Here is a 57,671-nt window from a genome sequence, read left to right on the forward strand (position 1 = left end):
TGTTTGTTTAGTTTTCAAAGGACAATTTCTCTATCGCCCGTAAGCGACTTAACTAATATACCATCTGTAAAAATTAAAGTCAACAGTTTTTCTATCTTTTTTACTATGAACAATATAATAACTCTTTCTTACGACTACATCTCTATTTTATAATTCATGGACATAAGAAAAGGAGCACATTTATTGTGTGCCCCCTCTACTTTTTTATTCTACATCCTCGTTTGTTTCAACCTCATGATTTTCTTCAGGAGAGTCTCCTTCAGCTTCATTAGGATTATTTTCAAGGTTTTCTTCATCTTCTTCTTTCTCGACTTTTGCCACAGTGGCAACAAATTCATCTTCGCTTTCCTTCATACTAATGAGCTTTACACCTTGAGTATTACGTCCCATTTTAGAAATACTGCCAACATCCATTCGGATGAGGACACCACCTGTGGTAATAAGCATCAGGTCCTCTTCACCTGTTACCGCACGCATCGAAACAAGGTCGCCATTTTTTTCTGTAACGTGGCAGGTTTTAATCCCTTTACCGCCCCTGCCTTGGATCCGGTATTCTTCCGCTTTGGTACGTTTACCGTAACCATTTTTCGTTACAATTAACACATCATTCGTTTCCTCTAATACTTCCATTCCGACAACTTCATCGTCACTATCGAGTGTTATGCCTTTCACGCCAGTGGCTGTTCGTCCCATTGATCGAACATCCGTTTCCGGGAAACGAATCAGCATACCCTTCTTTGTTCCGATAATCATATGCTTTGTGCCATCAGTTAAGCGGACAGAGATTAGTTCATCCCCTTCACGCAAACTTAGCGCAATTAGGCCGTTGTTACGGATATGTGCAAACGATGTTAACGGAGACCGTTTTGAAATCCCTTCTTTGGTCGTAAAGAATAAGAACCAATCATCTACAAATTCCGCAACGGGAATGATTGCATTGACCCATTCTCCCTTTTCGACACCAAGGAGATTGATAATTGGTATCCCTTTCGCTGTTCGGCTGTATTCAGGGATTTCATATCCTTTAGAACGGTATACCTTCCCTTTATTTGTAAAGAAAAGGATCGTATCATGAGTTGAGGTGGTGATCAAGTGTTCAACAAAGTCATCCTCGTTTGTACCCATTCCTTGGATTCCTCGTCCGCCTCGTCTTTGAGCACGATAGGTGGAAACAGGGAGACGTTTAACATATCCGTTATGGGTTAAAGAAATAACAATATTTTCACGAGGAATTAGATCTTCATCCTCAATATTTTCAATTCCGCCCGTTACGATTTCTGTCCGGCGCTTATCATTAAAACGCTCTTTGATTTCATTCATTTCTTCGCGGATAATTTCAAATACCTTTTCCTCATCCGCTAAAATTGCCTTTAATTCAGCGATTAGCTTCACAAGGTTTTGATATTCTTCTTCAATCTTTTCTCTTTCCAATCCAGTTAAACGCTGCAGGCGCATATCCAGAATGGCCTGAGCTTGCTTTTCAGAAAGATTAAAGGTAGTCATTAAGCCTTCACGAGCGATGTCTGTCGTTTGTGAGCTGCGGATTAAACTAATAACTTCATCAAGATGATCCAAGGCAATTCTTAAACCATCTAAGATGTGGGCGCGTGCTTCCGCTTTACGTAATTCAAACTCGGTCCTTCTACGAATGACTACTACTTGATGATCTAAGTAATGCACTAAGCATTGCTTGAGAGTCAACACCTTTGGATGTCCATTAACTAGAGCTAGGGTGTTAATTCCAAAGCTGGTTTGAAGTGCTGTATGTTTATATAAATTATTTAAAAGGACGTTGGCATTCGCATCTTTACGAACCTCAATAACAATCCGCATTCCTTTACGATCGGATTCATCCCTTAGGTCGGTAATGCCTTCAATTTTTTTATCGCGGGCTAATTCAGCGATTTTTTCAACTAATCTCGCTTTATTTACTTGGTATGGTAATTCATTAACAATGATAACTTCTTTACCATTTGCTTTTTGTTCGATTACTACTTTTGCACGAACTGTTATTGATCCTCTGCCTGTTTCATACGCTTTACGAATACCGCTCCGGCCCAAGATGATTCCACCTGTTGGGAAATCTGGACCTGGGATAATTTCCATAAGCTCCTGCGTCGTAATTTCAGGGTCACGACTAAGCGCTAATACAGCATCAATTACCTCGCCAAGCTGGTGCGGAGGGATATTGGTCGCCATACCAACGGCAATCCCGGTCGACCCATTGACTAAAAGGTTAGGGAACCTGGCCGGTAATACAACAGGCTCTCTTTCTTCGCCATCATAGTTGTCTTGATAATCAATGGTATCTTTGTTTATATCTCTTAATAATTCCATCGAGATTTTAGACATTCTTGATTCTGTATAACGCATTGCTGCCGCTGAGTCACCATCGACAGAACCGAAGTTTCCATGTCCATCTACAAGCATATACCTATAGTTGAAGTCCTGTGCCATCCGAACCATTGTTTCATAAACGGCAGAGTCACCATGCGGGTGATACTTACCGATGACATCCCCAACGATACGGGCTGATTTTTTATATGGTTTATCTGAATGCATACCAAGATCATGCATAGCATATAGAATCCGGCGATGAACTGGTTTCAACCCATCCCGAACATCTGGAAGGGCACGTGAAACGATAACGCTCATCGCATAGTCAAGAAAGGAAGCTTTCATTTCTTTGCTAATATTAATCTCTGTTACTTGAGAATTTGGGGTTTCAGCCATACTTATTTCCTCCTTTCACCTTTTCTTTATATATCTAAATTCTTCACGTATTGAGCATTCGCCTCAATGAAATTACGACGTGGTTCTACTTTTTCACCCATTAACATATCAAAGGTTTCGTCTGCTTCGATCGCATCTTCAAGACTTACCTGCAGCATACTTCTATTTTCAGGATCCATTGTTGTTTCCCATAATTGATCAGGATTCATCTCACCTAAACCTTTATACCGTTGGATATTCGGTTTTGGAGCAGCTGGAAGCATGGCAAATATCCGTTCAAGTTCTTTATCATTATAGGCGTACTCAATTCGTTTGCCTTGTTGAACCTTATAAAGCGGCGGCTGGGCAATATAAATATAACCGGCTTCTAAGATTTTTCTCATAAAACGGTAAAAGAACGTTAAGAGAAGCGTCCGAATATGGGCACCATCCACATCAGCATCGGTCATAATGACAATTTTATGATAACGGGCTTTAGCAATATCAAAATCTTCACCAATTCCTGTTCCAATCGCTGTAATCATCGCCCTAACTTCATTGTTAGAAAGGATTCTATCGAGACGGGCCTTTTCCACATTAAGAATTTTCCCCCGAAGTGGAAGAATCGCTTGGAAATGGCGATCACGACCTTGCTTTGCCGATCCGCCGGCGGAATCACCCTCAACGATATACATTTCACTTTCAGATGGATCCTTCGAAGAACAGTCAGCCAATTTCCCAGGTAAACTAGAAACCTCTAAAGCACTTTTCCGGCGTGTTAATTCCCTAGCTTTCTTTGCAGCAAGCCTTGCACGTGCTGCCATTAAGCCTTTTTCGACAATTTTTCTAGCAACTGATGGATTTTCCAACATGAACTTATCAAAGGTACTTGCAAAAACGGTATCAGTGATCGTTCTCACTTCAGAATTCCCTAATTTAGTCTTTGTTTGTCCTTCAAATTGGGGATCAGGATGTTTAATCGAGACGATCGCCGTGATACCTTCACGAACATCTTCACCAGAAAGATTGGTATCATTCTCCTTGATTAAGCTATTTTTCCGAGCGTAATCATTGATAACCCTTGTTAACGCAGTCTTAAAACCGGATTCATGCGTTCCACCTTCATAGGTGTGGATATTATTTGCGAAAGAGTAAATGTTATCTGTATACCCCTCGTTATATTGGAGTGCGACTTCAACACTAATGCCGTCACGCTCTCCCTCCATGTAAATCGGTTCTTCATGAATCACTTCTTTTGTGCGGTTTAAATGCTCAACATATGATTTAATTCCGCCTTCGTAGTAGTATTCATTGCGTTTATTTTCAACACGCTTATCCTCAATCGTGATCTTTATTCCCCTGTTAAGGAAGGCAAGTTCACGAAGTCTAGTGGCTAGAATGTCATATTCATATACTAATGTTTCTGTAAAAATCTCACCATCTGGTTTAAAGTGCGTAACTGTACCCGTGATATCAGTCGTTCCAATGACCTCTAATTCTTGAACTACCGCGCCGCGCTCAAATTTAATGGAGTAAATATGACCATCCCTGTGTACATATACCTCAAGTTCCGTGGAAAGGGCATTAACTACTGACGCACCAACACCATGCAGTCCTCCGGATACCTTATATCCTCCGCCGCCGAATTTACCGCCGGCGTGCAGCACAGTCATAATGACTTCTACCGCTGGTCTACCCATTTTTTCCTGAATTCCGACTGGGATTCCACGGCCATTATCCTTTACCGTGATGCTGTTGTCTTCTTCAATAATGACATTGATTTCATCACAGAAACCAGCCAGCGCCTCGTCAATACTGTTATCAACAATTTCCCAAACAAGATGATGAAGACCTTTACCACTTGTTGAACCAATGTACATACCGGGTCTTTTTCGAACAGCTTCAAGTCCTTCAAGAACCTGTATCTGATCCGCACCATATGCTTCTTCGACTGCTTTTTGTTCCAAAGTCATGCTTGTTCACCTGCACCTTCTGACAAAAATATATCTATATCGTTAATTAAAAAATAAATAAATATCAAAATTCATGTATATTCATTTGAGTTGATCGTTTCTTTAAAGTTCCTGAAGAAATCGGGGATAAGTAAACATTGTCATATGTAATAATGACTGATTTAAAGGGGTTTTTCGATAGATTGATTACCTTTTCTTTACGTTGACTGATGAACTCCTCTACAAGCGGCGAGTTGTTTGCACTCTCTTTATCCAAGATAGAAATAATATCTCTTGCCCTAATATTAATATCTTCCCCGATATGGATATACATGGTACACCTCAATTAATTTTCTTTATGACACCAGCTTCAACGATAAACGTGGAAGCTTCCCTTAATGTTTGATGGTCAATACCCTCGACACTTGTGGTAGTCACGAAGGTTTGAACTCTTCCTTGGATGGTATTAAGCAAGTGAGACTGCCGATAGTCATCTAATTCCGATAAAACATCATCTAGCAGTAAAATGGGATATTCACCAATTTCAGCAGAAATTAATTCAATTTCTGCAAACTTTACAGATAGTGCTGTGGTACGTTGCTGACCTTGTGATCCAAATGTTTGAACGTCTCTACCGTTTACATAAAAAAGCAGATCATCACGATGGGGACCGAAAAGCGTAGTACCTCGCTCAATTTCCCTAGTTCTAACCTTGCTGAATTTTTCTTCAAAGCATGCTATCATCTTCGACAAATTTTGATCTTCTAATACCTCTACCGACGGTTTATAGGTAATTTCGAGCGTTTCCAAGCCTCTTGAAATCCCTTGATGAATCGGTTTTGCCCAATTCTGAAGTAAGCGCAGGAATTCAAACCTTTTCGCCACAATTTTCACAGCCATCTGGATAAATTGTTCCGTTAATATCTCAAGCATGGTCTGATCGGTCTGTTTTCTGATCTGTAACATTTTCAAAAAATGATTACGCTGCTGGAGAATTTTTTGATATTGACTCATATCATGTAAATAAATGGGCGATACCTGTCCAATTTCCATATCAATAAATCGTCTTCGGACCTGCGGGCTGCCTTTCACTAAGTTAAGGTCCTCAGGAGCAAACATAACCACATTCATATTGCCTACATATTGACTTAATTTTTGCTGCTCAATATGGTTGCATTTTGCTTTTTTGCCCTTTTTAGAAATAATTAATTGCAGCGGCAATGAGCTGTGTTGTTTTTGAACCCTACCCTCTATTTTAGCATACTCTTGGTCCCAGCGAATAAGTTCTTTATCATTGGAGGTCCGGTGCGACTTCGCCATGGCCAAAACATAAATAGATTCCATGACGTTTGTTTTACCTTGGGCGTTTTCACCCAGGATGACATTTACTTTATTTTCAAATTCTACGAACAATTCTTCGTAGTTTCGATAATTTGTTAGCGCTAATTTTTCGATATACATGCAAACGACATCCTTTAGCCTTGCTACTCGGTAATTATTTTGATAATTACTCGGTAATCACAAACTCCCCAAAACCAGCAATTTGGATTTTGTCACCGGTGCGCAGCTTTCTTCCTCTTCTTTGATCTTGTTCGCCATTAATCAATATATCATGTTCACTTAAAAACCATTTTGCCATGCCGCCCGATTGAATTACTTCAGCCAATTTAAGAAATTGACCCAGCGTAATAAATTCAGTATCGATCTTAATTTTTTCAGGCAAATCGTCACCCTCGTTTCTAAAATGGTCTCAATACTTTATTTTACTAAATATTTCACAGAGATACAAAGGAAACTAAAAGAAAGCCACCAATGTGTGGTGGCATATGGGTTTAGGCTCTATAAATTTAGTATGTTCGAACGGGTAATATTAATTGCAAAATCGTTTCATCATGAAGCGGGCGAATGACGAACGGGCGCATGGCTCCAGTAAAGCTTACCCTAACATCTGTTCCTTCAAGCGCCTTTAATGCATCCATCATATATTTGGCACTAAAAGAAATCTTTAATTCTTCACCCTCGATGGCTTCGCTTTGAATTTCCTCGACTACCTTCCCGACCTCAGGAGTATTTGAAGAAATTTCAATAATTCCGCCTTCAATTATCGAAAATTTGACAACATTGTTTCTTCCTTCTCTTGCCAGCAAAGAGGCACGATCAATTGCATGCAAGAATTCCTTTGTATTTACCGTCACATCCGTTTTACTTTCATTCGGAATTAAACGAGAGGTATCCGGATAATTTCCTTCTAACAATCTTGAGAAAAATAATAAGTGCTTCGCTTTAAATAATATTTGATTCTCGGTAATAACAATATCAATTAAGTCATGGCTGTCATCAATAATCTTACTCAACTCATTCAAGCTTTTTCCTGGAATGACCACATTATAATTTTCGTTGTTCGCTATTTCGATCTTTGCCTTTCGAAGCGCGAGCCGGTGACTATCTGTTGCAATACAGTTTAGTTCCCCGTTTTCAACCTTCCAGTTTACACCTGTCAAGATCGGGCGTGTTTCTGAGGAGGACACTGCAAAATGAGTTTGGCGAATCATCGCTTTTAAAAGATCTGTTGCAATATGAAATTTATTATTTTCTTCGATCTGTGGAAGGTGAGGATACTCTTCAGCATCCAGGCCAATCAAGTTAAATTCAGATTTTCCAGAACGAATGACCGTTTGAAGCGAGCCTAAGACTTCAATTTCAACCGAATCAGTCGGGAGCTTTTTGACAATTTCACTAAATACTTTTGCTTGGAGAACGATCGCTCCTGCTTGTTTCAATTCAATAATTTCATCACCAGCATCCTCTTTTGGAATAAAGGATTCAATGGAAATATCGGAATCACTTCCTGTTAGGGTAACACCTTCAGATGTAGCTGTGATTTTAATTCCGGTTAAGATAGGGATTGTTGTTCTTGTAGTAACAGCCTTCATAACGTCTTGAACACTCTGAACTAACCGATCTCTTTGAATGATAAATTTCATCGCATGTATTCCTCCGTTTTAAGCATATTTTTTATAGCTATAACATAATATATTTTTTAAAAAAAAGAGTAGAAGTACTAGTAGGGCCTGTTGATATGTGGATAACTGGATTATTTCAACGGAAACACAGCCTATCCACATGTGGACAGACTGTGTGTAAATGCAAAGAAGTTATTCACATATTTGAAAGGAAAAAACACCAATAACTGCCTAAACTTTTAATAGTTCATGCAGTTCTTTCATTTGCCTTTGCAGCTGGGCATCGGTCTGAAGAAGTTTGGAAATTTTCTCATGAGCATGTATGACAGTCGTATGATCGCGGCCGCCAAATTCTTCTCCTATTTTTGGCAAAGAATAATCGGTTAATTCCCGTGATAGGTACATTGCAATTTGTCTAGGAAAGGCAAGCGACTTTGTCCGCTTTTTTGCCTTAAAGTCCTCGAGTTTTATACTAAAGAGTTCCCCGACTGTCTTCTGAATATCCAGAATGGTTATTACTTTAGGCTTTGAACTTGGAATAATATCTTTTAATGCCTCTGCTGCTAAATTAGCATTAATATCTTTATTGATTAAGGAAGAATAGGCGACCACTCGGATCAGTGCTCCTTCTAGCTCCCGGATGTTTGTATCAATTTGATTGGCGATATAAAGCATTACCTCGTTAGGTATATCTAATCCTTCGGCTCTAGCTTTTTTGCGAAGAATGGCAATTCTCGTTTCCAAATCGGGCGGTGTAATATCTGTAATCAATCCCCATTCAAACCGTGACCTGAGCCGGTCCTCTAACGTTGGAATTTCTCTAGGCGGCCGGTCGCTGGAGATAATAATCTGTTTGCTTTCCTCATGAAGAGCATTGAAGGTATGAAAAAATTCTTCTTGTGTTGATTCTTTTCCAGCTAAAAATTGAATATCATCTATAAGTAAAATATCGACATTTCGATATTTATTGCGGAAACTCTCTGCTTTATTGTCACGAATCGAGTTAATAAATTCATTTGTAAATTTTTCTGATGATAAATAAACCACTTTTGCTGCAGGGTTATGATCTAAGACATAATGGCCAATTGCATGCATTAAGTGCGTTTTTCCTAATCCAACTCCTCCATAAATAAAGAGGGGATTGTATGCTTTGGCTGGTGCTTCGGCAACTGCCAGTGATGCAGCGTGGGCAAAACGGTTGCCTGAGCCTATAACAAACGTATCAAAAGTGTATTTCTGATTTAGAATACCCTGAGGAAATTCCCCATGGTCATCGTCCTTTTTTACCTTTTTTGGTGGCAGCAGGACATCACTTTCTGTCTCGTTTTGATTTTGCGGAATGATAAACTTAACAGAAAGCTCTTCTCCGGTAATTTCATAGAGGATCCCAGAGATTAGCTGCGAATAACGCTCTTCCAGCCAATCACGAGCAAACTCATTGGGAGCAGTGATGATTAGCAAATCGCCTTGAAGGGAATGGGCCTTTGTGGACTTAAGCCAGGTATCAAAGCTTGGTTTGCTTATTTTTTTTTCTATATTGGCTAATGCAGCATGCCAAAGATCCGCAATATTTTCCAAATAATATCCCTCCTTTGTTGTGTTTTTTTTATAAAATAACGTGCTTTTCTTAATTATACCGTCAGTACAACCTATTAATTTATAAATATACGAAATAGTGAATGTGGATAATAAATAATAAGGAAGTAAAATGGAGTTTCGACAATATCCACCTCTTGTGGACAACTTTCTGCAGTACCCTCGGATAAACTATCCACATGATATCCACAAATTGTGGATAACGTATTATTGTGGATAAAGTTATTCAGAGTGAAAACACAAATATGATATCAAATAATTGCTTGATGTGCAATGCCTTTTCGTAGTTTATCCACAACTGTAACAATATGTGCACAGTAATTGTCCACAAGTAGATGTTTTGTGCAAAACCTGTCAATATCTTGTGTAGAATGTGAAAAAAATGTCGAAAATTTATCCACAGGATATTCGGACCTTCCAGGAGAAAGGGCTGGATGAATTATGGGAGTAAAAATAAGAATTCCACTTTCATGGTTCAGATCTATTCTTATAGCTATAGAATTTCTGGAAATTAGCAAATTCATGTTCAATAAAATTTGGAAATGGAAACAATAGTGAAGAGTAGTTGACAATTTTATGGTGAGGTCTTTATAATAAGTAAGACTGTCATTTAAACTTGATAGCTATTCCTCAGGGAGGTGTCATATAATGAAAAGAACATATCAACCAAATAGCCGTAAACACAGTAAAGTTCATGGCTTCCGTAGTCGTATGAGCTCAGCTAATGGCCGTAAGGTTCTAGCTCGTCGTCGTCTAAAGGGAAGAAAAGTATTATCAGCATAGACCACTGCAAAGTCAGTGGTCTTTTTTCTAATCCGACTGAAGGTGTTTTTATGAAAAAAGAGCTGCGTATTAAAAAAAATAAAGAATTTCAAACGGCATTTCAAAAGGGCCAATCATTTGCAAATAGGCAATTTGTCGTCTATTCATTAAAAAAAGAGGGACAAGACTATTTTCGCATTGGCCTGTCGGTGAGTAAGAAGATTGGAAATGCGGTGACAAGGAACAGAATTAAAAGGTATGTAAGACAATCCATTTTTGAACTGAACGAACAGTTAGCACCAGGGAATGATTACGTGATTATTGCCAGGAAACCAGCAGCTGAAATGGATTTTTTTGAGGTGAAAAAAAGTTTAACCCATGTACTTAAAGTTGGGAAGGTTTTGAAAAAGTGACTTTAAGGACAAAATTTGCAAAGGAATTCGTTGAATATTATATCCTATTGAAGACAATTCCTTTGCCTAAGTGATAAAATACCTTTGAAATCATCCAAAATAAATTGTACATAGATTTGATTCTAAACTGTTCATTATCTTTATTGTAAGGAGGAAAATTTGGTTGAAAAAACGAATATTACTAGGTATTGGTTTACTTTCTGTATTTATGTTCCTAACAGGATGCAGTGAAATTAAGAAGCCAATCACATCGGAGAGTTCAGGCTTTTGGAATGAGTACATTGTCTATCCTTTATCCTGGTTGATCAAAGAAGGGGCGCTTATTCTCGGGGGCAGTTTTGGGTTATCGATTATTGTCGTAACTATCCTGATCCGCCTTGCGATTTTGCCGCTAATGATCAAGCAGACAAGAAGTTCAAAAGCGATGCAGGCATTGCAGCCAGAAATGGCCGAACTGAAAAAGAAATACAGTTCTAAAGATCAAAAAACACAGCAAAAGCTGCAACAGGAAACCATGGCACTTTTTTCAAAACATGGTGTAAATCCAATGGCTGGCTGTTTTCCATTAATTGTACAAATGCCAATTTTAATTGGTTTTTACCATGCCATCTCACGAACAAGGGAAATTGCAAACGATAATTTCCTATGGTTTGACCTTGGTGATAAAGATCCTTACTATATTTTGCCGATAGTAGCAGGTATAACCACGTTTATTCAGCAAAAAATTATGATGGCTGGACAAGATCAGAATCCACAAATGGCGATGATGCTTTGGATGATGCCAATCATGATTGTTGTTTTTGCCTTTAGTTTCCCCGCCGCGCTTTCGTTGTACTGGGTAGTAGGAAATATTTTTATGATTGTGCAAACCTATTTTATTAAAGGACCGGATTTGAAAATGGCAAAAGCATCCGGTAATGCGGGAGGAGCAAAAAAGTGAAACAGGTAACTGCTACAGGACAAACTGTCGAAGAAGCAGTAAAATCAGCTTTAGCTCAATTACAAACCAGCAAAGACCGCACAGATATTGACATTATTGATCAAGGGAAAAAAGGGATTTTTGGTATTTTTGGTTCACGTCCAGCTGTTGTAAAAGTAACCGTTATTATTGATCCCATTGAAGAAGCAAAGAAATTTCTTAATCAAGTAAGTGAACAGATGGGAGCGCCCGCAGAAATAGAAATCAAACGCGACGGTAAACATGTTCATTTTATTATGACGGGTGAAAAGATTGCGTTATTGATTGGAAAAAGAGGTCAAACATTAAATTCGCTTCAATATTTGACGCAATTAGTGCTAAATCGTTTTTCGAATCAGTATTTAACCGTGATCTTGGACGCGGAGGATTACCGAAAAAGAAGAAATGAAACGCTGATTCAATTAGCCCATCGTCTCGCCCAAAAGGTGGTTAAGTCAGGAAAAGATGTAACCTTAGAGCCGATGCCTTCCTATGAGCGAAAAGTGATTCATGCTGCTTTATCTGATAATAAACGCGTCAAAACACTTTCTGATGGATCGGAGCCACATCGCTTTATTGTGATTACTCCAGCATCAAAAAGATAAGGATTTAAACTTTAAAACAAAATCACAAAGGCATCCTATTGAATGATAGGGTGTCTTTTTTTGTCGAATTTTTAAAAAATGAGCCTGTTGATAACATTCAATTTTTTCACATTTTTCGTTTTATTGTTATTCACATGTGGATAAGTTAAAATAATAATGAGATAGAAGTGAATTGTGGATTAATTATTTGGAAGAGGGATTACTTTTTCCACAGAAAATGATGTGGTATTCTATTGTTTTGGAGAAAAAATATTTTTTATATAGATGAACCGATTTTTTAAATGTGAGGTGAAGGAAATGGAATCTGATACGATTGCGGCAATATCGACTCCGATGGGCGAGGGTGCGATTGCGATTGTGCGTTTGAGCGGGGATGAAGCATTCCCGATAGCAGACAAGCTATTTAGGAGTATCGGTGGGAAAAGGCTGACTGAAGCAGCAACCCATACGATCCACTATGGACACTTGATAGACCCTAATACGGGGCAAGTGGTTGAAGAGGTTATGGTGTCTGTCATGAAAGGGCCAAAAACTTTTACAAAAGAGGATGTTGTTGAAATAAACTGCCATGGCGGGATTGTTTCTGTGAATAGAGTTCTTCAGCAGGTGTTAACGAATGGAGCGAGACTCGCGGAACCTGGAGAGTTTACAAAGAGGGCATTTTTAAATGGACGGATTGATTTATCCCAAGCGGAAGCGGTAATGGATTTAATCAGGGCAAAAACGGATCGCGCGATGAACGTTGCCTTGGGACAAATGGAAGGGCGCCTGTCGAAATTAATTCGAAGACTACGGCAGGAGATTTTAGAAATCCTTGCCCATGTGGAAGTGAATATAGATTATCCGGAATATGACGATGTCGAAGAAATGACTCATAAGATGTTAGCAGAGAAGGCCCGTTTTGTTCGGGAAGAGATCAAAAAGCTATTGCAAACGTCGGAACAGGGGAAAATTTTACGAGAAGGACTGTCTACTGCGATTGTTGGCCGTCCGAATGTAGGAAAATCCTCGCTATTAAACAGTCTAGTTCATGAAAACAAGGCGATTGTGACAGATATTCCTGGAACCACAAGGGATGTAATTGAAGAATACGTGAATGTTCGCGGTGTCCCATTGCGACTTTTGGACACGGCAGGAATTAGGGAAACAGAGGATATTGTCGAACGAATTGGAGTGGAGCGTTCCCGCCAAGTTTTACAAGACGCGGATTTAATTTTGCTTGTTTTAAATTACGCTGACAAGTTAAGTATGGAAGATGAGCAGCTTTTTGAAGTGGTCAAAGGGATGGATGTTATCGTTATCGTCAATAAAACGGATTTGCCGCAGCAAATTGATCTGGAGAAAGTGAATGAGTTAGCAAAAGTGCATAAGATTGTCACTACTTCACTACTTGAGGACCGTGGCGTCGATGAGTTAGAGGAAGCGATCGCTTCGTTATTTTTTGCAGGCTCGATTGATGCAGGCGATATGACCTATGTTTCAAACAGTCGTCATATTGCACTATTGCACCAAAGCTTAAAGACAATCGAAGAAGCAATTGATGGGGTCGAAATGGGTACCCCTATTGATATTGTTCAAATAGATTTAACAAGAACATGGGAATTACTTGGCGAAATCATTGGCGAGAGTGTCCACGAAAGCCTGATCGACCAGTTATTTTCGCAATTCTGTTTAGGGAAATAGAAAGAGGAGTGACTATATGCAATACGAAGCAGGAAATTATGACGTCATTGTCGTTGGAGCAGGCCATGCCGGCTGTGAAGCGGGCCTTGCGGCGGCAAGACTTGGCGCCAAAACATTAATGATTACCATCAATCTTGATATGGTTGCCTTTATGCCATGTAACCCATCCGTTGGCGGACCAGCTAAGGGGATCGTCGTTCGTGAAATAGATGCTCTGGGCGGGGAAATGGGTCGAAATATTGATAAAACCTATATCCAAATGAGAATGCTGAACACGGGAAAAGGTCCAGCTGTCCGCGCGTTAAGAGCGCAGGCTGATAAATTTGCTTACCAGCATGAAATGAAAAAAACACTTGAGGAAGAACCGAATCTAACCTTACTCCAAGGGATGGTCGAGAAACTGATTGTCGAGGATGGAATTTCTAAAGGGGTTATCACAAAGACAGGTGCGGTCTACCGCTCAAAAACGGTCGTCATTACAACCGGAACCTATTTGCGTGGGGAAATTATCCTTGGTGAGTTGAAATATTCAAGTGGTCCAAATAATCAGCAGCCATCGATTAAGCTGTCAGAACATTTAGAGGAGCTTGGTTTCGACCTTGTCCGTTTTAAGACTGGAACTCCGCCACGTGTTAATAGTAATACGATTGATTATAGTAAAACTGAAATCCAGCCTGGCGACGAAGTTCCACGATCTTTTTCCTATGAAACAACGAAATATATTACGGACCAACTGCCATGCTGGTTGACCTATACCAATGAACGCACCCATCAGTTAATTGACGCCAATCTACATCGTTCTCCAATGTATTCCGGAATGATTAAAGGGACAGGACCAAGGTATTGTCCATCGATTGAAGATAAGGTCGTCCGCTTTAATGATAAGCCGCGCCATCAGATTTTCCTTGAGCCTGAAGGAAGACACACAAAGGAAGTCTATGTACAGGGTCTATCCACGAGCTTACCGGAAGATGTACAGCAGGAAATTCTTAAAACCGTTCCAGGGCTTGAAAATGTGCAAATGATGAGAGCTGGATATGCGATTGAATACGATGCGATTGTGCCAACACAGTTATGGCCTACCCTGGAAACCAAAGTGGTTGAAGGACTGTATACGGCGGGTCAAATTAATGGAACTTCCGGCTATGAAGAAGCAGCAGGACAAGGAATCATGGCTGGTATCAATGCAGGACTGAAAGCGATTGGCCGTGACCAGTTAATTTTAAGTCGTTCCGATGCGTATATTGGAGTTTTAATTGATGATTTGATCACTAAAGGAACAAATGAGCCATACAGATTGTTAACGTCAAGAGCAGAGTATCGCCTACTGTTACGACATGATAATGCTGATTTACGCTTAACCGAAATAGGCCATCAAATCGGACTGATTCGTGATGACCGATACGAACGATTTTTAGCAAAGAAAGACGCAATTGAGGCTGAAAAGCAGCGTTTAGAGTCGACGTTTTTGAAACCGACGGCTGAGGTTCAAGAGCTGATTCGAAGCATTGGCGGCAGTGAATTAAAGGATGGAATCCGCGCTTCTGATTTATTAAAAAGACCAGAAATGAACTATGAACTGCTTGAAACCATTTTTCCAAGTGATGTCAGCCTTGATGAAGATGTGAAGGAACAGGTTGAAATCCAGTTAAAATATGAGGGCTATATTACCAAGTCACTACAACAGGTTGACCGCTTAAAGAAAATGGAAGATAAGAAAATCCCTGAGAATATTGATTATGACATGGTGTCAGGCCTTGCGACAGAAGCCAGACAGAAACTAAAACTAGTCAAACCGCTATCAATTGCCCAGGCATCCCGGATTTCAGGAGTGAATCCAGCGGATGTTTCGATCCTGCTTGTGTACCTAGAACAAGGCAAAATAGCTAGAGTTTCAAATGAATAATTATGTGAGGAAGATTATTGAATGATCATTGAACAATTTGCAGCAAACCTAAGGGAAAAGGGGATCTCCCTTTCAAGTGAACAGCTCGGCCAATTTGAAATGTACTTTGAGACATTGGTCGAGTGGAATGAAAAAATGAATTTAACCGCCATTACGGATAAAGCTGAAGTGTATCTAAAGCATTTTTATGATTCGATTACGGCTTCCTTCTATTTTGATTTTACAAAGCCTTTCCATCTTTGTGATGTGGGGGCGGGAGCGGGGTTCCCTAGTATTCCGCTAAAAATAGTTTTCCCACATATCGAAGTGACGATTGTTGATTCACTAAACAAGCGCATTTCGTTTTTAAATCATCTCGCGAAGGAATTAAAATTGGAAAATGTTCATTTTATTCATGATCGCGCCGAAACCTTTGGGGTAAATCCAAATTTCCGTGAAAATTTTGAAGTCGTAACCGCTAGGGCCGTGGCAAGAATGTCTGTGTTGAGCGAGCTCTGCCTGCCACTTGTTAAAGTAGGCGGACACTTTATTGCCATGAAAGCTGCCCATGCGAAAGATGAATTAGAGATCGGTCAAAAGGCAATTTCCATTCTGGGCGGAAGGTTGGAAGATATGCACACCTTTACATTGCCAATGGAAGAAAGCGAGCGGAATATTTTAATCATTAAAAAGGAAAAACAAACACCAAAGAAATACCCGCGCAAGCCTGGGACACCAGGAAAGACACCGATTGAATAAGAAAAACGGATTTGGAGTGCTAACAATTTTTCAATAAACATGTTATTCTAGGCAGGAAGAATGTCTGTATTCAGAGAATAAGTAATAGGGAGTTTCGTAAAGGTGGTGTTGGGGATGAAGCAATCGTTTACACGCTTTTTTGGCCTCGGCGATAAGGGAGAACAAGAGGTTGCGCTTGAAAAAGAGCTAATTGTAGAAAAAAACGAGGAAATAAAAAAGATTCCAATTGACCATATTGTTGCAAACCGATTTCAGCCTCGTACGGTTTTTGATGAAGAGAAAATTGAAGAATTAGCGCGAACAATTCACATTCATGGGATCATTCAACCGATTGTCGTTAGAGAGTTTGCCATTGACCAATATGAAATTATTGCTGGGGAACGCCGTTTTCGTGCGATGAAAAAGCTCGGTTGGACCGAAGCACCAGCCATTATAAAAAATTTATCAGATACTGAAACGGCCTCTGTTGCTTTAATTGAGAATTTACAACGGGAAGAGCTGTCGCCGATTGAAGAAGCGATGGCGTATGGGAAATTGCTGGAATTGCACAATTTAACCCAAGAAGCATTAGCACAACGCCTTGGGAAAGGGCAGTCAACCGTTGCCAACAAGCTTCGTCTTCTTAAATTGCCGCAGCCTATTCAAGAGGCATTGTTAAATAAAATTATTACAGAGCGTCATGCACGTGCACTGATCCCTCTTAAAGATCCAGAAAAACAAGTGGTGCTATTGGCTGAAATTATTGAAAAGAATTTTAATGTCAAGCAGACAGAGGAACGTGTGGTCAAACTGCTTGAACAAAAAAGCGAAAAGCCAAAGCCGAAACGGAAGGCTTTCAGTAAAGATATGAGAATCGCCGTAAATACCATCCGTCAATCATTAACAATGGTAACGGACAGCGGGATTAACCTCGATGCTGAAGAAGAAGAATTTGATGAATTCTACCAATTTACAATTCGCATACCAAAGAAAAAGTAAGATCAATAGAATAATAGATGCTAGAACCAAACGAAATCACAAGTTTGGTTCTTTTTATTATGTTAAAGATCAATATTGATTTTGGCACTATGTTGATTGGAGCGGAAATCAACATTTCAGTATAAAGAGCCTTTACTTGAGGAATTTTCGTAATAAATAGTAATTTATGGATAATTAATGTCCATTCCCCCTCTAAATCACAGATATAAACTAATTGAAAATTTGAATATTTTTAGAAAAAATCCAACAACCTTTCTGTTTCATGCTAAAATAAAGGAATGGAAATTTTCCTATCATAAATTCAGTTTAGATTAGCCAAATGACTAGTATTTTAATAGAATTTAATAGAAACATAGAATAAAACTTTGAGAGAATAAAAGGGTAGGTGACATCGTGGGCAAAATTCTTGCAATCGCGAATCAAAAAGGCGGAGTCGGTAAAACGACTACCTCTGTCAACCTAGGGGCCTGCTTAGCATATATTGGGAAACGTGTCCTGCTAGTCGATACGGACCCGCAGGGAAACGCAACAAGCGGGATTGGTATTGAAAAGGCAGAAGTTGACCAATGCATATATGATGTTTTAGTAGATGATGTAGAAGCAAAGGATGTTATTAAACAAACATCGGTCGAAAATTTGTATGCGATACCAGCAACAATTCAGCTGGCAGGAGCAGAAATTGAATTGGTTCCGACGATTTCTAGAGAAGTTCGTCTGAAACGAGCACTTGGAGAGGTTAAAGATCAATTTGATTATATTATTATTGACTGTCCGCCATCGTTAGGCTTATTGACGATCAATGCGTTAACGGCCTCTGATGCTGTCTTAATTCCTGTTCAATGTGAGTACTATGCGTTAGAAGGCTTAAGCCAATTATTAAGTACAGTAAGACTTGTTCAAAAGCATTTGAATCAGGATTTGAAAATTGAAGGCGTCTTATTAACGATGCTTGATGCTCGAACCAATCTTGGCCTTCAAGTAATTGAAGAAGTAAAAAAGTATTTTCAAGATAAAGTGTATAAAACCATTATTCCAAGGAATGTCCGTCTAAGTGAAGCACCAAGCCATGGGGAACCAATCATTACTTATGATTCGAAATCGCGTGGTGCTGAGGTGTATTTAGATTTAGCGAAGGAAGTGGTCTCAAATGGCTAAAGGTTTAGGAAAGGGACTAAACGCAATTTTTACGGATGTTGGCAAGGAAGAAACAGTTCAAGAAATCAAGCTTAAGGAACTGCGCCCCAACCCTTACCAGCCGCGAAAAACCTTTCAACAAGAGGCAATTGATGAATTAAAAGATTCTATTTTAGAACATGGAATCATACAGCCAATCGTCGTTAGAAAAAGCCTTAGAGGGTATGAAATTGTTGTCGGTGAACGGCGTTTTCGGGCTGCAAAGGAAGCAAAGCTTGAAACAGTCCCGGCTGTTGTCCGCGACCTTTCAGAGCAGCAAATGATGGAATTGGCCGTCCTTGAAAATCTGCAGCGGGAAGATTTAAATCCCATCGAAGAGGGTTTAGCGTATCAAACATTAATGGAAAAGTTAAAGCTAACCCAAGAAGAGGTAGCGAAGCGATTAGGCAAAAGCCGGCCGCATGTAGCGAACCATGTTCGTCTGCTTTCCCTCCCTCCGAACATTCAAGAGTTAATATCCACTGCTAAGATATCAATGGGACATGGCCGTGCCTTGTTAGGACTCAGGGAAAAGGCAAAAGTTCCTGCATTAGTGGAAAAGATCATCAAGGAAGCGCTCAGCGTCCGTCAGTTAGAAAAACTGATTCAGCACTTAAACGAAAGTGTTTCACGTGAAACAAAAAAGCCAGAAAAGAAAAAAGATGTGTTTATCCTGGAACGTGAACACACCCTGCGTGAACGGTTTGGAACGACTGTAAACATTAAGCAGAATAATAATAAAGGGAAAATTGAAATTGAATTTTTCTCTCAAGATGATCTTGAACGAATTCTGGAAATGCTTGATCAAAATGAATCCTTATAACCATCATTTCGATGGTTTATTTTTTTGGGTAAATATGATAGTTTATTAGGTATATATTTCGAAGGTCGAAGAAAAAGGTGGAAATAGGATGTTTTTATTAGGAACACTTGTAAATGGGCTGTTAATAGTCATTGGAACGCTTCTTGGGAAGTTGTTAAACCGCATCCCAGAAGGAATGAAGGTTACTGTCATGTATGCCATCGGGTTGTCCGTCATGGTTTTAGGGTTGCAAATGGGCTTGAAGAGTGAAAACTTTCTCATTGTTATTATTAGTTTGGTGGTTGGAGCTGTGGCCGGCGAGGCTCTCAAATTAGAGGATAAATTAAATGACTTAGGTATATGGCTTGAGCAGAAAGTCGGCTCTAACAATGGAAAAGGGAGTATCTCAGAAGGGTTTGTCACTGCTACCCTCATCTTTGTAATTGGGGCGATGGCGATTATTGGTGCACTTGATAGCGGCATCCGCGGCGATCATGCTGTTTTGTACACCAAATCATTGATCGATGGATTTACGGCGTTAATCTTAACGACAACTTTAGGGATAGGCGTTATTTTTTCTGCGATTCCGGTTGTCCTTTATGAAGGGTTGATTGCCCTGTTTGCTACCCAGATTGATCGATTTGTTCCCCAAGCATTAATGGATCAGTTTATTGTTGAAATGACGGCTACGGGTGGGATCATGATTTTTGCGATTGGCCTAAATTTAACCGGAATGGTGAAAATTAAAGTAGCCAATTTGCTGCCAGGCATTGTTGTAACGGGACTGATTGTAACCGTTCTTTATTATTACCATCACTATTTGTAGCCAATAGAAATAAAAGAGCAATCGGATATAACACCGTTTGCTCTTTTAATTTGTCTTCTCTTCTTCGAGCCAATTTAAGTTTAATTCCGTCCAGGTTTGTTTAGGGTATAACAGGCTTGCTTGATAGATCCCATTGGCAATCGTTTTTGCCATTCTCATGACAAGATTTAAGCGGGTGTTTTGCAGGACAAAAAACTCCATAAACCCACTGACATTGACGATGCCGGTGATATGTATATCTCCGACCGCGGGAAGTTCTTTGTTTACTCCAGCTCCTGGTTTGACAGGACCATTTCCTAATTGAATGACTCCGACATTTTTAATCCTGCCCAAACAAGCATCAATCCCAATAATATAGGGGTCATCATGTTTTGCATGGATTTCCTTTAGTTTTTCAGAAAGATTGACGGCATGAATCGGTTCATCTAATGTTCCGTACACATAAAACGACCTTATACCCTTTTCTTCCAGCAGTGTCCCAACAAGTGGTCCTAATGAATCCCCTGTGGAGCGGTCGGTACCAATACAAACAAAGACAATTGGGCGCTTTGTCAGACTGGGAATCACAGCAAGCAACTCTTCAGCTAGATTTTCAGCCGCATGCAAATCATCGTGGCTGATTCGCGTCTTAGCCCTCCTGTCAAAAAAACTGGTCTTCAGATTCATTAAGTCACTCCCTCGCAGTAAATAGTCTTATTAGTATACGGAATTTTCAGTAAATCTATACATGAACTGGGGAGAAAAAGGAAAATTCATTATGCTATTAACTGCGCAGAATAATTGCTAAAATAGATGTGGATTATGAAGTTATTAGAGGATGGTGTCTGAATGAGTCTCACACAAAAGGGAATGCAAAAATTAATCGATAAATTTCAAAATGAAGATACATGGTTGAATATGGGTGAAGCCTTTCTAAAAATCCTTGCGATTTTGGTCATTACCAATATCTTGATTCGAATTGGAAAATTGATGATCCATAATATCTTTAAAATTAGAAACCTCTCTCCGCTCAATACATCAGATCGGCGTGAAGAAACGCTCTCAAGGCTGCTTGATAATGTCCTTTCTTATGTGGTTTATTTTATCGCTTTTATGATGATCCTTTCTGTGTTAGGAATTGATGTAAAAGCACTGATTGCCGGAGCGGGGGTTGTTGGTTTAGCCGTTGGTTTTGGTGCACAAAGTTTAGTGAAGGATATTATTTCTGGCTTTTTTATTATTTTTGAGGATCAATTTTCAGTCGGTGATCATGTTCGCATAGGACAATATGAAGGTAATGTCGAAACTATAGGGTTAAGAACCACAAAAATAAAAAGCTGGACCGGGGAACTGCATATTTTACCAAATGGCAGTATCATCGAAGTAACCAATTTCTCAATAAATAATAGTATCGCTGTTGTTGATATTGCCATCGCCTATGGTGAGGACATAGCGAAGGCGGAAAAGGTAATTGAGGAAACCATTCAGTTTATGCCTGCCCAATATGAAGAGTTAGTTAAAGCCCCTGAGCTATTAGGGATTCAAACAATGGGTGCAACCGAGGTTGTTTTACGGGTTGTCGCAGAAACACAGCCTATGAAGCAAGCGGCTGTTTCTCGAAATATTCGAAGGGATATCAAGCTTCAATTAGACGAGAATGGCATTAAAGCACCAACTCCAAGAGTGGTCATGTATGGATCTGAACAACCAAAATAAGGGGAGATTTTGCAATGGAAGAAAAAGAATTTGCCTTAAATGATGTTGTCGAGATGAAGAAACAGCATCCCTGTGGAACAAATCGTTGGAAGGTGATCCGCATGGGGATGGATGTTCGGATCAAATGTGAGGGCTGCGGTCACAGCGTTCTCATACCAAGGAGAGAATTTTCAAGGAAAATGAAGAAAATTTTGGTGAAGCATGAGGAGTAGTTCATGCTTTTTTTTAATGGAAAACTATATTATTCTTATTAGAAAAGTAGAAATAGAATTTTTCACATAGGGGATGGGGAAATTGGCACAAATACGTAAGGCAGCATGTCCGTTAAATTGCTGGGATAGCTGCGGTTTTAATGTAACAGTCGAAAATGGCCGGGTCATTAAAGTAGAAGGAGATCCCTCCCATCCGATCACACAAGGGAAAATTTGCGGACGGGGACGGATGCTCGAAACAAGGACAAACTCCTCGCAACGGTTGTTGCATCCATTAAAAAAGATAAACGGTCAATTTGAGCAAATTTCCTGGGAACAGGCACTTAATGAGATTGCTGATAAATTAAAACAAATAAAAGAACAGTACGGTTCTACCGCTGTTTTACACAGCCATGACTATGCGAATAATGGCTTATTGAAAAACCTCGACCAGCGTTTCTTTAATTGCTATGGCGGTGTGACCGAGCTTTACGGCTCGCTCTGCTGGGGAGCAGGAATTGAAGCACAAAAGTGGGACTTTGGCGATGCTTACAGCCACGAACCAGATGATCTTTACAACAGCAAAAATATTATTGTCTGGGGACGAAATGTCGCCCGCACAAATATGCACTTTTACGAAAAACTTTTAGAAGCGAAAAGGCTTGGCGCGAAACTAGTGGTTATTGACCCTATTTTTAATGCAACGGCGAAAATTGCCGATGACTATATATCGATCAAACCTGGGATGGACGGACTATTAGCGGCGGGAATTATCAAGGAAATGCTCCGCTTAGGAGTAGAAGACCGCAGTTTTATTGAGCAATTTACCGCGGGCTTTGATGAGGTGGAACAGCTCCTTAACAGCATCTCAATCGAAAAAATTAGTGAAATGACGGAAGTCCCTTGTGAAGTGATCACTAAATTAGCTCATGTTTATGGGGACAAACCAACTTCTACCTTTATGGGGCTTGGCTTACAACGCTATAAAAATGGCGGCAATACGATTCGCTTCATTGATGCCCTTGTTGCATGCAGCGGGAATATTGGCATTGCGGGCGGCGGCGCCAACTATGCCAACCTTCAAGTTGGGCAAAGCTTCGTGTTTGAGGAGTTGACCCTGCCAACTCACAAACAAAAGCAGCGCCAATTTTCAATTATGAAACAGGCAGAAGAAGTGTTAAAGGCAATAGACCCAGAAATTCAGATGATTGTTGTGACGTGTGGGAATCCCTTAACCCAGGTGCCTGACACCCAAGTGGTTGAAAAAGCCTTCTCTTCCGTAGCGACGCTGGTGGTGATTGATCAATATATGACGGACACAGCGCAGTATGCCGATTATGTGTTGCCGACCACAACAGCCTTTGAGGAAGAGGATATTTATTATTCTTCGATGTATCATCATTATGTGAATTATGGTCCTAAGCTTGTAGAAGCACCGGGTGAAGCCAAACCGGATTTATGGATCTGGACAGAATTAGCAAACAGACTCGGTTTTGGGGCGGATTTTGATTTTTCAAGAGAGCAATTCCTAAAGATGGCCTTTCAAGCATTGGAAGAAAAGGGTGCATCTCTAGAAACTTTAATGGATAAGCATACATTAGAATTGCCGGTACTCGCCATCCCATGGCAGGACCGAAAGTTTAAAACACCATCCGGTAAGTTTGAATTCACGGCACAGTTAGGTCAACGTAGCGGCAGCGATGGACGGTTAACCTTAGCTGTACCCGCAGAGTCTAAATGGGAAAATCCGAAGCTTGCTGAAAAATATCCATATATTCTGCTGACGATTCATCCGATGCGCTCTAATCACTCGCAGAACTATCACCTTTATGCAGTGACACCAAAAGTGAAGGTGGAGGTTGCCAAAAATATTGCTGATGTTCTCGGTTTGCAAAAGGATGATTTTGTAAGGGTCTGGAATGACCGCGGCGAAGTAAAGGGCTATATTTCGATAGCAGCGGCTGCCCATCCGAACACCATTAATATCGATGAAGGAATTTGGAAGCAGTTTGGCGGGTCTGTTAATCACCTGACCTCGAGCGAGGCATCTGATAATGGTCTTGGGAGCACCTTATATGATTGTCTCGTGAATATTGAAAAGGTCCATTAATTTATAATAGAATAGGGAGCTGCCGAGCGGCCCCCTTTCTCATAACTAGAATTAATTATATTTCGGGATCTCTAGTACTAGTTTATAAGAATCTATTAAACTATATAAATTGTAAATTTGGTGGACTTGCTTGGCAGCCCAGCCGATATCTGACGCATATTGATGTGTTGCACGACCGCTTGTTACTGTTGAACCTGGATTCCATCGCATTTTATAGAGGGTATCCTGCCCTGCGTTAATATATCCGTTGGCAATAAATTGTGCACCGCCGAGAATAGCCTTCTCAGGAGTAAACCAACCAGCATTATAAGCAAATTGGGCCCCACTGGTGACCGTAGTTTGATCATAAGCACCAATTCCGAACATATTATAAACAGTTTTCCCATTAATTTGGACGCCTTGAGCCAGTTGTGATTTACCATTATTTGTTTCTAATAAAGCATGGGATATTAAGTAAAGTTCATTTATTCCATATGTATTTCCAGCCTTGATAAAGGTGGATGCTAATCCTTGCAAACTACCTTTTCCAGACAGAATTCTTTCATTAACCTCTTTAGCACTTATATTGGCTGTCACTGACAGTTTAAGAAATTGCAAGGAATCGACCGTATCCTTTTGGAAATTATTTGGATCTACATAATAGGTAATATCTTCCGGACTCGCATTTACCCAGGTTTTATTAAATTTTACTTGGTACCAGTTATCCCCATCTGTCCCCTTTAGTTTACCAAGAATTTGTAGAGTATCCTGTTTCTTCACTTGGCCGACTACCCAATAGCCAGGACCAGCCCCACCTCTTACATTCCAACTCGATCCATTGACCGTCCCGCTTGTTTCACTAGTTAATGTTAAGCCATCAGCTCTGATGTACGTATCATATGACTTGTCTGTTTGTGGATTAACTGCCATCTGCTTTTGTACCAAATCAGATAAGGGAATGTCATAGCTTTCAATAACCTTATCAATGGTTCCACTAGTGGTATTGGGATTAAAGGGCGGAGTTGTTGACAAGTATTGCGTGCTGATATATCCCGTTTTCCCATTGGCCGCTACTTTAGCCCAACCATTTCCTTCGGAAAGAATCGTGACAAGTGTTCCTCTTGATAACTTTGTTACGATAGAGGCGCTCCCAGCAGCGCTAGAACGCATATTTAAGCTGGAACCATAAATAACATCCACATATTTTGTCTTCGTAGTTTCTTTACTCGGTTCCGAATTATTATTGTTCGCAGCAACCGATCCGGCAGGGGGAGTTGTTTCAGATAAATAGTGAGCTTGGACATAGCCCGTTTGCCCATATGCTTCTATTTTAGCCCAGCCCTTTGCTTCAGAATGAACGATGACTTTCACCCCACGAGCTAATTTAATCAAAATGGATGCATTCAATGAGGCACTTTTGCGCATATTTAGAGTGGAGCCTAGGTTGATATTTACATATTTGTTTATGGTCGTTTGTTTATCCGGTATTTCGTTCACAGGGGTAGTATTTACTTTCGTAGTAGAAAGATATCCAGAACTTACATACCCCTCTTTCCCATTGAATTTTACTTTAGCCCAGCCATTTGCCTCGGAATAGACCTCTACTTCAGTTCCATTTTTTAATTTTTCAAGAACTGTTGAACTGGTTGATGGACCTTTCCTTAGGTTCAAGGTAGAACTAGCACCAACATTTACAACCTTTTTTGTGGTTTTCACAGGGGTAGAAGCTGATGTACCCGTACTAGGATTTTTGCTTGGACTCGTACCAGATAGAAAAGCAGAACTTACAAAGCCAGTTTTTCCATAAACTTTAATTTTCGCCCAGCCACCCGCTTCAGAATAAACCATTACCGCCGTCCCTTTTGCAAGTTTCACAATAAGCGATGCACTTGTTGAAGTACCATTACGCATATTTAATGTGCCACTTTTTACATTTACGTATTTAGTTTTGGCGGTTGTCGTTGATGCTGGAGTAAAATTGGTCGGGCTTTTGGATGATAGAAAGCCCGAGCTGACATATCCAGTTTTACCGTTCACGCCTACCTTGGCCCATCCCTTTGTTTCAGAAGAGACCTTTACTGTCATCCCTTTTGATAGAGTTGTGACGATAGCTGAACTAGTCGAAGTACTTTTTCTCAAATTTAATGTCCCGCTGGTTATATTTACATACTTGGTAGTCTGAACACTATTACCACTGATTTGTGTAGAACTTGTTTTTTCTGCAAAAATTGTTTCCTCAAAAGCAACGGTAGACAGCACTGCAAAACAAAAACTCGGAAGTAAGGCTTTTTTTACAATACTTCCTGAAATCCAGGGTCCATCTGACTTTTTAGGTACTTGTTGTGTGTTTGTTTTTTTCATTACTCCTCCTCCATATATCTATTAATCTATTATTCTAGTAAAACTATCAAGTAAAGTTTGTATTAAAATTTACCATATTTACTAAATAATATAGGGGAATTTGTAGAAAGAGGGGGAATTAGTTTGAAATTTCGATCTCTTTTTATCTTTATTTAGCATTTATTGGCATAAAACCAAATCTTCGTACCTCCTTTCTTTGATTGTCGTTACCATTAATCATTCTTGTCTTTTTACATTGAAATGCCTATAATTGTGAAAGACTTGTCTTTTTATTATCAGAACTAATTTTATTTAAAATAGATCTTATTTTTTTGAGGAGTGAAATAAATGGCATTAACAGCTGGTATCGTAGGTTTGCCGAACGTTGGTAAGTCTACTTTATTTAACGCAATTACCCAGGCAGGGGCAGAATCGGCCAATTACCCTTTCTGCACGATTGACCCGAACGTCGGAATCGTTGAAGTACCTGACGCCCGTCTGCAAAAATTAACTGAACTTGTTCAACCAAAAAAGACGGTTCCCACCGCTTTTGAATTTACCGATATTGCCGGGATTGTTAAAGGCGCAAGTAAAGGTGAAGGACTCGGAAATAAGTTCCTCTCACATATTCGCCAAGTGGATGCGATTTGCCAAGTAGTCCGCTGTTTTGCAGACGATAACATTACCCATGTATCTGGTAAAGTTGATCCTATCGATGATATTGAAGTCATTAACTTGGAGTTAATTCTTGCTGACATGGAATCGGTTGAAAAGCGGATTAACCGTGTTGAAAAATTGGCTAAGCAAAAAGATAAGGAAGCAGCGGCTGAATTCGAGGTCCTCTCCATGCTTCGCGATGCGTTTGAAGCAGAGAAACCAGCTCGTACCGTAGATTTTACGGAAGAACAAATGAAACTTGTTAAAGGACTTCATCTGTTAACAATCAAGCCTGTTCTTTATGTGGCCAACGTGAGTGAAGATGATATTGCCGATCCTTCTGACAATGAATATGTTCAAAAGGTCCGCGAATTTGCTGCTGCAGATAATGCAGAAGTGATCGTGATTTGTGCGAAGATTGAAGAGGAAATTGCTGAACTTGAAGGCGAAGAAAAGCAAATGTTCCTATCGGAGTTAGGAATTGAAGAATCCGGTCTTGACCAATTAATCCGTGCGGCCTATCACTTGCTCGGCTTAGCGACTTATTTCACAGCAGGTGTTCAAGAAGTTCGGGCCTGGACCTTCAGAAAAGGAATGAAGGCACCGCAATGTGCAGGAGTTATTCACTCTGATTTTGAACGCGGCTTTATTCGCGCCGAAACCGTTTCTTATGAAGATTTATTAGCAGCTGGCAGTCATACGGCAGCAAAAGAAGCGGGCAAGGTCCGTTTAGAAGGTAAAGAATATGAAGTAAAAGACGGCGACGTCATCCATTTCCGTTTCAACGTATAATATTCCAAGCTCTGCAGGATTTGCAGAGCTTTTTTAATTGGAAAAATCTCAATCCTGTGAATGAGATTGCTTTTGTTAAATAACTATGCTATAATTTCAACTTGTGAGTAATGAATAATTGCTCCTTGCCCAAATGGGCCGTTTAGACCAAAAGGAGGTGACTGTGATGAATAAGTACGAAATCATGTACATCATCCGCCCAAATATTGAAGATGAAGCTAAAAAGGCTCTTGTAGAGCGTTTTAATACAATTCTTCTTGATAACGGTGCGGAAACTGCTGAAACAAAGGATTGGGGTAAGCGTCGTTTAGCATATGAAATCAACGATTTCCGCGACGGATACTACGAAATCACTAAAACAACATCTTCAGCTGCTGCAGTACAAGAATTTTCTCGTCTTGCAAAAATCAGCGAAGATATCATTCGCCATCTAGTAATTAGAGAAGAAGCTTAATAATAGATTTGAAAATGTTTCATGTGAAACATTTTCTGAAAAAAAAGGAGTTGATTCTGATGATAAATCGTGTTGTTCTTGTTGGCCGTTTAACCAAAGACCCTGAACTGAAATATACACCAAATGGCATTGCGGTTGCTACATTTACTCTTGCAGTAAATCGTCAATTTTCAAATCCCCAAGGGGAACGTGAAGCAGACTTTCTTAACTGTGTAGTTTGGCGAAAGGCTGCTGAAAATGTTGCCAACTTCTTGAAAAAGGGCAGCTTAGCAGGTGTTGATGGTCGAATTCAAGTTCGTACTTACGAGCAGGATGGAAAACGTCAGTATTTTACTGAGATTGTGGCAGATAATGTTCAATTTCTTGAGCCTAGGGGTTCTTCAGGCGGAAATGGTAGAAACGACAACAATCAATTCGGTGCTCCACCAAGGGAACCTCAAGGGAATCCTTATGGCGGCGGCAATCAGAATCAACAACGTCAAAACCAAAACACGAATAATGGTTTCCAAAGAATGGACGAGGATCCGTTTGCAGGTAATGGTCAAATTGATATTTCCGATGACGACCTTCCATTCTAAACAACCTTAAATGAACGATAAACTAAAATGATAAAGGAGGGAATTTTCATGGCAGGAGGACGTAAAGGCGGTCGCGCAAAACGCCGTAAAGTATGTTATTTCACAGCAAACGGTATTTCTCGCATCGATTATAAAGATGTGGATTTACTTAAGAAATTTATCTCTGAGCGTGGAAAGATTTTACCACGTCGTGTAACTGGTACTAGCGCTAAATACCAACGTAAATTAACAGTTGCAATCAAACGTTCACGTCAAATGGCATTACTTCCATTTGTTGCAGGTGAATAAAAATAGATAAGTAAAAAGGCAGTTAGGGTTATCCCTGCTGCCTTTTTGTTATACTCTAGAGTTGAATAGAACACCTTATATCGCTAAAATAAAGAATAGCGTTGTAAAATTAGGGGTGAAGTAGTGAAAGATGTACGCAAGCTTACAGAGGGTGCTGTTCTTTTGGCGGCCTTTGCTGCACTATTATTAATAACGATTTATGTTCCTGTCGTTGGATCAATCCTAAACCTGGTACTGCCGCTGCCATTTATCATGTTTTCTGTTAAAAATAATCTGAAACTGATTGCCGCCTTTTTAGTAGCAGCCATATTTATTGCATTTATTGCAGGCTCTTTAATGGGTGTTGGCTTAATGTTGATTTATGGTTCGGTAGGTACCGTTATTGGCTATCTGCTCCAAAAAGGCAAGAGCCGGACGTTCATATTAATAGCTAGTTCCCTTACATTTATGGCTGGGCTAGTGATTTCATATGTTGTCATGGTTGCTTTTATGAAAATCGATATTATCCATGAACTTACTGTAGCGTTAAATGAATCAGTTAAAAGCTCTGAGGTAATGCTTAAAGCAATGGGAAGAGAAGACCAAGTTGAACTCTTAAAAGAGCAAAATGCCTTAATGCTTAAGCAAATCGTAACGCTTGCACCAAGTGCTCTGATTTTCGCTTCCATCCTTTCCTCTTTTATTACTCAATGGATTTGCTTTCCAATTGCGAAGAGGTTTGGGGTGAACGTACAGCCATGGGGCAGTTTTCGCAATCTTGTCCTGCCTAAAAGCCTTTTATGGTATTATTTAATTGCCTTAGGGATGATGCTGCTCTTTCATCCGCAAGAGGGAACTTACTTATATTCTGTTTTAATTAACGCCAGGTACATATTAGAGACATTTATCATGCTTCAGGGTCTGGCTCTTTTATTTTTTATTTTCCACCAAAAGTCGGTTGCAAAGGGACTTGCTGTATTAGTTGTAATTCTTACTTTCATGATTCCAATAGTCCGTTATATAATAATGTTATTAGGCATTACTGATTTAGGCTTTGATTTTCGAAAGCGATTTGAAATGAAAGAGTAAGATTCACGACTAGGAGCTGAAAATATTGCCTGCATTTTTAGAAAAGCGGTCGATTCGTTACCCTTTTTATGGGTTAATAGGCGTTACAGTGGTATTGATCATTGCCCTGTCCTTCTATAATTGGACCATTAGTGCAGCCGGGCTGTTTATCATGCTCTTCCCGCTCTACTATATGTTTGTTGTTGACCGTCGCCAAAGAAAAGAAATGGAAGAGTATATCGCGACCCTTTCTTACCGGGTTAAAAGGGTGGGCGAAGAAGCATTGATGGAAATGCCAATCGGGATTATGCTTATTAATGATGAGTATTATATCGAATGGACAAATCCATTTCTAGCCTCTTGTTTCGATGAGGATACCTTGGTCGGAAGATCACTTTATGATGTCGCAGATACGCTGATTCCGTTAATTAAACAAGAAGTAGAGACAGAAATCATTACGCTCCATGAACGAAAATTCCGTGTGATTCATAGACGGGAAGAACGGCTTTTATACTTTTTCGATGTGACTGAACAAAAGGAAATCGAGAAAATGTATCAAAATGACCGAACTGTCATTTCAATCATCTTTTTAGACAATTATGATGATCTTACCCAAGGAATGGATGACCAGATGCGTGGCAGCATTAATAATTTGGTGACGTCAATCCTGAATAAATGGGCGCAGGATAATGGGATCTTTTTAAAAAGAATTTCATCTGAACGATTTATGGCTGTGTTTAGTGAAGGAATTCTTCAGAAGTTGGAAAAAGGTAAATTTACGATTCTTGATGAAGTAAGAGAGATGACTTCCAAACAAAACGTCTCATTTACCTTAAGTATTGGCGTCGGAACAGGCGTTTCTTCCCTGCCAGAATTGGGGGTTTTAGCCCAATCCAGCTTGGACTTAGCCTTAGGCAGAGGCGGCGATCAAGTGGCCATTAAACTGGCAAGTGGCAAGGTGAAGTTCTATGGCGGTAAAACGAATCCAATCGAAAAGAGAACCAGGGTTAGGGCACGGGTCATTTCGCATGCCTTAAGGGATTTAATTATGGCAAGTGATAAAGTCATCATTATGGGCCATAAACATCCGGATATGGATTCGATTGGCGCTAGCATTGGCATTTATAAAGTAGCCCAAATGAATCAGAAGGATGCTTATATCGTTGTTAACATGCAGGAAATAGACAATGCCGTCAAACGGCTCATGTCGGAAATCCGCAATCAAGAGCAATTATTTTCACATTTTATTGGTCCAGAAGAGGCGCTTGAAATCGCATCTGATAAAACCCTGCTCGTCGTCGTCGATACCCATAAACCTTCCATGGTCATGGAAGAACGGCTTCTTAATAAAATTGACAATGTCGTTGTGATTGACCATCATCGCCGCGGTGAGGATTTTATCCAAAATCCGTTACTTGTATACATGGAACCTTATGCCTCATCGACATCAGAGCTTGTGACTGAGTTTCTTGAATATCAGCCAAAACGGGGTAAAATTGAAATGATTGAAGCGACCGCCCTGTTAGCAGGAATCATCGTCGATACAAAAAGTTTTACGTTACGAACAGGCTCAAGAACGTTTGATGCGGCCTCCTATCTAAGAGCACATGGAGCAGATACGATCCTCGTTCAAAAGTTTTTAAAAGAAGATGTTGATACATATATCAAACGTTCCAAGTTAATTGAGTCTGTTACCTTTTACCGTGATGGGATTGCCATTGCAAAAGGAACTGCAAATGACTTTAATGATCAAGTGATTATTGCCCAAGCAGCGGATACATTGTTAACAATGGACGGAGTGCTTGCTTCCTTTGTTATCTCCGAACGCAGTGAAGGGGTCATTGGCATCAGTGCAAGGTCACTCGGAAACATCAATGTCCAAATAATTATGGAAGCCTTAAAAGGCGGAGGGCACCTGACTAACGCCGCCACACAGCTGAGTGGTTTATCGATCGCAGAAACGGAAAGTAAATTAAAGCTAGCAATTGATGAATATTTTGAAGGAGTGAAAAAAGAATGAAAGTAATTTTCTTAAAAGACGTGAAAGGTAAAGGGAAAAAGGGCGAAGTCAAGAATGTAGCTGATGGTTATGCCCATAACTTTTTAATTAAACAAGGTTTAGCAAAGGAAGCCAATAACGCGAATATTAGTACGCTGGATGCACTTAAGAAGAAGGAAGAAAAAGCAGCTGCCGAAGAATTAGCGGAAGCACAAAAATTAAAAGAGGTATTGGATCAGATTACGGTGGAATTAAATGCTAAAGCTGGTGAAGGCGGCCGCTTATTTGGTTCGATTACAACAAAGCAGATTGCTGAAGAATTACAAAAGAAACATGGTATTAAAATTGATAAACGCAAAATGGAATTAGCGGATGCGATTCGTACGCTTGGCCACACAAAGGTTCCAGTAAAGCTTCATCATGAAGTAGTCGCAACGTTAACCGTTTCTGTTACAGAAGTAAAATAAAAATTTTCCCAGTGCGAAATCGCTGTGGAACATGATAGAATATAAAATGTAATCAACGACATGTGATCGGTCTTAACTGGTCACTTTTTTCTTTTTTGGATAGGATATGATAGTTTAGAACTTTGATAATTGTTGAGCTTTTGCTATTTTAATATAAATCATCCTCTTCATGATAGGAGGTTTTTGATAGATGAATGACTTATATGCGGACCGGATGCCGCCGCAAAATATAGAGGCCGAACAGGCTGTTTTAGGGGCGATTTTTTTAGAACCTGCCTCTTTGATTTTAGCTTCAGAAATATTAATTCCTGAGGATTTTTATCGTGCTTCCCACCAAAAAATATTTAATGTCATGCTTAGTCTAAATGACCAAGGGAAAGCAGTTGACTTAGTTACGGTAACTGAGGAGCTTTCAGCTGCCAAACTGATTGAAGATACAGGCGGGGTTAGTTATTTAGGGGAATTGGCCGCCTCTGTTCCGACAGCAGCAAATATTGAGTATTATGCAAGAATAGTAGAAGAAAAATCATTACTTAGAAGATTAATTCGTACCGCAACGAGCATTGCTTCGGATGGGTATTCCCGCGAAGATGAAGTGGAAGCTCTCTTAAGTGAAGCGGAAAAAAGTATTATGGAAGTGGCCCAGCGAAAGAATGCCGGTGCTTTCCATAATATCAAGGATGTACTTGTGCGTACGTATGACAATATTGAGGAAATGCATAACCGTGTTGGGGACATTACGGGTATTTCAACAGGATTTGCGGAACTGGACCGAATGACAGCAGGATTCCAGCGTAATGACTTAATTATTGTTGGCGCTCGTCCTTCCGTGGGTAAAACAGCGTTTGCCTTGAATATTGCAGCCAATGTGGCGACGAAAACGAATGAAAATGTCGCGATTTTTAGTCTAGAGATGGGTGCCGAACAGCTGGTTATGCGTATGCTTTGTTCGGAGGGGAATATCGATGCGCAAAGGCTTCGTACAGGTTCTCTGACGGATGAAGACTGGGGTAAGCTGACGATGGCGATGGGCAGCTTGTCGAGTTCAGGGATTTTTATCGATGATACTCCAGGGGTACGAATCAGTGATATCCGTTCCAAATGCCGCCGTCTCCAGCAGGAGCATGGTTTAGGCATGATTTTAATTGATTATTTGCAGCTGATCTTAGGAAGCGGACGATCTGGTGAAAACCGTCAGCAGGAAGTTTCTGAGATTTCACGTTCCCTAAAGCAATTAGCACGTGAATTAAAGGTTCCTGTTATTGCCCTTTCTCAGCTCTCCCGTGGTGTCGAGCAGCGTCAAGATAAACGCCCGATGATGTCCGATATCCGTGAATCCGGAAGTATTGAGCAGGATGCCGATATCGTGGCGTTCTTGTATCGTGATGACTACTATGATAAGGAATCAGAGAATAAGAATATTATCGAGATCATTATTGCGAAGCAGCGTAACGGCCCGACTGGAACAGTGTCGTTAGCCTTTGTAAAGGAATATAATAAGTTCGTTAACCTCGAGACACGGTATAATGATCCGCCGGGTGCATAGATTAAGGCTAGCCAAGTTTTTTTGGCTAGCCTTTTTTGTGTTTAGATTAATAGCGACTATTGGTCGTGGAGGCTTAGATAATGGATCAGCGGTAATTAGTGGAAGTGACTAATGCCCGTGGATGTAGAAAAAGAGGTGGAACGGTAACCATAGGAAGTGCGTGATGCCTTTTGAGGTTGAAAAAATGACTCAACGTTAATCAAAGGAGCTCATGATACTCTCCCGCCCCTTTGAGTGAAATTCATTTACATAGTGCACATGATTTAATAAAAGGTATCACTTAGGACTGACTAATCATTCGAAAAGACATAATTTGCAGATTTACCGTGCCCTATGTATTTAAAGTTCCTTGCAAAAATCCTCCTAATAGTTTTCTCCGACTTAATAATCTTACACCACTCCAAAATAGCCATTGTGGTAATTTTTTGATCAGGAAAAAGAAGCATCAATTCAGTTACACTTCGTAAAACAGCTGACTCTACTCCCTCCGTGCAGCCACACAATTGCCACACACCAATTTCGTTCCCTTTAGATCAGAAAAAAAGGAGTAGCATTTCGGGCAAAGGGTCCCTTTTTCCAATTGGCCATAAGCGTATGCTGGTAAGCGCGGGTACGGTAGGTCGATTAGATGAAGAGCTACTAATTGCTCAGCTAATTTGAAGTGTCTTTTATTCAATTTTGCCGGCTTCGTATTTAACCTTTTCAAAAAGCGGTTCAGCTGTGTTGGAAAAACAATAGAAGGATTTATTGAGGTTTGATATAAATGAAACTCAGGGTTAATGAAGATAAGGTAGGATTCCAGCGGATAATGATAACCGAGGTCGCGGAGCAAGGATCGAAGTAAAGTTTCACAACGGCTCAATTGGTGTAACGGATTCTTTCCGTCTTTTTAGCGCTAATATACCATTTATCACCTTCAACATAGTGGTCACCTTCATAATTTTTCACATCTAAAGGGTAAATGGTGTCCTGAGAAATAAGTAAGGTATCAATTTTAAATTTAGAATTGTTATACTCAAGTAATAAATCATGGATAATAAGCCAATCCTGGGAAAGCCCCTCTAACCATATATCACTCTTTTGCTCCCCTTCGTATCCTTTTTTAAGATTTAAATAGTTAGTTACTTCTTTGTCTGATAAACTCATTCGAACATTTAAAGATCTTAAAATTATTATTTCCGATCGCTCTTGCCGATGGTAATAATCATATTCCACATCCTTATCATTATTTTACGAAACTATAATTCTATTTTATGGAAAAATATTCAGATTTACAAGTTGGGATATTAATAGATTCCTAAATTAATATTTTACGAACATAATAATATATACTTATATAAAACGTTCGTGTTTTGTTTGCTTTTAGCCATGAAAGTTGGTAAACTTGTGTATGGAAAATAGAAAACGTATTTAATTTGGAGGTGCCTTATATGTCATCAGTAGTAGTGGTTGGGACGCAATGGGGAGATGAAGGAAAGGGTAAAATTACCGATTTCCTTTCAGAAAATGCCGAGGCAATTGCCCGTTACCAGGGAGGAAACAATGCAGGCCATACCATTAAGTTCAATGGAGAAACATACAAATTACATCTAATTCCATCAGGAATATTTTATAAAGAAAAAATCTGTGTCATTGGAAATGGTATGGTTGTTGATCCAAAGGCACTTGTAACCGAACTTGCCTACTTACATGAAAAGGGCGTTACAACCGATAATCTTCGTATCAGTAACCGGGCCCATGTCATCCTTCCATATCACATAAAACTTGATGCAGTGGAAGAGGAAAGTAAGGGCGCTAATAAAATTGGAACGACTAAAAAAGGGATTGGACCTGCCTATATGGATAAGGCAGCTCGCGTGGGGATTAGAATCGCTGACCTGCTCGAACACGATGTATTTGAAGAAAAGCTTGATCGTAATTTACAAGAGAAAAATCGTTTGTTTGAACGTATTTATGAGACTACAGGATTTACGAAGGAAGAAATCCTAGAAGAGTATTATGAATATGGTCAGCAAATTAAACAATATGTTTGTGATACATCAGTTGTATTGAATGATGCTTTGGATGAAGGCAAACGGGTTCTTTTTGAAGGCGCACAGGGTGTCATGCTTGATATTGACCAAGGTACATACCCATTCGTGACCTCATCTAACCCAGTAGCCGGCGGTGTGACGATTGGGTCTGGTGTCGGACCATCTAAAATCACTCATGTGGTTGGAGTGTGTAAGGCATACACTTCTCGTGTTGGTGATGGACCTTTCCCTACTGAACTAAATGATGAAATCGGCGATCGCATCCGCGAAGTTGGTCGTGAATACGGCACGACAACTGGGCGTCCTCGTCGAATTGGCTGGTTTGACAGTGTGGTAGTTCGCCATGCTCGCCGTGTAAGTGGCTTAACCGACCTGTCCCTCAACTCGATTGATGTACTATCGGGTCTTGAGACATTAAAGATTTGTACTGCATATCGTTATAAAGATGAATTGATTACAGAATATCCTGCAAGCTTAAAGGTTTTATCTCAGTGCGAACCTGTCTATGAAGAATTACCTGGCTGGAGTGAGGATATTACTGGAGTTAAAACATTAGATGAATTACCTGAAAATGCACGTCATTACGTGGAACGTGTAACACAGCTTACTGGAATTCCGTTAACAACCTTCTCTGTCGGACCAGATCGTAATCAAACAAATGTAGTCCGCAGCCCATGGAGACAAATTTAATTATTAACTTAACTAATGGAGCCCTCTAATTAGAGGGCTTCAAATCTTTTGAAAAGTTTTTTTGAAAAAAGTATTGCGTTTAATAGATAGTCCGTGCTATTATAAAAAGCGTCGTCACAATACGACAAAGTTTTTGAAACGAAATAAAAGATTTTTTGTACGAGCCATTAGCTCAGTTGGTAGAGCACGATCGAATAAGCTTCCTTGAAATAGCATCAGGGCACACGCCGAGCTGCTACTTGAATAAGCTTACTGAGGCGTGGGCATCCGGCGAATTAATGGATTAGAGAATTATTTTTGTACGAGCCATTAGCTCAGTTGGTAGAGCATCTGACTTTTAATCAGAGGGTCGAAGGTTCGAGTCCTTCATGGCTCACCAAAGTTTTTTGCTTTAGCAAAATAACTTTCAATATATGGCCCCTTGGTCAAGCGGTTAAGACACCTCCCTTTCACGGAGGTAACACGGGTTCGAGTCCCGTAGGGGTCATGGCTTTTGATTGTCAGTAAGAGGCTGGCAAGGACGGTTTCCTTGCTGACAATCAATTAAATAATGGTCTGGTAGTTCAGTTGGTTAGAATGCCTGCCTGTCACGCAGGAGGTCGCGGGTTCGAGTCCCGTCCAGACCGCCATATAAGTGGCTCAGTAGCTCAGTCGGTAGAGCAAAGGACTGAAAATCCTTGTGTCGGCGGTTCGATTCCGTCCTGAGCCATAAAAAGAGAAGCTTGCATTTGCAGGCTTCTCTTTTTAGTTAAAAATTGCGATTGCAATCCCTGTGTAATAAAACCACCTCGTTTTTACAAAAGATCCATGAGTTTTTGTCGATTATTGTTATAATTTCATCCTCCACCTTCTGGACTAGAAAAACCCTTATTTAATAGGGCCTTTCCCCTACTTTTTAAAAAGAAAAACAAGGAAATCTAATTAGAATATTTCACTTAAATGTAGGTAAATGTCAGTAATTATACATTTTTGTTACAGTATAAAGACTATTAATCTATTTACAAAAAATTATGTTAAAGTATAGAAGGTCTAAAATACTGGGGAATTCTTAAGTGGGTAAACACTAGATTAAGAGGGTTTTACCGTGGTTTAGGGAGGATAAATGCTACTTTTCAATAAGATATCAAAAACAAAAAAGTTATTTCTCAAGACAACGATGGCTACTACAATCGCTTCATCGCTGATTGCATTTAGTAACGGACCGGTCGCTTTTGCCGATACATCAAATTCAACCAAGGATTATGACGTATATCTGGATGGTACATATATAGGAAATGTTGCAGATAAAGCTGTAGTAAATAAAATAATTGCTGCAAAAGTCGATAACAGCAACAATATCGATCAACAGGTGCAAAACATTCCATATCAAGTATTTCCTTCTTCTGCAAACAAGCAAGAAACAGTCCGAACTATTAAGAGTATATTCCAACTTCAAACAGAGGCCTCTGCGATTATTATTGATGGTAAGCCCGTTGTTTACGTAGATAATCAAAATACAGCTGAAGAAGTTATGAAGAAGTTGATCCAACATTACGTGCCGGAGGATCAATTAACCGAACTTAAGGCCAGAAAAGCTTCCGTCAATTCGACATTACCAGCATTAAAAGAAAATGCGTCTCGTCTATTAGACGTTCGATTATCAAAAAATGTTTCCTTTTCAGTAGAAAATATTGTTCCAGAAAAAATGATGTCAGCCGAAGAAGCAGTAACCTTTTTACAAAAAGGTACATTAGAAGAACACAAATATGTGATTAAAGAAGGCGATGTGCTCGAAATGATTGCACAAGACCACGACTTGACACTGGCGGAGATCTTAGCAGTGAATCCCGGACTGAAAGGGAAAACGCTCTTAAAAATCGGCGAAAAAATTAATATTACCGTACCAAAGCCATTTATCGAAGTGATTGTGGATAAAGAGGTAAATAAAAAGGAAGAAATTCCATTTAAAAATACAGTTGTTGAAGACTCTTCCTTGCTAAAAGGTGAGACAAAGGTAAAACAAGAGGGTAAAAGTGGCTCGCGGTCTGTTACCTATAAAATTACTGAACAAAAGGGTGTAGCAGTGCAGAAAGTGGAGTCAAATGCAACAGTCCTTGAACAGCCTGTGAATCAGATTGTTATCAAAGGAACAAAAGTCATTCCGTCTCGTGGAGAAGGAAACTTTGCCTGGCCGACTGTAGGTGGGTATGTATCCAGTAAACAAGGGCCTAGATGGGGCAGAATGCACAAAGGTATTGATATTGCCAGACCAAGCAACAGAACAATAAAGGCAGCCGATAATGGCGTCGTTGTTTCTGCTGGCTGGGGCGGCGGTTATGGGAATAAAATTGTCATTGACCATAAAAATGGTTACCGTACCCTTTATGGACACATGTCGTCGCTCAAGGTTAGGGTAGGCCAGACGGTTTCAAAGGGTACTAGTATAGGTGTAATGGGAGCTACTGGAGATGCAACAGGTGTACACTTGCATTTTGAAGTGTATAAGAATGGCAGCCTAGTAAATCCACTTTCCTATTTAAGATAAAAGGTAAGTCTCTAGTTGGCACTAGAGGCTTTTCTTTATTCTTAGAGAATTGTCTGGCTCCAGACCCCAGATCTTTCCAAATAGTACTTATAGGTGAATTTATGCCAATAACATGATACAGTAATCTAGTATAGTTATGACTTCTAGAGCATTTGTTAAATAGATTAGATCGACTAAATGATAAGGAGAGATGGTATGGAAAAGAAAATTCTTGTAGTTGATGATGAAAAGCCAATTGCTGATATCTTACAGTTTAACTTAAAAAAAGAAGGTTACGTTGTCTATTGTGCTTATGACGGAAACGAAGCACTCCAGTTGGTTGATGAAATCGAACCTGACTTAATCCTCTTAGATATTATGCTTCCATTACGAGACGGGATGGAAGTTTGCCGTGAAGTCCGCAAGAAGTATGAAATGCCGATTATTATGTTGACTGCCAAAGACTCTGAAATTGACAAAGTCTTAGGTCTTGAACTCGGTGCTGATGATTATGTAACCAAACCGTTTAGTACAAGAGAATTGATTGCGCGCGTAAAAGCTAACTTGCGCCGTCACCAGCAAATTTTGACGCAGCCAGATGCAGAGAACGAAACCAATGAAATTGAAATTGGTTCACTTATTATCCATCCAGATGCTTATGTCGTTTCAAAGCGGGGCGAGACAATCGAGCTTACACACCGTGAATTTGAATTGCTTTACTATTTGGCTAAACATATCGGTCAAGTGATGACGAGGGAACACCTCCTTCAAACGGTTTGGGGTTACGATTACTACGGAGACGTGCGGACCGTTGATGTAACTGTTAGAAGATTGCGGGAAAAAATTGAGGACAGCCCGAGTCATCCAACGTGGATTGTCACTCGCCGCGGAGTTGGATACTATTTGCGGAATCCTGAACAGGAGTAAGATGAATGAGAAAGGTTGGTTTCTTTCGCTCTATAAACGTCAAATTCGTTATCATCTATGTCCTCCTTATTTTAGTAGCCATGCAAATTATCGGCGTTTATTTTGTCAATCAGCTTGAAGAAACATTACGGACAAACTTCCAGACTTCGATAAAGCAACGGGTGGATTTGCTTGCCTACAATCTGGTTGAGGAAATGGAGAAAGAGAGAACGCCTGAAGATCCAACACGCGAAGAGGATATCAAAAAAATCCTTAGAGACTTTGATGCAGGTGATATTTCGGAAGTTCGGGTGATTGAAAACAGGTCCCTTAAAATTCTTGGTACCTCACATCCCAGTAACCAAGGGGTGGTTGGACAAAGGACAACAGAGCTCCGAATCAAACAATCAATGGTGTTAGAAGAGGATCAAAGCGCAATATTAATCGACCCCCAAACAGGCCATCGGATTTGGGTCCTCTCTACTCCAATTATGTCTGGTAAAAAAGTAATTGGTGCGATCTACCTTGTCGCAAAAATAGAAAATGTCTTTGAACAAATGAAAACTATTAATGGGATTTTTGCTACAGGGACAGCGATTGCCTTATCGATTACAGCTATATTAGGGATATTATTAGCCCAAACCATCACAAGGCCGATTGCAGATATGAAGAAGCAGGCCTTAGCGATGACCAAGGGTAATTTTTCAAGGAAAGTAAGAGTATATGGCAATGATGAAATTGGGACACTGGCTGTTACGTTTAATAATTTAACGAAAAAGCTCCAGGAAGCACAGGCCATGACCGAAGGGGAACGTCGGAAGCTGTCATCTGTTTTGTCCTATATGACGGATGGTGTAATTGCTACGGACCGGAAAGGGCGGGTTATTTTAATCAATGAACCAGCGGCAGAAATGCTGAATGTTTCACGTGAAACAGTTCTGACCGAGCCAATTGTAACGTTATTAGATTTAGATGATACCAATTCCTTCGAAGACTTATTGGAGGAAAAGGATTCGATCATTTTAGATTACAGTACAAAAACCGAGCGTTATTTCCTGCGTGCCAATTTCTCTGTGATTCAAAAAGAGACGGGCTTTGTCAATGGATTAATTGCGGTTTTGCATGATATCACGGATCAAGAAAAAATTGACGCCGAACGAAGAGAGTTTGTCGCCAATGTATCCCATGAACTTAGGACACCGCTAACGACAATGAGGAGTTATTTAGAAGCTCTTGCAGATGGTGCCTGGCGGGATGAGGAGATTGCTCCGGAATTTTTAGAAGTGACGCGGACCGAAACAGAAAGAATGATTCGCTTGGTCAATGACCTGCTCCAGCTTTCAAAAATGGATAGTACGGATTACAGGCTGAAAATCGAATGGGTAAACTTCGTTGACTTCTTCCACCGCATCATTGACAGGTTTGAAATGTCGAAGGAACAAAACGTCACCTTTAAAAGAAAACTCCCGAATCATGTGATATTTGTTGAAATTGATGAAGATAAAATGACACAGGTTTTATACAATATTATTTCAAATGCCTTAAAGTATTCACCTGAAGGCGGAAACGTCACTTTTTCGATTAAAGAAAAGGACGATAAAATGATTGTCAGCGTACAAGATCAAGGCATGGGGATTCCGAAAGAGAATATTGGAAAGATTTTTGACCGTTTTTATCGTGTCGATAAAGCGAGAACTCGGAAACTAGGCGGGACAGGCCTAGGTCTGGCCATTGCAAAGGAAATGGTTAATGCTCATGGCGGAGCAATCTGGGCAACAAGTGAGGAAGGGAAAGGAACAAAGATTTCCTTTTCACTCCCATATGAACGTTCTGAAGAGGATGAATGGTCATGAGATACGAAAATATTAAATCAGGGATTTTAACCTTTTTAGTTCTGGTTAGTATTCTTTTAACATGGAATCTTTGGACCTACCAGCCTAATTACGACACGATGGAAAAAAGTAATACGGTTGCTGAAGTCACCTTAAGTGAAAAACAAGAGGTCCAAAAGATCGTCAGGCCTGACCAGGTGTTTTTTCACGTGAAGGGTCAGCATTATGGAACCAATAACACGGAAGAGATCGAAAAGGTTCTTAAGCAATTAAGCAGTTGGGCCTTTTTTGATGTAAAAAAATATACAAACGAAGTGAAAAACATCAAGGAATTAATCCATGGCAGCGGCAATGCGGAAATTATTTTTCCAGGAGAAGTCCCGATTGAGTTATATCGCAGTGTCTTAAATATTGAAGGTAAAAAAATACCTTCTTTCACCTTCAATCGAATCATTGTCAATGTTGAGAATTCAGAAAAGGAAAATGGGATTGTTTATTTTGTTTCCACTGAACATCAGCAAGTATATATAAGTCATATTTCTTCCGCTCATTTAAGTGAATTTAATCGTAATATTTATAAAAATGCAGCGCAGTTCCCACGTCATTTCGCCTATGAAGCTTCTGAATGGCGGACGATTTTTCTTCCAGAAACTGAAACAGAAATGACAACCTATAAATATTTGCCTGTTAATCTTGATTCAGAGGAATTTAAAGAAGCACTTTTCAGCGACCCTAGTTTTGTGCAAAAAAGCTTCGTCCCTTCAGGGGAGGAATATACGAACGATTCTAGTAAAATGACGTTGAATTTCGAAAGTAACGTCCTGCGCTATGTCAATCCAACCGTGGAAGAGAATTTTGTTAATAGCTCTTATGATTTAGTCAAACGGAGTATTGACTTTGTGAATGAACATGGCGGCTGGACAGACCCTTATCGCTATGTTGATAAAAACGAACTTAATCACTCCGTAACCTTTCGTTTATACAGCATCGAAGGCTATCCCGTCTTTAACGGAAACGGGATTGCTGAAATTAGTGAGGTTTGGGGTCGAGATGAAATCAATCAATATATTCGGCCAAATATTTCTTTGGAGCTTCCCCTTACAACGGAAATGAAAAAGGTCACACGCCCATCAGGGCATGATGCACTGGAATTTTTACAAAACAAAAAGAATTTTAAGCCAGGTCTTCTTGAAGAAATGATCTTGGGCTATCGGATGGAAAGGGATTCAGATGAGAATAAGCTAATCCTTTTAGAACCCGCCTGGTTCTATCGCTATGATAAAACATGGGGGCAGATTACGATGGAAGACCTAGGAGGACTGCAGCATGGATTGGAGTAAGATTAAAACCATTTTTATTATAACGTTCTTAATTTTAGATGTTTATCTCTTATTTCAATTCATGAAAGTCCGTGATGCCAATAAATATGAGGTGATTACTGAGGCCTCGTTTGAAGAAAAACTGAAAGCGGATGAAATCAAATTTGTGGACCTTCCCAAGGATCCCATTAAGGCTCAATACCTCAGTGCAAAGCCTAAGATGTTTAATCAAGAAGATATTAAAAAACTTAAGGGGCAGAGTGTTGTTCTAAGCGGAATCGGGACCACCTCTCTCCATGCCAAATTAGAGAAACCACTGCAGTTAACTAATAAGTTTGAACCGGCAGAGCTTTCTTCTTTTTTAATGAATAATGTTCTTTTTGGAGACTATTATCAATTTGGAGAGAAAAGTGACAAAGATCAAACGATCACTTACTATCAACGATCAGAGAATTTCCCGTTGTTTAAGAATATTAATGGGATGATCATATTTAAAGTGGATGAAGATAATCAAATTGTTTCTTATGAACAGACCTTCCTGGAGGAAATGGAAACTTTAACAGCAAAAGAAGAAATTCTTAAGCCGTTAAAGGCAATTGAAACCTTGCACCAGAAAGGGATGTTGAAGTCGAAGAGTAAAATTACCAGGGTAGAGCTTGGCTACTCTACACTCATCCAGTTGGCTGCTTCACAAGTATTAGCACCAACTTGGCGCTTTGAGGTGGATGGTAAGGAGAGCCTGTTTGTGAACGCATTTGAAGGGCAGATTATTCAATTTAACAGCGATGAAAATAGTAAATTGGAGTGAAATAGCATGTCTTTAAGTTATAGCATTCTTGCAAGCGGGAGTACGGGAAACGCCCTTTATGTGGAGTCTGATGAACATTCGTTTCTAGTTGATGCTGGGTTTAGTGGTAAGCAAATGGAGGCACTGTTTGGACAAATTGACCGTGATATTAGTAAACTTTCCGGAATATTTGTCACGCATGAACACAGTGACCATATTAAAGGCATTGGGGTTCTCGCCCGTAAATATCAGTTGCCTGTATACGCGAATGAAAAAACATGGCGGGCGATGGAACACTCGGTCGGCGCGATTCCAACGGAGCAAAAGTTTGTTTTCAATATGGAAACAGTGAAGAGCTTTGGTGCTGTTGATATTGAATCATTCGGGGTATCACATGATGCAGCAGAACCCATGTTTTACGTTTTTCATCATGGAGGGAAAAAACTTGTCTTAATCACGGATACAGGCTATGTCAGTGACAGGATGAAGGGGACCATCTCCAATGCAGATGTGTATATTTTTGAATCCAACCATGATGTTCAAATGCTGCGGATGGGCAGATACCCATGGAATATTAAACGAAGAATTTTAAGTGATGTGGGCCATGTTTCCAATGAGGACGCAGCCTTTGCGATGAGTGATGTGGTTGGCGAACAAACCAAGCGAATTTATCTTGCCCATTTAAGCATGGATAATAACATGAAGGACTTAGCAAAAATGGCGGTAACACAAACCCTTCAGGAGCGTGGGCTGATTGTTGGCGAACAATTTGGCCTTTACGATACAGACCCGAAAATCCCGACTGCCTTAACGGCTGTGTAAGCATTTTAAAAGAATGAAGAGCCTTTTTATAGGCACTTCATTCTTTTTTTATTGGCTATGTTGATTGAAGCGAAGCGCCTGGAGCGCAAATCAACAGGCCATTATTTATGAAAAAACTATGAACAAAGTCGTAAGTTTTTATTAATACAAGGTAATTATTTAGTAATTTATAGATGAACGAGTATAATTGTAATTATAAGCCAAAATAAACGGTAGCAATCTTTTCGGAAAGTGAGGAATGATGTAAAGTGGGTTATTATGATGATCATTCACAAAACCGCTTCAGGGAACAGAAAGGAAACAGGGGTGGAGTTTTCCTAGCCAGCGTAGTTGGTGCGATACTTGGTGCCATTTTAGTAATCATTGCTATTCCAGCCTTATCCAATCGTGGATTCCTCCCCTACCAAATTGATACAAATGAAAACAATGCAGTAGAATCAACTAACAATAATAATGATCAGAATATCATCCAAAAACAGGTTTCCTATGATGTGAACACAAATACAACGAAGGCAGTTGAAAAAGCAGCTGATGCGGTTGTCGGAATTAATAATATCCAGTCCACCAGCTTTTGGTCAGATGATCAAGCCGATTCAGAGGAAGAAGCCGCTGGAACAGGCTCTGGAGTTGTCTATAAGAAGGCTGGAGGTAAAGCTTTCGTTGTCACAAACCATCATGTGGTTGAAGGGGCGACAAAGCTGGAAGTAAGCTTGATCGACGGTACAAAGATCCCTGCTAAGCTGCTCGGCAGTGATGTCTGGACTGATTTGGCTGTCCTCGAGGTCGATGCGGACAAGATAAAAAAGGTAGCTGAATTTGGTGATTCCGATAGTTTAAAAATGGGTGAACCTGTTATCGCGATTGGGAACCCGCTTGGCGCAACCTTTTCAGGTTCGGTCACACAAGGAATTATCTCTGGACTTAAGCGGACGATTCCGGTTGATATTAATCAGGATGGATTAATTGATTGGAATGCAGAAGTACTGCAAACCGATGCGGCCATTAACCCAGGAAACAGCGGCGGGGCCTTAATTAATATTACCGGCCAGCTAGTTGGAATTAACTCAATGAAAATTGCGCAAAATGCAGTTGAAGGAATAGGATTATCCATCCCAATCAATTCGGCCCGGCCAATTATCGATGCTCTTGAAAAGTTTGGAACGGTCAAACGTCCATATATGGGAGTGGATTTAAAATCAGTCTCTGAAATTCCAGCCTACTATCAAGAAGAAGCGTTGAAATTGCCTCGATCAATCAATTATGGTGTAGCCTTACGACAAGTCGTACCAAATTCGCCAGCCGCTCAAGCAGGCTTGCAAGAGTTGGATGTCATCGTTGAGATGGATGGGCAAAAAATTAACGACGTCATTGATCTTCGGAAACATTTGTACGAGAAAAAGAAAATTGGCGAGCAATTGGAGATTAAATATTACCGTGAAGGTAAGTTGAAGCAAACGACATTAAGATTAGCAGCAGAAACAACTCAATAAAAGCGTGGGTAAAACAGGAAAGTGAACCGTTCACTTTCCTGTTTTTATTTGTGTTATGATGTATAAGTTATTGAGTTATTTCGTATGACAGGATGATATAAAGTAAACAATAGCTTTAATGAAATGAATAAGTGTAGGAAAGGTGAAGTAGAAAATGATTTATTGCTGTGAGGAACATGTGGATATAGCCTTAGATACGATTGTGGATGATTTTGAGACTTTTCCCGTTTTGTCGAAAATAGATGTGGATAACTTATCAACAAACTGTGAATATTGTCAAAATACGGCTACATATGTTGTGGCGAACAAATGATTCCATACAAGATGTGGATAAAAATTGTGAATATGTGGATAACTTCTGTGGATATCTTGTTTGTAAGCTGTTTGTAATCAAGTTGTAAAGGGCTGTGGATTGTGAATATCTCAATTGTTACGGTTGGTAAATTGAAAGAGAAATATTTAAAACATGGTATTGAGGAGTATTTAAAACGACTGACTGCCTATGCAAAAGTTGATGTCATTGAAGTTGCCGATGAAAAAGCACCTGAAATATTAAGTGAGTTGGAAATGGTGCAGGTAAAGCAAAAAGAAGGCGAAAGAATTTTAGCAAAGATTAGCCAAGATACATATGTAATTGCCTTAGCGATTCAGGGGAAATTAGGCTCATCCGAGGAACTTGCTGATTCATTAGACAAGCTAGCTACCTATGGAAAAAGTAAGATTGCCTTTGTGATCGGCGGGTCATTGGGCTTGAGTGACGAAGTGATAAAAAGATCCAATGAGCGGCTTTCTTTTTCGCGGATGACCTTCCCCCACCAATTGATGAGGCTCATACTCGTTGAGCAGATATATAGAGCGTTTCGGATTAATCGGGGTGAACCGTACCATAAGTAAATGAGATTTTTAACAGCTGAATGTAAAAGCTTAAAGATTATGAGATTATTATAAATTTGGCTCCAGCCATATTAGACTGGAGCTTTATCATTTTCTATTATTAAAGTGCTTCTTTTATTACTTTTTTGTAATAGAGTACGGATAGTATACCGAAAATGGAGTATAATGCGGTATATAATAACATGACCATAATCATCGGTGTCCATAATTCAGTACCAAACATGAACCAACCAGATTTTACTGCAAAATAACTATGGGCTAAGCCAATGACTAAAGGGATACCGAAATTAAAGATTTGCTTTGCTTGAATGCCTCTTAACAAATCCCCTTGTGTGAATCCAAGCTTTCTTAATATCGTATAATTTGGTTTTTCTTCTTCGCTCTCATCCATTTGTTTAAAGTATAAAATACAACCAGATGTAACTAAAAAGGTTAATCCTAAAAAGCCAACGATAAACATGATAAGTCCCATGTTTCTTTGCTGATCATTGCTCATTTCTAGACGTGAATGATTTTTACCATTAAAAGTCATATTTTGAAAAAGATCATTCGCTTCTTCCAAATTACCTTCATCTTGCAAAACAATTCCAATATAAAGAGTCGATTCTTTTTGAATTTCTAGGTTAATATCTTTTTTTAATCGCTCAAAAATAGTTTCGTCCACAATTGCTAGGGGTAATCCACCGCTTGTAAAATAGTATGATACGATGTATTCCTTCCTTAAGCCTAAATATTTTTGAGGTATCACTTCATTTTTCCCTTTTAATTCTATTTGACCTGAACTTTTTAGTGGCATAAATTTTTGTAGTAAATCATTATAACCTGTAAAAAGGGTTTCCCCTGCAGATAAATTAACACTATTGGCGTCCTTGTCACTGATGACCGGAATAGTCATATTCCTTGGATCAGAATTCATATCCTCTAATTTTGATTCAGCTATTTTTTCTATGTTTGCATTTACCTGAATGACATCAATCATTTTTTCGTTATACTTAATTTCATTTACTTCTAATGCTTCTTTGAAATTTTCAGCATCTTGTTTATTTGTAATTGAAAAGTCAGCTACTACATTATTTTGGGTTAATCTTTCTGCTGAGTAGTGTGAAATATAGCTTAAGGATAACAAGCCGATAGCAAGTGCAGATACAGTCGTAATAATGGTTAATAATAAAGCATTTGATTTCATCCGAAACATGATGGATGAAAGAGACAATACTTCATTAATAGTTAAATAACCATCTTTCTTTTTTCGTATAACATAAAAGATAAATCGAACAGATCCTTTGTAAAAAAGATAAGTCCCGATAATAACGGAGGCTAAAATGAAGACCATGGCTAAGAATAGTTCAGTCATTGTTGTAAAGTCGCCACCAAATAATTTAGATGAAATATAATAGCCTAAAAGGATCAATAAGATGCCTATAATTCCGTAGATCATTTCAAAAATGGACACTTTTTTTACTTTTTCTTCAGTCGATGAAAGAACTCTAAATAGAGATAAGATACTTTGTCTTTTAATAAATAAAAAATTTATCAACATGATAAAAAAATAGATTATAGTAAAAACAACAACAGTTTGAATCAATGCTTCTGTTGAAAATCTTAATGTGGCGACGTCCTCAACACCGGTAATTTTAAATAAGATCATCATGATTAATTTTGAAATCGAAAACCCGATAAAGATTCCAATAAATAAGGAACCGAAATATAGAATAAAATTTTCAAGTGTAAGAATGCGAAAGATTCTGCTTTTTGTCATTCCTATTAACTGAAATAAACCAATTTCTTTACTGCGTCGTTTAATAAAAATGTTATTGGCGTATAAAAGAAAAATGGAGACAATCGCAACGAGTAAGACGGATGCTGTCTTGATTGCAGCTGCCCCTTTAATTGAACCTTTTGTTGCATTCATTGCAGGATCAAATTGCAGTGTGACAAAGGCAAAATACAGTGCCACTGTAAAAACTAGGGCAAAAACATAGAGATAATAATTTTTTACATTCTTTTTCAAATTTTGTAGGATGAGATGATTAATGCTCATTTTGCACCCCGCCCAATACACCTTGTGTTTTCATGATGTCATGAAAGAAATCCTGTCTCGATTCTTCACCCTTCGTTAATTGAGTATAAATTTGACCATCCTTAATAAATATGACCCGGTTGCAATAGCTGGCTGCGACTGCATCATGAGTGACCATTAGTATAGTGGCATTTCGTTTTTGATTTAAATCGCTTAGTTTGTTTAACAAATCGGAAGCTGATTTTGAATCAAGTGCCCCAGTTGGTTCGTCAGCGAAAATAATGCTTGGTTCATGAATAAAGGCTCGAGCTGCAGATGTACGTTGTTTTTGACCACCGGAAACTTCATTTGGATATTTATCTTTTAGATCATTAATGCCGAGCTCTTTAGCCAATGTATTAAATTTCTCATCTGCTTCTCTCTTGGACGTTTTTGTAATCGATAATGGTAATAGAATATTTTCTTTGACTGTTAGGGTATCTAATAAGTTATATTCTTGAAAAATAAAACCTAAATGATTTTTTCGGAATTCTGCTAATTGCTTTTCTTTCATAGCTGTCATTTCTTTTCCTTCGATATAAATTGTCCCGCTACTAACTTTATCAATTGAGGAAAGAATATTAAGTAAGGTTGTTTTCCCTGAACCCGAGGCACCCATGATACTCACAAATTCCCCTTTTTTAATGCTAACATCTAGACCCTTCAGTACTTCTTGTTTGTTAAATTTATTCCCATAGCTTTTATGAATTTTTGTTGCTTCTAAAATGTTCATTTCCACACACCCCTTGATTTGATAGTTTTATTATAAAAGGCTTTGTACTTCATTTCCTTCGATTGACGATACAAAAAATAAAAGCATGTGACAATTTTGTCACATGCCTGAAATATGAAGGAATTGATTTCTTTTCGGAAAGATTAAAGTAAAAGTGGTTCCAACTCCTAGTTTTGAATGTACGTCTATCTTGATTAATAATGGCTTTGCTGCTTTTTTTGCTAAATATAATCCCATGCCTGTTGCCGCATTATCTTGATGTTTTGCAGTTGATGTAAAGCCCTTATCAAATATGCGCGGCAGATCCTTTGGGTCAATGCCGCGTCCAAAGTCCTCTACCTCAAGGATGGTTTGTTCATTTTTTGGGTAAGTTTTAATGATGATATCGGATGCCTCGCTATATTTTATGGAGTTTGTTAAAAGTTGTCTGATGATAAACGCTAGCCATTTGGCATCGCTAAGGACTTCTTTAACCTCGGTATGTAAATCAAAGCCAATTCCTTTTTGAATACACCAAGATTGTAAATCTTTAATTTCCTTAGTTATTAAGACTTTTATATCTGTAACCTCTATATATAAATCATTTTCTATAAATGGTATACGTTTCTGATGAAGCTGCTGGTCAAGTAGTAGATGAATTCTTAACCATTCATAAATTAAATTCGATTTCATTGTTCCATTGTCTAGTCGATCAATCATTAATCTCATAGCTGTTAACGGTGTTTTTACTTCATGAATCCAAGATAATAATTCATCTTTCTCCTGCTCTAAGGACATCAAATTATGGGAAGCAATCTGTTTCAACCATTCAGTCTGGTTCGTAACACTATTCTCGATAATTACTTCAAAAGGACTCTCTGCATTTGAGATACTCGTTAAATCAAGATTATTTTCCCAAGTCTCTACACTTTTGTAAAAGTTTGTTTCCTTATTGTAGCGGATGATTAAAAAGATGATGAAAATAATCATTGATATAAAAACAATATAGACGATAGACATTAACGGTATTGTTGGATCAAAATAAGAGACAACGATGATTAGAAATTGTAGAAATAAAAAGAGAATAATCCAGCTGCGCCTTTCAATTAAATATTTTTGAATCATCTAAAACCAGCCTCTTCTTTAGCGATATAACCTTGACCAACTTTTGTTTCAATAAATTGTCCTAAACCAAGCTCATCCAGTTTTTTTCGTAAACGATTAACATTGACAGTTAAGGTATTATCACTCACAAAGCGCTCATCATCCCATAAGCTTTTTATCAACTCTTCTCGACTAACGATCTTATTTCTTTGTTCAATAAGCAGTTTTAAGATAAAAATTTCGTTCTTTGTTAGCTCTACCGAACCTGAGTCATTTGTGACAGTATTTTTCTCATAATCGACTGTTGCACCATACCATGTTTTAAGTAAGATTGGTTTATTATTGTAATTATATACTCGGCGAAGAATAGCCTGTATTTTTGCAATGAGAACATCAAAATGGAAGGGCTTTTGAATAAAGTCGTCCGCTCCCAGTTGCATAGACATAACCATATCGGTAGGATGATCACGTGAAGATAAAAATAGAATAGGAACGTTCGAATTGGATCGAATCATTCGACACCAATGGAAACCATCAAATTTTGGTAATTGAATATCAATAATGACTAATTCAGGTTTGATAATTGTAAATTCTTGAATTACTTTACTAAAATCATCAATACCGTAAACATCGTAAGACCACCCAGCCAACCTTTCTTTGATTTCATTAAACAATGTTTTATCATCTTCTATTAACAATAACTTAAACAAGGTAATCACCACACTTTTTACTTTTCCTTAATTAAATTGTATAGTAAAAATTTTCTGTGTGCCAGGGTGGAGGAATTTAATCGTAAATTGTTCTCATTTAGATACATACGGTGAACCGTATCATAAGTAACGGCGAAATTTTTACTTGAATTTATATTAGATAAGCATAATTATAATATTTTTGCTTATAAGGTTTTAAAATTTAAAAAACTCAGAAATATATTGACAATTATTTAATAGATTGATAAAGTTTAAAAAAATATTTCTTATCCAGAGAGGTGGAGGGACTGGCCCTATGAAACCTCAGCAGCAGGTCTAATAAGACACTGTGCTAATTCCATCGGGTGTGATGCCTTGATAGATAAGAGCCACGTTATTATTTGTCAGTAACGTACTCATTTATCTGAGTGCGTTTTTTGTTTTTCTGGATGTAGGAAAAAGGAGACTATGATGGAGAAGAAAAGCCAGCAAAAATTTCAAAGAAAAATGCAAACACGGCATTTAGTTATGCTATCGCTCGGCGGGGTGATTGGAACAGGATTATTCTTAAGTTCGGGTTACACAATCCAACAAGCTGGCCCGTTTGGGACCATTCTCTCCTATCTGATTGGTGCACTAGTGGTTTATCTCGTCATGCTATGTTTAGGAGAGCTTTCCGTACATATGCCTGAAACTGGTGCCTTTCACAGTTATGCGACTAAATATATTGGACCAGGGACTGGGTATACAGTTGCTTGGTTGTACTGGCTAACCTGGACTGTTGCTTTAGGTTCTGAATTTACGGCTGCAGGATTATTAATGCAGCGATGGTTTCCATCCATTAATGTCTGGATTTGGAGTTTGCTGTTTGCTATTTTGGTTTTTGTCTTAAATATACTGACGGTTAAGTTTTTTGCTGAATCTGAATTCTGGTTTGCGTCTATAAAGGTAATAGCGATTGTTCTGTTTATTGTTGTAGGAGCAGCGGCAATGGTAGGTTTTGTTCCGATGACTCATTCCCAATCGGCACCGTACTTCTCTAATTTTACAAGTGCAGGTTTATTTCCTAATGGTGCTTTTGCGATTGTCATGACAATGCTTGCGGTTAACTTTGCCTTTTCAGGAACGGAATTAATAGGAATTGCAGCGGGGGAAACAGCAAATCCGGAAAAAACGATACCAAAGGCCATTCGTACAACATTGTGGAGATTGATTATCTTTTTTGTAGGAACGATTGTTGTATTATCTGCATTATTGCCTACTTCAGATGCAGGAGTATTAGAGAGCCCCTTTGTTGCCGTTCTTGAACAAATTGGCGTACCATATGCAGCGGATATTATGAACTTTGTCATATTAACAGCCATTCTATCTGCTGCAAACTCAGGTCTTTATGCCTCTTCAAGAATGCTTTGGTCACTAGCAGATAAGAATACGATATCACCCATTTTTACAAAATTAACAAAACAAGGTGTTCCAATATATGCAGTCATTTTTAGCATGTTTGGCGGTGGTTTAGCTTTGTTCTCAAGTATTATTGCACCAGATACAGTGTATATCGTACTTGTATCTATTTCGGGCCTAGCTGTGGTGGTAGTTTGGATGAGTATTAGTGCTTCACAGTTTTTATTTCGCAGACAATATATTAAAGATGGAAATTCCGTAAAGGACTTGGTTTATCGTACACCATTCTATCCTTTGATACCTATCGCTTCCTTTATCCTTTGTCTTGCTTCATGTATTGGAATCGCATTTGACCCTACACAACGAATTGCCTTATATTGTGGCATTCCATTTATATTGTTTTGCTATGCAAGTTATTATTTAACCCAAAGTTTAAAGAAAAGAGGAGTAGGTTATGTCCAACAAAAACAACCCTATTAAGGCTATTTTATCCGAACATTCCATTATGCTACTGGACGGAGCGTTAGCCACAGAGCTTGAGTCGCATGGGTGTAATTTGGACGATCCCCTCTGGTCTGCACGCGTATTACTAGAAAATCCAGAATTGATTTATGAGGTTCATTCTGACTATTTCCGTGCTGGAGCGGACTGTGCCATAACGTCAAGCTATCAAGCAACCATTGACGGCTTTTCCAAGCGTGGTATCCAAGAGAAAGAAGCTTTAGAACTAATTAAGAAAACGGTGTTACTTGCGAGAAAAGCAAGAGATGATTTTTGGCAGGAAAATTCACAACCCAATAGACCTAAGCCATTGGTTGCCGCATCCGTTGGACCTTATGGGGCTTACCTAGCCGATGGTTCAGAGTATGTGGGAAACTACGGTGTTACAGATGAAACATTAATAGACTTTCATCGCACAAGAATGTCAGCGTTGATTGAAGCAGGTGCTGATCTATTAGCATTTGAAACGATTCCTTCCCTGCAGGAAGCGAAGGTATTAGCTTCATTGTTGAAGGAATTTCCAGATACATATGCCTGGCTATCCTTTTCTTTGAAAAATGAGAAAGCGATAAGTGACAGTACGCCGCTGGCAGAGTGTGCGAGAGTGTTTGATGACAACGAACAAATTGTTGCCATTGGTCTCAATTGTGCACCAGTGACAATCGTGACGGAAGCTATCAACGAGTTGCGAACAAACACCCAAAAAACGATTATTGTTTATCCGAACTCTGGTGAAACCTATAATCCAGAAACTAAAACATGGCATGGTCAAGAATTATGTAATGGGCTCGACTTTAAATCTGAAGAATGGTACCTTGCAGGGGCACGACTAATAGGAGGATGCTGCAGAACAGCACCTCATCATATTGAAGAGATTTCAAAAAAGTGGCGAACTTCTTAATTATTTAGATCGATACGGAGAACCGCATCATAGGTAAATGAGGTTTATTTCTAATAATAAAGAAACCGGAAAATTCTATCGATTTTTTTTGGCAATTAACAAATGTATTTTATGGAAGTAACTCAGACGTTACAACCTGATAAGTAAGTGAGGTTTACCAATAGGATGAACTCATGGCTTGGTATGCTTACCAAGCCATTTTTTTATGCTTTATTCAACGTAAGCAGCACATTCAAAAGTCTCGCTATACTGTAATTTCAAGAAAAAACTTAGAGATTAGAAGAAAACTAATTAGTGAATCACTATAAGTTTGTATGTTATCTTGTATGATTTTTTGCATGAATACTGAATTACCTTCCTTGTAAAATTACTATCAATAACAAATCCATACTATTTTGAATAATAACGTTTTAAATGTTAACCAGATTTAAAACTAGGTTGACATTTAATTTGAGAATCATTATTATCATAGTTGTAAATAGTACATATTGATTATTAGGAGAGATAAGAATGAAAATTAAAGAAATTACCTTTGTAGCAGTGTTTGCCGCTGTCATGGGTGCTCTAGGAGTAGTTCCGCCTATTATGCTTTCTTTTACACCAGTTCCCATTACATTACAAACTCTAGGTGTCCTTCTTGCGGGAGGGGTATTGGGAGCAAGATTAGGGGCGATGAGCCAAACGATCTTTTTATTACTTCTCGCTGCTGGAATGCCTCTTCTATCTGGAGGAAGAGGTGGACTAAGTGTATTTGTCGGACCAAGTGTTGGTTATATAATTTCATGGCCTATTACGGCTTTCTGTATTGGTTATCTACTATCACGTTTTCAAACTTTAAAAATACAACATATTTTATTTATTAATCTGACGGTTGGAATTCTATTAATCTATTTAATTGGAATTCCTATCCAAGCATTTATGATGGGCATTCCTCTTTTAAAAGCTGTTCAGTTAAGTTTAATTTATATCCCAGGGGATGTCTTAAAAGCCATACTAGCTTCTATTTTAGTTTACAGACTAAGAAAACACCCAGTTTTTTCACGCGCATTAGCAACAAGTTATTCCAATAACTTATCTAAAAATATCTAAATCTTAAGAGGCACCAGAATGTGTCTCTTTTTTATAGAGGAGATATATCATGGGAAATATTACAGAATCATACAAGACTTTCGCAAAATTATCCCCAGACAAAATCGCAATCCATACGAATCATCAACAAATCAGTTATCAAGAATGGTATGAATTAATCAATCAAACAGCGAACTGGCTTCATTCTCTTCATTCAGAAAATAAAACAATAGGAATCCTTTTGCCGAACGGTATCCCTTTCCTACAGCTCTTTGCAGGAGCCTCCAAGGCAGATTGGATTGCTGTTCCATATGATTTGAAATGGAAGATAACCGAATTGGAAAAAAGGGTGATACTTTCACATCCTTCTATCATTGTCACAACTAGAGAAATTTACTCTCAAATCGAACAAAGTATTCCTAATGTAATGATTTTGGATGATAGTTTACAGGAAATCTCTCAGTTCGATCCTACAACTGTATTGAAAACGGAAGGAAATCTGCCTTTTTACATTGGATTTACATCTGGTACAACCGGAAAACCAAAAGCATTTGTTCGCTCGCAAGATTCGTGGGTGGCTAGCTTTGATTGCAATCGTTTTGATTTCGGGTTAGAAGAATCCGATCATGTTCTTATTTCTGGAGCCTTAACCCATTCTCATTTTCTGTATGGAGCCATTAGCACTTTGTATTTAGGTGGAACCGTCTTTCTTTTAGAAAAGTTCTCTCCTAATAAAGGACTATCATGGGTACATTCCTTTCCAATTACAACGATATATGTAGTTCCGACAATGGTAGAAGCATTCTTGAAAGAAGGAATCCAAGTCGATAAGTCTATAAAAATTATTTCATCTGGTGCAAAATGGTCGGATAGATCGAAATTAGAAATCCGTAATATGTTTCCTAACATGACTATGTACGAGTTTTATGGGGCTAGCGAATTGAGTTTCATTACTGTACTTCCCGATAGAGAAGGTATTCAGAAGGCTACAACTGTCGGAAAGCCTTGTTATGGTGTAGAGGTACAAATACGGCGTCCAGATCAGGAATTAGCAAAGCCAAATGAGACCGGAAAAATATATGTAAGAAGTAAATTGATGATAAATGGGTACTTGGATCATGCTGGAAGGTCTATTCATTCTATTCAAGATGAAGGGGGCTGGGCCACAGTCCATGATATGGGGTATTTTGACGAGGATGGCTTTTTATATATTGTAGGTCGTGAACAAAATATGATTTTATATGGAGGAATAAATATTTTTCCTGAAGAAATAGAAAAAGTGATTTCCTTACATCCAGATGTCGAAGAAGTTGCTGTAATAGGCCTATCAGATTCGTATTGGGGTCAGGTTGTTGCTGCGGTAGTGAAAGGAAAGGGTAGCCAATTAGAGTTAAAAAGATTTTGTAAGACACATTTATCTTCTTACAAAATTCCACGTAAGTGGTTTTTTCTATCTGAAATGCCATATACAACGAGTGGCAAGATAGCTCGTGCTGAGCTAATAAAACAAATGGAAAAAAAGGTGGTCAATGATTAAAAGAGCGGTAATTGTCGAAGCGAAACGAACACCAATTGGAAAAATGGGTGGAATCTTACGAGATATTCAGCCACATGAGCTTGCAGCTCCTATCCTCCAACATTTAGCGAATGGATTGGAGGAAAAGATAGAAGACATCATTTTGGGAAATGTAGTTGGACCAGGTGGAAACGTAGCTCGAGTTGCTGCATTAGAAGCAGGACTTCCTCTTTC

At 39.1% G+C, this 57,671-nt stretch carries 51 protein-coding genes, 4 tRNA genes and 1 riboswitch (1 of these 56 running past the window's edge); of the genes, 41 read left to right on the top strand and 14 right to left on the bottom strand.

The features are described 5' to 3' along the window. Positions 1-204: 204 nt before the first annotated feature. From gyrA to dnaA, 7 genes are all read right to left on the bottom strand, one after another. Positions 205-2,733: a DNA gyrase subunit A gene (gyrA, locus tag COE25_RS23310; RefSeq protein ID WP_098934339.1), complete on the bottom strand. Its 2,529-nt coding sequence runs from the start codon at positions 2,731-2,733 to the stop codon at positions 205-207. 26 nt (positions 2,734-2,759) lie between these two features. Continuing rightward, positions 2,760-4,685, bottom strand: coding sequence for a DNA topoisomerase (ATP-hydrolyzing) subunit B (gene gyrB, locus COE25_RS23315; RefSeq protein WP_373605371.1), 1,926 nt, complete (start codon positions 4,683-4,685; stop codon positions 2,760-2,762). Positions 4,686-4,749: 64 nt separating this feature from the next. Next, on the bottom strand, positions 4,750-4,998 hold the full coding sequence (remB, locus tag COE25_RS23320; RefSeq protein WP_088084890.1) for an extracellular matrix regulator RemB: 249 nt from the start codon (positions 4,996-4,998) through the stop codon (positions 4,750-4,752). 8 nt (positions 4,999-5,006) lie between these two features. After that, positions 5,007-6,125, bottom strand: coding sequence for a DNA replication/repair protein RecF (gene recF / locus COE25_RS23325; RefSeq protein WP_098934340.1), 1,119 nt, complete (start codon positions 6,123-6,125; stop codon positions 5,007-5,009). 46 nt (positions 6,126-6,171) lie between these two features. Beyond that, the gene (yaaA, locus tag COE25_RS23330) at positions 6,172-6,387 is read right to left on the bottom strand and encodes a S4 domain-containing protein YaaA (protein WP_098934341.1); all 216 of its coding nucleotides are present in this window, start codon (positions 6,385-6,387) and stop codon (positions 6,172-6,174) included. A 124-nt stretch (positions 6,388-6,511) separates the two neighbouring features. Next, positions 6,512-7,648: a DNA polymerase III subunit beta gene (gene dnaN, locus COE25_RS23335; RefSeq protein WP_088084887.1), complete on the bottom strand. Its 1,137-nt coding sequence runs from the start codon at positions 7,646-7,648 to the stop codon at positions 6,512-6,514. Positions 7,649-7,858: 210 nt separating this feature from the next. After that, on the bottom strand, positions 7,859-9,205 hold the full coding sequence (gene dnaA / locus COE25_RS23340; RefSeq protein ID WP_098934342.1) for a chromosomal replication initiator protein DnaA: 1,347 nt from the start codon (positions 9,203-9,205) through the stop codon (positions 7,859-7,861). A 666-nt stretch (positions 9,206-9,871) separates the two neighbouring features. On the opposite strand from dnaA, the gene rpmH reads away from it, so the two are divergent. The 11 genes from rpmH (at position 9,872) to COE25_RS23395 (ending at position 20,067) form a co-directional block, all read left to right on the top strand. Continuing rightward, positions 9,872-10,006: a 50S ribosomal protein L34 gene (gene rpmH, locus COE25_RS23345; protein ID WP_035446353.1), complete on the top strand. Its 135-nt coding sequence runs from the start codon at positions 9,872-9,874 to the stop codon at positions 10,004-10,006. 50 nt (positions 10,007-10,056) lie between these two features. Next, entirely contained in the window at positions 10,057-10,398 is a 342-nt protein-coding gene (gene rnpA, locus COE25_RS23350; RefSeq protein WP_088084885.1) for a ribonuclease P protein component, read from the top strand. Between the two features lie 163 nt (positions 10,399-10,561). Next, positions 10,562-11,338, top strand: coding sequence for a YidC family membrane integrase SpoIIIJ (gene spoIIIJ, locus COE25_RS23355; protein ID WP_088084884.1), 777 nt, complete (start codon positions 10,562-10,564; stop codon positions 11,336-11,338). Next, positions 11,335-11,961 (top strand): RNA-binding cell elongation regulator Jag/EloR, encoded by a 627-nt coding sequence (gene jag / locus COE25_RS23360; RefSeq protein WP_098934343.1) that lies wholly within the window; start codon positions 11,335-11,337, stop codon positions 11,959-11,961. Before spoIIIJ ends, jag begins: the two co-directional genes overlap by 4 nt. A gap of 297 nt (positions 11,962-12,258) precedes the next feature. After that, positions 12,259-13,644, top strand: a complete 1,386-nt coding sequence (gene mnmE / locus COE25_RS23365; protein WP_098934344.1) for a tRNA uridine-5-carboxymethylaminomethyl(34) synthesis GTPase MnmE — start codon at positions 12,259-12,261, stop codon at positions 13,642-13,644. 16 nt (positions 13,645-13,660) lie between these two features. Beyond that, complete coding sequence (gene mnmG / locus COE25_RS23370) at positions 13,661-15,550, top strand: tRNA uridine-5-carboxymethylaminomethyl(34) synthesis enzyme MnmG (RefSeq protein ID WP_098934345.1); 1,890 nt, start codon at positions 13,661-13,663, stop codon at positions 15,548-15,550. A gap of 21 nt (positions 15,551-15,571) precedes the next feature. After that, a complete protein-coding gene (gene rsmG / locus COE25_RS23375; RefSeq protein WP_088084880.1) occupies positions 15,572-16,288 on the top strand; it encodes a 16S rRNA (guanine(527)-N(7))-methyltransferase RsmG in 717 nt (238 codons plus the stop codon). Positions 16,289-16,402: 114 nt separating this feature from the next. Next, positions 16,403-17,266, top strand: coding sequence for a nucleoid occlusion protein (gene noc / locus COE25_RS23380; RefSeq protein WP_088084879.1), 864 nt, complete (start codon positions 16,403-16,405; stop codon positions 17,264-17,266). A 393-nt stretch (positions 17,267-17,659) separates the two neighbouring features. Next, positions 17,660-18,421: a ParA family protein gene (locus COE25_RS23385; RefSeq protein ID WP_088084878.1), complete on the top strand. Its 762-nt coding sequence runs from the start codon at positions 17,660-17,662 to the stop codon at positions 18,419-18,421. Further along, the gene (locus tag COE25_RS23390) at positions 18,414-19,262 is read left to right on the top strand and encodes a ParB/RepB/Spo0J family partition protein (RefSeq protein ID WP_088084877.1); all 849 of its coding nucleotides are present in this window, start codon (positions 18,414-18,416) and stop codon (positions 19,260-19,262) included. Before COE25_RS23385 ends, COE25_RS23390 begins: the two co-directional genes overlap by 8 nt. 88 nt (positions 19,263-19,350) lie before the next feature. After that, positions 19,351-20,067, top strand: coding sequence for a DUF554 domain-containing protein (locus tag COE25_RS23395; protein WP_098934346.1), 717 nt, complete (start codon positions 19,351-19,353; stop codon positions 20,065-20,067). A gap of 45 nt (positions 20,068-20,112) precedes the next feature. On the opposite strand, the gene yyaC is transcribed toward COE25_RS23395, so the two are convergent. Next, a complete protein-coding gene (gene yyaC, locus COE25_RS23400; RefSeq protein ID WP_088084875.1) occupies positions 20,113-20,733 on the bottom strand; it encodes a spore protease YyaC in 621 nt (206 codons plus the stop codon). Positions 20,734-20,895: 162 nt separating this feature from the next. Between yyaC and COE25_RS23405 the strand changes: the two genes are divergently transcribed. The 3 genes from COE25_RS23405 to COE25_RS23415 all read left to right on the top strand — a co-directional run bounded on the left by COE25_RS23405 (position 20,896) and on the right by COE25_RS23415 (position 24,063). Next, on the top strand, positions 20,896-21,762 hold the full coding sequence (locus COE25_RS23405; protein ID WP_098934347.1) for a mechanosensitive ion channel family protein: 867 nt from the start codon (positions 20,896-20,898) through the stop codon (positions 21,760-21,762). Between the two features lie 14 nt (positions 21,763-21,776). After that, positions 21,777-21,974, top strand: coding sequence for a DUF951 domain-containing protein (locus COE25_RS23410; RefSeq protein WP_026568062.1), 198 nt, complete (start codon positions 21,777-21,779; stop codon positions 21,972-21,974). An 82-nt stretch (positions 21,975-22,056) separates the two neighbouring features. Further along, a complete protein-coding gene (locus tag COE25_RS23415; RefSeq protein WP_098934348.1) occupies positions 22,057-24,063 on the top strand; it encodes a molybdopterin-dependent oxidoreductase in 2,007 nt (668 codons plus the stop codon). A gap of 51 nt (positions 24,064-24,114) precedes the next feature. Here COE25_RS23415 and COE25_RS23420 read toward each other — a convergent pair whose 3' ends face one another. Continuing rightward, complete coding sequence (locus COE25_RS23420) at positions 24,115-26,403, bottom strand: SH3 domain-containing protein (RefSeq protein ID WP_098934349.1); 2,289 nt, start codon at positions 26,401-26,403, stop codon at positions 24,115-24,117. Between the two features lie 327 nt (positions 26,404-26,730). On the opposite strand from COE25_RS23420, the gene ychF reads away from it, so the two are divergent. From ychF to dnaB, 8 genes are all read left to right on the top strand, one after another. Beyond that, the gene (ychF, locus tag COE25_RS23425) at positions 26,731-27,831 is read left to right on the top strand and encodes a redox-regulated ATPase YchF (protein ID WP_088084871.1); all 1,101 of its coding nucleotides are present in this window, start codon (positions 26,731-26,733) and stop codon (positions 27,829-27,831) included. A 166-nt stretch (positions 27,832-27,997) separates the two neighbouring features. Then, the gene (gene rpsF, locus COE25_RS23430; RefSeq protein ID WP_088084870.1) at positions 27,998-28,285 is read left to right on the top strand and encodes a 30S ribosomal protein S6; all 288 of its coding nucleotides are present in this window, start codon (positions 27,998-28,000) and stop codon (positions 28,283-28,285) included. Between the two features lie 59 nt (positions 28,286-28,344). Then, the gene (gene ssb / locus COE25_RS23435; RefSeq protein WP_088084869.1) at positions 28,345-28,863 is read left to right on the top strand and encodes a single-stranded DNA-binding protein; all 519 of its coding nucleotides are present in this window, start codon (positions 28,345-28,347) and stop codon (positions 28,861-28,863) included. 48 nt (positions 28,864-28,911) lie between these two features. Continuing rightward, positions 28,912-29,151 carry a 30S ribosomal protein S18 gene (rpsR, locus tag COE25_RS23440; RefSeq protein ID WP_088084868.1) on the top strand — a complete coding sequence of 80 codons (240 nt, stop codon included), beginning with the start codon at positions 28,912-28,914 and terminating at the stop codon, positions 29,149-29,151. A gap of 123 nt (positions 29,152-29,274) precedes the next feature. After that, complete coding sequence (locus COE25_RS23445) at positions 29,275-30,219, top strand: YybS family protein (RefSeq protein WP_088084867.1); 945 nt, start codon at positions 29,275-29,277, stop codon at positions 30,217-30,219. A 25-nt stretch (positions 30,220-30,244) separates the two neighbouring features. After that, complete coding sequence (locus COE25_RS23450) at positions 30,245-32,218, top strand: DHH family phosphoesterase (RefSeq protein ID WP_098934350.1); 1,974 nt, start codon at positions 30,245-30,247, stop codon at positions 32,216-32,218. Continuing rightward, on the top strand, positions 32,215-32,664 hold the full coding sequence (rplI, locus tag COE25_RS23455) for a 50S ribosomal protein L9 (RefSeq protein ID WP_088084865.1): 450 nt from the start codon (positions 32,215-32,217) through the stop codon (positions 32,662-32,664). Before COE25_RS23450 ends, rplI begins: the two co-directional genes overlap by 4 nt. Before the next feature lie 190 nt (positions 32,665-32,854). After that, positions 32,855-34,210, top strand: a complete 1,356-nt coding sequence (gene dnaB / locus COE25_RS23460; protein ID WP_088084864.1) for a replicative DNA helicase — start codon at positions 32,855-32,857, stop codon at positions 34,208-34,210. An 858-nt stretch (positions 34,211-35,068) separates the two neighbouring features. Here dnaB and COE25_RS31820 read toward each other — a convergent pair. Next, positions 35,069-35,425 carry a nuclease-related domain-containing protein gene (locus COE25_RS31820; protein WP_257208937.1) on the bottom strand — a complete coding sequence of 119 codons (357 nt, stop codon included), beginning with the start codon at positions 35,423-35,425 and terminating at the stop codon, positions 35,069-35,071. A 215-nt stretch (positions 35,426-35,640) separates the two neighbouring features. Here COE25_RS31820 and COE25_RS23470 point away from each other — a divergent pair, with 215 nt between their 5' ends. From COE25_RS23470 to rlmH, 14 genes are all read left to right on the top strand, one after another. Continuing rightward, the gene (locus COE25_RS23470; protein ID WP_098934351.1) at positions 35,641-36,933 is read left to right on the top strand and encodes an adenylosuccinate synthase; all 1,293 of its coding nucleotides are present in this window, start codon (positions 35,641-35,643) and stop codon (positions 36,931-36,933) included. A gap of 303 nt (positions 36,934-37,236) precedes the next feature. After that, positions 37,237-37,312 (top strand) — tRNA-Lys (locus COE25_RS23475). 36 nt (positions 37,313-37,348) lie between these two features. Continuing rightward, positions 37,349-37,420: transfer RNA gene (locus COE25_RS23480), tRNA-Glu, on the top strand. A gap of 65 nt (positions 37,421-37,485) precedes the next feature. After that, a tRNA-Asp gene (locus tag COE25_RS23485) sits at positions 37,486-37,562 on the top strand. A 7-nt stretch (positions 37,563-37,569) separates the two neighbouring features. Then, positions 37,570-37,642: transfer RNA gene (locus COE25_RS23490), tRNA-Phe, on the top strand. 393 nt (positions 37,643-38,035) lie between these two features. After that, positions 38,036-39,457 (top strand): peptidoglycan DD-metalloendopeptidase family protein, encoded by a 1,422-nt coding sequence (locus COE25_RS23495; RefSeq protein WP_098934352.1) that lies wholly within the window; start codon positions 38,036-38,038, stop codon positions 39,455-39,457. A gap of 195 nt (positions 39,458-39,652) precedes the next feature. Continuing rightward, positions 39,653-40,363, top strand: coding sequence for a response regulator YycF (gene yycF / locus COE25_RS23500; RefSeq protein WP_098934353.1), 711 nt, complete (start codon positions 39,653-39,655; stop codon positions 40,361-40,363). A 5-nt stretch (positions 40,364-40,368) separates the two neighbouring features. Beyond that, entirely contained in the window at positions 40,369-42,195 is a 1,827-nt protein-coding gene (walK, locus tag COE25_RS23505) for a cell wall metabolism sensor histidine kinase WalK (protein WP_098934354.1), read from the top strand. Beyond that, positions 42,192-43,514 carry a YycH family regulatory protein gene (locus COE25_RS23510; RefSeq protein ID WP_098934355.1) on the top strand — a complete coding sequence of 441 codons (1,323 nt, stop codon included), beginning with the start codon at positions 42,192-42,194 and terminating at the stop codon, positions 43,512-43,514. Before walK ends, COE25_RS23510 begins: the two co-directional genes overlap by 4 nt. Beyond that, entirely contained in the window at positions 43,501-44,301 is an 801-nt protein-coding gene (locus COE25_RS23515) for a two-component system regulatory protein YycI (RefSeq protein ID WP_098934356.1), read from the top strand. The genes COE25_RS23510 and COE25_RS23515 overlap by 14 nt, the downstream gene beginning before the upstream one ends. A gap of 6 nt (positions 44,302-44,307) precedes the next feature. After that, complete coding sequence (locus COE25_RS23520; RefSeq protein ID WP_098934357.1) at positions 44,308-45,102, top strand: MBL fold metallo-hydrolase; 795 nt, start codon at positions 44,308-44,310, stop codon at positions 45,100-45,102. Between the two features lie 248 nt (positions 45,103-45,350). After that, positions 45,351-46,592 carry a S1C family serine protease gene (locus COE25_RS23525; protein WP_088084855.1) on the top strand — a complete coding sequence of 414 codons (1,242 nt, stop codon included), beginning with the start codon at positions 45,351-45,353 and terminating at the stop codon, positions 46,590-46,592. A gap of 154 nt (positions 46,593-46,746) precedes the next feature. Beyond that, the gene (locus COE25_RS23530) at positions 46,747-46,905 is read left to right on the top strand and encodes a CxxH/CxxC protein (RefSeq protein WP_088084854.1); all 159 of its coding nucleotides are present in this window, start codon (positions 46,747-46,749) and stop codon (positions 46,903-46,905) included. A gap of 101 nt (positions 46,906-47,006) precedes the next feature. Next, positions 47,007-47,486, top strand: coding sequence for a 23S rRNA (pseudouridine(1915)-N(3))-methyltransferase RlmH (rlmH, locus tag COE25_RS23535; protein WP_098934358.1), 480 nt, complete (start codon positions 47,007-47,009; stop codon positions 47,484-47,486). A gap of 100 nt (positions 47,487-47,586) precedes the next feature. On the opposite strand, the gene COE25_RS23540 is transcribed toward rlmH, so the two are convergent. From COE25_RS23540 to COE25_RS23555, 4 genes are all read right to left on the bottom strand, one after another. Further along, positions 47,587-49,527 (bottom strand): ABC transporter permease, encoded by a 1,941-nt coding sequence (locus tag COE25_RS23540; protein ID WP_098934359.1) that lies wholly within the window; start codon positions 49,525-49,527, stop codon positions 47,587-47,589. Continuing rightward, entirely contained in the window at positions 49,517-50,278 is a 762-nt protein-coding gene (locus COE25_RS23545; protein WP_098934360.1) for an ABC transporter ATP-binding protein, read from the bottom strand. Before COE25_RS23545 ends, COE25_RS23540 begins: the two co-directional genes overlap by 11 nt. 99 nt (positions 50,279-50,377) lie before the next feature. Beyond that, positions 50,378-51,382 (bottom strand): sensor histidine kinase, encoded by a 1,005-nt coding sequence (locus COE25_RS23550; protein WP_098934361.1) that lies wholly within the window; start codon positions 51,380-51,382, stop codon positions 50,378-50,380. Next, a complete protein-coding gene (locus COE25_RS23555) occupies positions 51,379-52,071 on the bottom strand; it encodes a response regulator transcription factor (protein ID WP_098934373.1) in 693 nt (230 codons plus the stop codon). The genes COE25_RS23550 and COE25_RS23555 overlap by 4 nt, the downstream gene beginning before the upstream one ends. A gap of 263 nt (positions 52,072-52,334) precedes the next feature. Then, a riboswitch (SAM riboswitch) is annotated at positions 52,335-52,439 on the top strand. Between the two features lie 82 nt (positions 52,440-52,521). Here COE25_RS23555 and mmuP point away from each other — a divergent pair. The 5 genes from mmuP to COE25_RS23580 form a co-directional block, all read left to right on the top strand. After that, on the top strand, positions 52,522-53,931 hold the full coding sequence (gene mmuP, locus COE25_RS23560) for an S-methylmethionine permease (RefSeq protein WP_098934362.1): 1,410 nt from the start codon (positions 52,522-52,524) through the stop codon (positions 53,929-53,931). Next, positions 53,906-54,853 carry a homocysteine S-methyltransferase gene (gene mmuM / locus COE25_RS23565; RefSeq protein ID WP_098934363.1) on the top strand — a complete coding sequence of 316 codons (948 nt, stop codon included), beginning with the start codon at positions 53,906-53,908 and terminating at the stop codon, positions 54,851-54,853. The genes mmuP and mmuM overlap by 26 nt, the downstream gene beginning before the upstream one ends. Before the next feature lie 510 nt (positions 54,854-55,363). Beyond that, on the top strand, positions 55,364-55,942 hold the full coding sequence (locus tag COE25_RS23570) for a biotin transporter BioY (RefSeq protein ID WP_098934364.1): 579 nt from the start codon (positions 55,364-55,366) through the stop codon (positions 55,940-55,942). A 49-nt stretch (positions 55,943-55,991) separates the two neighbouring features. Continuing rightward, positions 55,992-57,458 carry an AMP-binding protein gene (locus COE25_RS23575; protein ID WP_098934365.1) on the top strand — a complete coding sequence of 489 codons (1,467 nt, stop codon included), beginning with the start codon at positions 55,992-55,994 and terminating at the stop codon, positions 57,456-57,458. After that, positions 57,454-57,671: the start of an acetyl-CoA C-acyltransferase gene (locus COE25_RS23580; protein ID WP_180247585.1), read on the top strand. Its footprint extends 877 nt past the window's final position; the window shows 218 of its 1,095 coding nt (coding positions 1-218); the start codon lies at positions 57,454-57,456; the stop codon falls past the right edge of the window. The genes COE25_RS23575 and COE25_RS23580 overlap by 5 nt, the downstream gene beginning before the upstream one ends.

The organism is Bacillus sp. AFS031507 (assembly GCF_002584635.1).
Classification (GTDB): Bacteria; Bacillota; Bacilli; order Bacillales; family Cytobacillaceae; genus Neobacillus.

Bases quoted from the DNA above. Each gene is read 5' to 3' on its own strand.
- gyrA (WP_098934339.1), bottom strand. From the start codon at position 2,733: ATGGCTGAAACCCCAAATTCTCAAGTAACAGAGATTAATATTAGCAAA.
- gyrB (WP_373605371.1), bottom strand. From the start codon at position 4,685: ATGACTTTGGAACAAAAAGCAGTCGAAGAAGCATATGGTGCGGATCAG.
- remB (WP_088084890.1), bottom strand. From the start codon at position 4,998: ATGTATATCCATATCGGGGAAGATATTAATATTAGGGCAAGAGATATT.
- recF (WP_098934340.1), bottom strand. From the start codon at position 6,125: ATGTATATCGAAAAATTAGCGCTAACAAATTATCGAAACTACGAAGAA.
- dnaN (WP_088084887.1), bottom strand. From the start codon at position 7,648: ATGAAATTTATCATTCAAAGAGATCGGTTAGTTCAGAGTGTTCAAGAC.
- rpmH (WP_035446353.1), top strand. From the start codon at position 9,872: ATGAAAAGAACATATCAACCAAATAGCCGTAAACACAGTAAAGTTCAT.
- rnpA (WP_088084885.1), top strand. From the start codon at position 10,057: ATGAAAAAAGAGCTGCGTATTAAAAAAAATAAAGAATTTCAAACGGCA.
- mnmE (WP_098934344.1), top strand. From the start codon at position 12,259: ATGGAATCTGATACGATTGCGGCAATATCGACTCCGATGGGCGAGGGT.
- mnmG (WP_098934345.1), top strand. From the start codon at position 13,661: ATGCAATACGAAGCAGGAAATTATGACGTCATTGTCGTTGGAGCAGGC.
- rsmG (WP_088084880.1), top strand. From the start codon at position 15,572: ATGATCATTGAACAATTTGCAGCAAACCTAAGGGAAAAGGGGATCTCC.
- noc (WP_088084879.1), top strand. From the start codon at position 16,403: ATGAAGCAATCGTTTACACGCTTTTTTGGCCTCGGCGATAAGGGAGAA.
- COE25_RS23390 (WP_088084877.1), top strand. From the start codon at position 18,414: ATGGCTAAAGGTTTAGGAAAGGGACTAAACGCAATTTTTACGGATGTT.
- COE25_RS23395 (WP_098934346.1), top strand. From the start codon at position 19,351: ATGTTTTTATTAGGAACACTTGTAAATGGGCTGTTAATAGTCATTGGA.
- yyaC (WP_088084875.1), bottom strand. From the start codon at position 20,733: ATGAATCTGAAGACCAGTTTTTTTGACAGGAGGGCTAAGACGCGAATC.
- COE25_RS23405 (WP_098934347.1), top strand. From the start codon at position 20,896: ATGAGTCTCACACAAAAGGGAATGCAAAAATTAATCGATAAATTTCAA.
- COE25_RS23410 (WP_026568062.1), top strand. From the start codon at position 21,777: ATGGAAGAAAAAGAATTTGCCTTAAATGATGTTGTCGAGATGAAGAAA.
- COE25_RS23420 (WP_098934349.1), bottom strand. From the start codon at position 26,403: ATGAAAAAAACAAACACACAACAAGTACCTAAAAAGTCAGATGGACCC.
- ychF (WP_088084871.1), top strand. From the start codon at position 26,731: ATGGCATTAACAGCTGGTATCGTAGGTTTGCCGAACGTTGGTAAGTCT.
- rpsF (WP_088084870.1), top strand. From the start codon at position 27,998: ATGAATAAGTACGAAATCATGTACATCATCCGCCCAAATATTGAAGAT.
- ssb (WP_088084869.1), top strand. From the start codon at position 28,345: ATGATAAATCGTGTTGTTCTTGTTGGCCGTTTAACCAAAGACCCTGAA.
- rpsR (WP_088084868.1), top strand. From the start codon at position 28,912: ATGGCAGGAGGACGTAAAGGCGGTCGCGCAAAACGCCGTAAAGTATGT.
- rplI (WP_088084865.1), top strand. From the start codon at position 32,215: ATGAAAGTAATTTTCTTAAAAGACGTGAAAGGTAAAGGGAAAAAGGGC.
- dnaB (WP_088084864.1), top strand. From the start codon at position 32,855: ATGAATGACTTATATGCGGACCGGATGCCGCCGCAAAATATAGAGGCC.
- COE25_RS23470 (WP_098934351.1), top strand. From the start codon at position 35,641: ATGTCATCAGTAGTAGTGGTTGGGACGCAATGGGGAGATGAAGGAAAG.
- COE25_RS23495 (WP_098934352.1), top strand. From the start codon at position 38,036: ATGCTACTTTTCAATAAGATATCAAAAACAAAAAAGTTATTTCTCAAG.
- yycF (WP_098934353.1), top strand. From the start codon at position 39,653: ATGGAAAAGAAAATTCTTGTAGTTGATGATGAAAAGCCAATTGCTGAT.
- walK (WP_098934354.1), top strand. From the start codon at position 40,369: ATGAGAAAGGTTGGTTTCTTTCGCTCTATAAACGTCAAATTCGTTATC.
- COE25_RS23510 (WP_098934355.1), top strand. From the start codon at position 42,192: ATGAGATACGAAAATATTAAATCAGGGATTTTAACCTTTTTAGTTCTG.
- COE25_RS23515 (WP_098934356.1), top strand. From the start codon at position 43,501: ATGGATTGGAGTAAGATTAAAACCATTTTTATTATAACGTTCTTAATT.
- COE25_RS23520 (WP_098934357.1), top strand. From the start codon at position 44,308: ATGTCTTTAAGTTATAGCATTCTTGCAAGCGGGAGTACGGGAAACGCC.
- COE25_RS23530 (WP_088084854.1), top strand. From the start codon at position 46,747: ATGATTTATTGCTGTGAGGAACATGTGGATATAGCCTTAGATACGATT.
- COE25_RS23540 (WP_098934359.1), bottom strand. From the start codon at position 49,527: ATGAGCATTAATCATCTCATCCTACAAAATTTGAAAAAGAATGTAAAA.
- COE25_RS23545 (WP_098934360.1), bottom strand. From the start codon at position 50,278: ATGAACATTTTAGAAGCAACAAAAATTCATAAAAGCTATGGGAATAAA.
- COE25_RS23550 (WP_098934361.1), bottom strand. From the start codon at position 51,382: ATGATTCAAAAATATTTAATTGAAAGGCGCAGCTGGATTATTCTCTTT.
- mmuP (WP_098934362.1), top strand. From the start codon at position 52,522: ATGGAGAAGAAAAGCCAGCAAAAATTTCAAAGAAAAATGCAAACACGG.
- mmuM (WP_098934363.1), top strand. From the start codon at position 53,906: ATGTCCAACAAAAACAACCCTATTAAGGCTATTTTATCCGAACATTCC.
- COE25_RS23570 (WP_098934364.1), top strand. From the start codon at position 55,364: ATGAAAATTAAAGAAATTACCTTTGTAGCAGTGTTTGCCGCTGTCATG.
- COE25_RS23575 (WP_098934365.1), top strand. From the start codon at position 55,992: ATGGGAAATATTACAGAATCATACAAGACTTTCGCAAAATTATCCCCA.